Annotated in this window: 58 protein-coding genes and 1 pseudogene (1 of these 59 running past the window's edge); 19 read left to right on the forward strand and 40 right to left on the reverse strand. The window is 69.3% G+C overall.

Going from position 1 to position 56,244, the window contains the following annotated elements; all coding sequences use genetic code 11:
• Window positions 1-209 precede the first annotated feature (209 nt).
• The 3 genes from ABZ803_RS03650 (at window position 210) to ABZ803_RS03660 (ending at window position 4,076) form a co-directional block, all read left to right on the forward strand.
• Entirely contained in the window at window positions 210-566 is a 357-nt protein-coding gene (locus tag ABZ803_RS03650) for a hypothetical protein (RefSeq protein WP_040867509.1), read from the forward strand.
• Window positions 567-825: 259 nt separating this feature from the next.
• Entirely contained in the window at window positions 826-2,283 is a 1,458-nt protein-coding gene (locus tag ABZ803_RS03655) for an NAD(P)/FAD-dependent oxidoreductase (RefSeq protein WP_357032260.1), read from the forward strand.
• A 50-nt stretch (window positions 2,284-2,333) separates the two neighbouring features.
• On the forward strand, window positions 2,334-4,076 hold the full coding sequence (locus ABZ803_RS03660; RefSeq protein ID WP_357032263.1) for a GMC family oxidoreductase: 1,743 nt from the start codon (window positions 2,334-2,336) through the stop codon (window positions 4,074-4,076).
• Between the two features lie 29 nt (window positions 4,077-4,105).
• Here ABZ803_RS03660 and ABZ803_RS03665 read toward each other — a convergent pair whose 3' ends face one another.
• Entirely contained in the window at window positions 4,106-4,768 is a 663-nt protein-coding gene (locus ABZ803_RS03665) for a maleylpyruvate isomerase family mycothiol-dependent enzyme (protein WP_357032266.1), read from the reverse strand.
• A gap of 76 nt (window positions 4,769-4,844) precedes the next feature.
• Here ABZ803_RS03665 and ABZ803_RS03670 point away from each other — a divergent pair, with 76 nt between their 5' ends.
• Entirely contained in the window at window positions 4,845-5,300 is a 456-nt protein-coding gene (locus ABZ803_RS03670; RefSeq protein ID WP_357032269.1) for a MarR family transcriptional regulator, read from the forward strand.
• A 26-nt stretch (window positions 5,301-5,326) separates the two neighbouring features.
• On the forward strand, window positions 5,327-5,809 hold the full coding sequence (locus tag ABZ803_RS03675) for a hypothetical protein (RefSeq protein ID WP_357032272.1): 483 nt from the start codon (window positions 5,327-5,329) through the stop codon (window positions 5,807-5,809).
• Between the two features lie 28 nt (window positions 5,810-5,837).
• Here the strand turns inward: ABZ803_RS03675 and ABZ803_RS03680 are convergent, their stop codons facing one another.
• The 3 genes from ABZ803_RS03680 to ABZ803_RS03690 form a co-directional block, all read right to left on the reverse strand.
• Entirely contained in the window at window positions 5,838-6,614 is a 777-nt protein-coding gene (locus ABZ803_RS03680) for a DUF1206 domain-containing protein (protein WP_357032687.1), read from the reverse strand.
• Between the two features lie 264 nt (window positions 6,615-6,878).
• Window positions 6,879-7,148, reverse strand: coding sequence for an FAD-dependent oxidoreductase (locus ABZ803_RS03685; protein WP_357032690.1), 270 nt, complete (start codon window positions 7,146-7,148; stop codon window positions 6,879-6,881).
• 19 nt (window positions 7,149-7,167) lie between these two features.
• A complete protein-coding gene (locus tag ABZ803_RS03690) occupies window positions 7,168-7,365 on the reverse strand; it encodes a hypothetical protein (RefSeq protein ID WP_357032275.1) in 198 nt (65 codons plus the stop codon).
• Window positions 7,366-7,571: 206 nt separating this feature from the next.
• Between ABZ803_RS03690 and ABZ803_RS03695 the strand changes: the two genes are divergently transcribed.
• On the forward strand, window positions 7,572-9,104 hold the full coding sequence (locus ABZ803_RS03695; protein ID WP_357032278.1) for an acyl-CoA synthetase: 1,533 nt from the start codon (window positions 7,572-7,574) through the stop codon (window positions 9,102-9,104).
• 9 nt (window positions 9,105-9,113) lie between these two features.
• Here the strand turns inward: ABZ803_RS03695 and ABZ803_RS03700 are convergent, their stop codons facing one another.
• Window positions 9,114-10,061, reverse strand: coding sequence for an alpha/beta hydrolase (locus ABZ803_RS03700; protein WP_357032281.1), 948 nt, complete (start codon window positions 10,059-10,061; stop codon window positions 9,114-9,116).
• Window positions 10,062-10,173: 112 nt separating this feature from the next.
• Window positions 10,174-11,058, reverse strand: coding sequence for a TetR family transcriptional regulator (locus tag ABZ803_RS03705; protein ID WP_357032284.1), 885 nt, complete (start codon window positions 11,056-11,058; stop codon window positions 10,174-10,176).
• Window positions 11,059-11,215: 157 nt separating this feature from the next.
• Between ABZ803_RS03705 and ABZ803_RS03710 the strand changes: the two genes are divergently transcribed.
• Window positions 11,216-12,436: an acyl-CoA dehydrogenase family protein gene (locus tag ABZ803_RS03710; protein ID WP_357032287.1), complete on the forward strand. Its 1,221-nt coding sequence runs from the start codon at window positions 11,216-11,218 to the stop codon at window positions 12,434-12,436.
• A 170-nt stretch (window positions 12,437-12,606) separates the two neighbouring features.
• Window positions 12,607-12,834, forward strand: coding sequence for a hypothetical protein (locus ABZ803_RS03715; protein WP_357032290.1), 228 nt, complete (start codon window positions 12,607-12,609; stop codon window positions 12,832-12,834).
• A 135-nt stretch (window positions 12,835-12,969) separates the two neighbouring features.
• Here the strand turns inward: ABZ803_RS03715 and ABZ803_RS03720 are convergent, their stop codons facing one another.
• From ABZ803_RS03720 to ABZ803_RS03745, 6 genes are all read right to left on the reverse strand, one after another.
• Window positions 12,970-13,215 (reverse strand): CsbD family protein, encoded by a 246-nt coding sequence (locus tag ABZ803_RS03720; RefSeq protein ID WP_357032693.1) that lies wholly within the window; start codon window positions 13,213-13,215, stop codon window positions 12,970-12,972.
• 528 nt (window positions 13,216-13,743) lie between these two features.
• Window positions 13,744-14,967, reverse strand: coding sequence for an NADH:flavin oxidoreductase (locus tag ABZ803_RS03725; protein ID WP_357032293.1), 1,224 nt, complete (start codon window positions 14,965-14,967; stop codon window positions 13,744-13,746).
• A complete protein-coding gene (locus ABZ803_RS03730) occupies window positions 14,964-15,545 on the reverse strand; it encodes a TetR/AcrR family transcriptional regulator (RefSeq protein ID WP_357032296.1) in 582 nt (193 codons plus the stop codon). Before ABZ803_RS03730 ends, ABZ803_RS03725 begins: the two co-directional genes overlap by 4 nt.
• A gap of 75 nt (window positions 15,546-15,620) precedes the next feature.
• Window positions 15,621-16,628, reverse strand: coding sequence for an alpha/beta fold hydrolase (locus ABZ803_RS03735; RefSeq protein WP_357032299.1), 1,008 nt, complete (start codon window positions 16,626-16,628; stop codon window positions 15,621-15,623).
• Between the two features lie 60 nt (window positions 16,629-16,688).
• Window positions 16,689-17,342 (reverse strand): PadR family transcriptional regulator, encoded by a 654-nt coding sequence (locus tag ABZ803_RS03740; protein ID WP_062973602.1) that lies wholly within the window; start codon window positions 17,340-17,342, stop codon window positions 16,689-16,691.
• A gap of 102 nt (window positions 17,343-17,444) precedes the next feature.
• Window positions 17,445-18,023 (reverse strand): TetR/AcrR family transcriptional regulator, encoded by a 579-nt coding sequence (locus tag ABZ803_RS03745; RefSeq protein WP_357032303.1) that lies wholly within the window; start codon window positions 18,021-18,023, stop codon window positions 17,445-17,447.
• A 76-nt stretch (window positions 18,024-18,099) separates the two neighbouring features.
• Between ABZ803_RS03745 and ABZ803_RS03750 the strand changes: the two genes are divergently transcribed.
• A complete protein-coding gene (locus ABZ803_RS03750) occupies window positions 18,100-18,942 on the forward strand; it encodes an NAD(P)H-binding protein (protein WP_357032306.1) in 843 nt (280 codons plus the stop codon).
• Between the two features lie 32 nt (window positions 18,943-18,974).
• On the opposite strand, the gene ABZ803_RS03755 is transcribed toward ABZ803_RS03750, so the two are convergent.
• The 13 genes from ABZ803_RS03755 to pyrR all read right to left on the reverse strand — a co-directional run bounded on the left by ABZ803_RS03755 (window position 18,975) and on the right by pyrR (window position 34,905).
• Entirely contained in the window at window positions 18,975-21,494 is a 2,520-nt protein-coding gene (locus tag ABZ803_RS03755; RefSeq protein ID WP_357032696.1) for a primosomal protein N', read from the reverse strand.
• Window positions 21,495-21,582: 88 nt separating this feature from the next.
• Window positions 21,583-22,794, reverse strand: coding sequence for a methionine adenosyltransferase (metK, locus tag ABZ803_RS03760; protein ID WP_040867522.1), 1,212 nt, complete (start codon window positions 22,792-22,794; stop codon window positions 21,583-21,585).
• Between the two features lie 233 nt (window positions 22,795-23,027).
• A complete protein-coding gene (coaBC, locus tag ABZ803_RS03765) occupies window positions 23,028-24,251 on the reverse strand; it encodes a bifunctional phosphopantothenoylcysteine decarboxylase/phosphopantothenate--cysteine ligase CoaBC (protein ID WP_062973598.1) in 1,224 nt (407 codons plus the stop codon).
• A 44-nt stretch (window positions 24,252-24,295) separates the two neighbouring features.
• Window positions 24,296-24,577, reverse strand: coding sequence for a DNA-directed RNA polymerase subunit omega (gene rpoZ, locus ABZ803_RS03770; protein WP_039798918.1), 282 nt, complete (start codon window positions 24,575-24,577; stop codon window positions 24,296-24,298).
• A 26-nt stretch (window positions 24,578-24,603) separates the two neighbouring features.
• On the reverse strand, window positions 24,604-25,188 hold the full coding sequence (gene gmk, locus ABZ803_RS03775; protein ID WP_062973597.1) for a guanylate kinase: 585 nt from the start codon (window positions 25,186-25,188) through the stop codon (window positions 24,604-24,606).
• 8 nt (window positions 25,189-25,196) lie between these two features.
• Entirely contained in the window at window positions 25,197-25,517 is a 321-nt protein-coding gene (gene mihF, locus ABZ803_RS03780; RefSeq protein WP_028476708.1) for an integration host factor, actinobacterial type, read from the reverse strand.
• 568 nt (window positions 25,518-26,085) lie between these two features.
• Window positions 26,086-26,910 carry an orotidine-5'-phosphate decarboxylase gene (gene pyrF, locus ABZ803_RS03785; protein ID WP_357032698.1) on the reverse strand — a complete coding sequence of 275 codons (825 nt, stop codon included), beginning with the start codon at window positions 26,908-26,910 and terminating at the stop codon, window positions 26,086-26,088.
• Window positions 26,911-26,935: 25 nt separating this feature from the next.
• Window positions 26,936-30,244, reverse strand: a complete 3,309-nt coding sequence (carB, locus tag ABZ803_RS03790; RefSeq protein ID WP_357032311.1) for a carbamoyl-phosphate synthase large subunit — start codon at window positions 30,242-30,244, stop codon at window positions 26,936-26,938.
• Entirely contained in the window at window positions 30,244-31,356 is a 1,113-nt protein-coding gene (gene carA / locus ABZ803_RS03795) for a glutamine-hydrolyzing carbamoyl-phosphate synthase small subunit (RefSeq protein ID WP_040867561.1), read from the reverse strand. Before carA ends, carB begins: the two co-directional genes overlap by 1 nt.
• Window positions 31,353-31,874, reverse strand: coding sequence for a transporter (locus tag ABZ803_RS03800; protein ID WP_357032314.1), 522 nt, complete (start codon window positions 31,872-31,874; stop codon window positions 31,353-31,355). The genes carA and ABZ803_RS03800 overlap by 4 nt, the downstream gene beginning before the upstream one ends.
• The gene (locus tag ABZ803_RS03805) at window positions 31,874-33,202 is read right to left on the reverse strand and encodes a dihydroorotase (RefSeq protein ID WP_357032317.1); all 1,329 of its coding nucleotides are present in this window, start codon (window positions 33,200-33,202) and stop codon (window positions 31,874-31,876) included. The genes ABZ803_RS03800 and ABZ803_RS03805 overlap by 1 nt, the downstream gene beginning before the upstream one ends.
• A 70-nt stretch (window positions 33,203-33,272) precedes the next feature.
• The gene (locus tag ABZ803_RS03810; protein ID WP_357032320.1) at window positions 33,273-34,232 is read right to left on the reverse strand and encodes an aspartate carbamoyltransferase catalytic subunit; all 960 of its coding nucleotides are present in this window, start codon (window positions 34,230-34,232) and stop codon (window positions 33,273-33,275) included.
• 40 nt (window positions 34,233-34,272) lie between these two features.
• Entirely contained in the window at window positions 34,273-34,905 is a 633-nt protein-coding gene (gene pyrR / locus ABZ803_RS03815; RefSeq protein ID WP_357032323.1) for a bifunctional pyr operon transcriptional regulator/uracil phosphoribosyltransferase PyrR, read from the reverse strand.
• 351 nt (window positions 34,906-35,256) lie between these two features.
• Between pyrR and ABZ803_RS03820 the strand changes: the two genes are divergently transcribed.
• Window positions 35,257-35,883: an alpha-ketoglutarate-dependent dioxygenase AlkB gene (locus tag ABZ803_RS03820; protein WP_357032326.1), complete on the forward strand. Its 627-nt coding sequence runs from the start codon at window positions 35,257-35,259 to the stop codon at window positions 35,881-35,883.
• Between the two features lie 59 nt (window positions 35,884-35,942).
• Window positions 35,943-36,656, forward strand: a complete 714-nt coding sequence (locus ABZ803_RS03825) for an HD domain-containing protein (protein ID WP_062973589.1) — start codon at window positions 35,943-35,945, stop codon at window positions 36,654-36,656.
• A gap of 335 nt (window positions 36,657-36,991) precedes the next feature.
• On the opposite strand, the gene ABZ803_RS03830 is transcribed toward ABZ803_RS03825, so the two are convergent.
• A complete protein-coding gene (locus ABZ803_RS03830) occupies window positions 36,992-37,567 on the reverse strand; it encodes a helix-turn-helix domain-containing protein (RefSeq protein WP_357032329.1) in 576 nt (191 codons plus the stop codon).
• An 84-nt stretch (window positions 37,568-37,651) separates the two neighbouring features.
• On the opposite strand from ABZ803_RS03830, the gene ABZ803_RS03835 reads away from it, so the two are divergent.
• Together ABZ803_RS03835 and ABZ803_RS03840 are read left to right on the forward strand one after the other, a co-directional pair.
• Window positions 37,652-38,635, forward strand: a complete 984-nt coding sequence (locus ABZ803_RS03835; RefSeq protein ID WP_357032332.1) for a zinc-binding dehydrogenase — start codon at window positions 37,652-37,654, stop codon at window positions 38,633-38,635.
• Between the two features lie 42 nt (window positions 38,636-38,677).
• A complete protein-coding gene (locus tag ABZ803_RS03840; RefSeq protein ID WP_357032335.1) occupies window positions 38,678-39,844 on the forward strand; it encodes a serpin family protein in 1,167 nt (388 codons plus the stop codon).
• Window positions 39,845-39,860: 16 nt separating this feature from the next.
• Here ABZ803_RS03840 and ABZ803_RS03845 read toward each other — a convergent pair whose 3' ends face one another.
• The 4 genes from ABZ803_RS03845 to ABZ803_RS03860 form a co-directional block, all read right to left on the reverse strand.
• Complete coding sequence (locus ABZ803_RS03845; protein ID WP_357032338.1) at window positions 39,861-41,087, reverse strand: FAD-dependent oxidoreductase; 1,227 nt, start codon at window positions 41,085-41,087, stop codon at window positions 39,861-39,863.
• 116 nt (window positions 41,088-41,203) lie between these two features.
• Window positions 41,204-41,737, reverse strand: a complete 534-nt coding sequence (locus tag ABZ803_RS03850) for a DUF4334 domain-containing protein (protein ID WP_357032341.1) — start codon at window positions 41,735-41,737, stop codon at window positions 41,204-41,206.
• A gap of 101 nt (window positions 41,738-41,838) precedes the next feature.
• On the reverse strand, window positions 41,839-42,345 hold the full coding sequence (locus ABZ803_RS03855; RefSeq protein ID WP_357032344.1) for a DMT family transporter: 507 nt from the start codon (window positions 42,343-42,345) through the stop codon (window positions 41,839-41,841).
• A gap of 62 nt (window positions 42,346-42,407) precedes the next feature.
• Window positions 42,408-42,896 (reverse strand): DMT family transporter, encoded by a 489-nt coding sequence (locus tag ABZ803_RS03860; protein WP_357032347.1) that lies wholly within the window; start codon window positions 42,894-42,896, stop codon window positions 42,408-42,410.
• A gap of 223 nt (window positions 42,897-43,119) precedes the next feature.
• On the opposite strand from ABZ803_RS03860, the gene ABZ803_RS03865 reads away from it, so the two are divergent.
• Window positions 43,120-44,382 carry an SLC13 family permease gene (locus ABZ803_RS03865; RefSeq protein ID WP_357032350.1) on the forward strand — a complete coding sequence of 421 codons (1,263 nt, stop codon included), beginning with the start codon at window positions 43,120-43,122 and terminating at the stop codon, window positions 44,380-44,382.
• 267 nt (window positions 44,383-44,649) lie between these two features.
• Here ABZ803_RS03865 and ABZ803_RS03870 read toward each other — a convergent pair whose 3' ends face one another.
• The 4 genes from ABZ803_RS03870 to ABZ803_RS03885 are packed head-to-tail and all read right to left on the reverse strand — an operon-like array spanning window position 44,650 to window position 47,194.
• On the reverse strand, window positions 44,650-44,913 hold the full coding sequence (locus ABZ803_RS03870) for a YciI family protein (RefSeq protein WP_357032353.1): 264 nt from the start codon (window positions 44,911-44,913) through the stop codon (window positions 44,650-44,652).
• Window positions 44,910-45,419 (reverse strand): transcription antitermination factor NusB, encoded by a 510-nt coding sequence (gene nusB / locus ABZ803_RS03875; protein WP_357032356.1) that lies wholly within the window; start codon window positions 45,417-45,419, stop codon window positions 44,910-44,912. Before nusB ends, ABZ803_RS03870 begins: the two co-directional genes overlap by 4 nt.
• A gap of 34 nt (window positions 45,420-45,453) precedes the next feature.
• Entirely contained in the window at window positions 45,454-46,017 is a 564-nt protein-coding gene (gene efp, locus ABZ803_RS03880; protein ID WP_040867576.1) for an elongation factor P, read from the reverse strand.
• Between the two features lie 49 nt (window positions 46,018-46,066).
• On the reverse strand, window positions 46,067-47,194 hold the full coding sequence (locus ABZ803_RS03885; protein WP_357032360.1) for a Xaa-Pro peptidase family protein: 1,128 nt from the start codon (window positions 47,192-47,194) through the stop codon (window positions 46,067-46,069).
• Window positions 47,195-47,417: 223 nt separating this feature from the next.
• On the opposite strand from ABZ803_RS03885, the gene ABZ803_RS03890 reads away from it, so the two are divergent.
• The 5 genes and pseudogenes from ABZ803_RS03890 (at window position 47,418) to aroB (ending at window position 52,289) form a co-directional block, all read left to right on the forward strand.
• Entirely contained in the window at window positions 47,418-47,891 is a 474-nt protein-coding gene (locus tag ABZ803_RS03890) for a prepilin peptidase (protein ID WP_357032363.1), read from the forward strand.
• A gap of 242 nt (window positions 47,892-48,133) precedes the next feature.
• The gene (locus ABZ803_RS03895; RefSeq protein WP_357032366.1) at window positions 48,134-48,982 is read left to right on the forward strand and encodes a universal stress protein; all 849 of its coding nucleotides are present in this window, start codon (window positions 48,134-48,136) and stop codon (window positions 48,980-48,982) included.
• A 96-nt stretch (window positions 48,983-49,078) separates the two neighbouring features.
• Entirely contained in the window at window positions 49,079-50,287 is a 1,209-nt protein-coding gene (gene aroC, locus ABZ803_RS03900) for a chorismate synthase (RefSeq protein ID WP_357032701.1), read from the forward strand.
• Window positions 50,284-50,802 (forward strand): annotated as a pseudogene (locus ABZ803_RS03905) (shikimate kinase); the annotation flags it as partial. The gene aroC and the pseudogene ABZ803_RS03905, both read left to right, overlap by 4 nt.
• A 365-nt stretch (window positions 50,803-51,167) precedes the next feature.
• The gene (gene aroB / locus ABZ803_RS03910; RefSeq protein WP_040867583.1) at window positions 51,168-52,289 is read left to right on the forward strand and encodes a 3-dehydroquinate synthase; all 1,122 of its coding nucleotides are present in this window, start codon (window positions 51,168-51,170) and stop codon (window positions 52,287-52,289) included.
• 84 nt (window positions 52,290-52,373) lie between these two features.
• On the opposite strand, the gene ABZ803_RS03915 is transcribed toward aroB, so the two are convergent.
• The 6 genes from ABZ803_RS03915 to alaS all read right to left on the reverse strand — a co-directional run.
• Window positions 52,374-52,655 carry a hypothetical protein gene (locus ABZ803_RS03915; RefSeq protein ID WP_357032369.1) on the reverse strand — a complete coding sequence of 94 codons (282 nt, stop codon included), beginning with the start codon at window positions 52,653-52,655 and terminating at the stop codon, window positions 52,374-52,376.
• Window positions 52,656-52,808: 153 nt separating this feature from the next.
• Window positions 52,809-53,255, reverse strand: a complete 447-nt coding sequence (locus ABZ803_RS03920; RefSeq protein ID WP_357032372.1) for a B-4DMT family transporter — start codon at window positions 53,253-53,255, stop codon at window positions 52,809-52,811.
• A gap of 48 nt (window positions 53,256-53,303) precedes the next feature.
• Window positions 53,304-54,131 carry a shikimate dehydrogenase gene (locus ABZ803_RS03925; protein WP_357032375.1) on the reverse strand — a complete coding sequence of 276 codons (828 nt, stop codon included), beginning with the start codon at window positions 54,129-54,131 and terminating at the stop codon, window positions 53,304-53,306.
• The gene (locus tag ABZ803_RS03930) at window positions 54,121-55,608 is read right to left on the reverse strand and encodes an endolytic transglycosylase MltG (protein ID WP_357032378.1); all 1,488 of its coding nucleotides are present in this window, start codon (window positions 55,606-55,608) and stop codon (window positions 54,121-54,123) included. The genes ABZ803_RS03925 and ABZ803_RS03930 overlap by 11 nt, the downstream gene beginning before the upstream one ends.
• Entirely contained in the window at window positions 55,605-56,168 is a 564-nt protein-coding gene (ruvX, locus tag ABZ803_RS03935; RefSeq protein WP_357032381.1) for a Holliday junction resolvase RuvX, read from the reverse strand. Before ruvX ends, ABZ803_RS03930 begins: the two co-directional genes overlap by 4 nt.
• Window positions 56,168-56,244, reverse strand: the end of a protein-coding gene (gene alaS / locus ABZ803_RS03940; RefSeq protein ID WP_357032383.1) for an alanine--tRNA ligase. It continues 2,593 nt past the right edge of the window; only the last 77 of its 2,670 coding nucleotides appear in the window; its start codon lies off the right edge, out of view — the gene reads right to left on this strand; it ends in the stop codon at window positions 56,168-56,170. Before alaS ends, ruvX begins: the two co-directional genes overlap by 1 nt.

The following is a 56,244-nucleotide window of genomic DNA, read 5'->3' on the forward strand; positions in this document are numbered from 1 at the left end:
CACGCCGAAGCGAATTGCATCAGCCGTGACCTGATCGCCGTCGTCTCCCGCCACCCGATCCGGAATCGCGCACTATTTCATCCGAAAAAGGTGAGGGAAGCCCCGTTGCGTATTCATATGCTGCGAAGCGGCGCGAGAAACCCTGCCATCCAGCGACGTTCGCGCCGATATTTCGGACCCCGTGTGCACGATTCGAAGGGAGACGACCGATGACCGGAACCGGCATGGACGCCAAGCGAAAGACCGTACCTCTGTCATCGCTGACCGAGGGGACGCCTGCCGAGCGAAGCTCGTCCGGCTGGTACAAGCTGTACAACGACACGGATATGCATGTCTCGATCTACCGGCAAGAATGGGACAAGCCCAAATCGCTGTTCATTCTCGCCCCCGGCCAGACCAGCTCGGAATACGAGGCCGGGCACGAGATCTACATCCTCTGGATAACGAACGTCGGCACCGAGTCGACACCCATCACCTGGGACAGTTCCGGCGGGTTCAGCTGCGAGTACGTGCAGAGCGGCTACACGCAATCGAACCAAGTGAACAACGTGAGCTCCTTCCTGTAGGTGACGGCTACGGAGATATCGCGATGAATGCCCTGCATACCGGGCCATCGGGGCCGCGCCCGAGCTGGTCGGCGTGCCCGACCCGGAGCCCGGGCAGGTGCTGCCCCGGTTGCACGAGGGAAAGATCACCGAGCGCGCGGTGATCCTGCCCAACGGATGAGCCGAAGGGCGGGATCAGCCGCCGACGTGGCCGAAAGTGTGGATTTTGTGACCTCAGGTGTTTGGCCTAGGTCTTTGTCGAGGTCATAGCGTTGTCGCCATGAGCACACCTTCGATCGTCATCATCGGCACCGGATTCGGCGGGCTCGGCATGGCGATGGAATTGCAGCGTGCGGGCCTGCACGATTTCACGATCCTGGAGCGGGCCGAGGACGTCGGCGGCGTCTGGCGAGAGAACACCTACCCGGGCGCGGGCTGCGACATCCCCTCGCCGCTGTATTCCTATTCCTACGCGCCGCGCATCGACTGGCCGAAGCGATTCTCCCAGCAGCCCGACATCCTCGCCTATCTGCGCGGCATCGCCCGCGATCACGACCTGCTGCCCAAGATCCGCTTCCGCAGCGAGGTCACCGAGGCCGAGTTCGACGACGCAACGGGCCGCTGGACCGTGCGCACCGCCGACGGCACCCAGCTGACCTGCGATGTGCTGATCTCCGCGGTCGGGCAGCTCTCGCGGCCCGCGCTGCCGAACATTCCCGGTGTGGAGAGCTTTCGCGGCACGGCCTTCCATTCCGCCGAATGGGATCACGAGGCCGACCTGACCGGCAAGCGGGTGGCGGTGATCGGCACGGGCGCCAGCGCGGTGCAGTTCGTGCCCGCGATCGCGCCCTCGGTAGCGCATCTGACGCTGTTCCAGCGCTCGGCGGCGTGGATCATGCCGAAGCCGGACGTCGAGTACAAAGCGTGGCATCATCGCGCCTTCCGGCTGCTGCCGGTCACCCGCCTCACCGAGCGCTTCGCGTTCTGGCTGTTCTGCGAGTTCCTCTCCCTGGGCATCGTCGACGTTCCGGTCATCCGCAAGCTGGTGACGCGGATCGGCCTGCGGCATCTGCGGCGTCAGGTGGCGGACCCGGGTCTGCGGGCCCGGCTGACCCCGGATTATCCGGCCGGCTGCAAGCGGGCGCTGTTCTCCAACGACTACCTGCCCGCGCTCACCCGGCCCAACGTGACGGTGGAGACCACCGCGATCACCGAGATCACCCCGGAGGGCGTGCGCACCGCCGACGGTGCGCTGCACGAGGTGGACGCCGTCATCTACGGCACCGGGTTCAAGGGCACCGAATTCCTCTGGCCCATGCGCATCTCGGGCCGGGGCGGGCGCAAACTGGCCGACGAGTGGTCGCAGGGCGCTCGGGCGTATCAGGGCATCACGATGCCCGGCTATCCGAACTTGTTCCTGATCTACGGCCCGAACACCAACCTCGGTGTCGGCTCGATCGTCTACATGATCGAATCGCAGGCCCGCTACATCCGCCAGGCCGTCCAGCGTGTCGCCGATCGCCCGGGCCACGTGCTCGAGGTGCGTCCCGAAGTCGAGGCCCGCTTCGATCACCTGCTGCAGCAGCGTCTCGACCGCACGCCGTGGAACTTCTGCTCGAGCTGGTACCGCAACGCGGCCGGGCGGATCACCAACAACTGGCCTGGCACGGTCACCAGCTACCGGTGGCGCACTCGCAAGCTCGACGCCGCGGACTTCGAAACGAGGAAAGTCGCTTGACCCGGCCCGCCTCTTCCGCGGCAACAACTTCGACAACTGGTGGAGATCAGATGACGTTCGACTACGACGTGGTGGTCGTCGGTTCCGGCTTCGGCGGCAGCGTGACCGCACTGCGACTGACCGAGAAGGGGTACCGGGTCGGCGTGCTCGAGGCGGGAAGGCGCTTCGCCGACGACGAGTTCGCCGAGACCTCGTGGGACGCGAAGAAGTACCTGTGGGCGCCGGGTCTGGGTTGCTTCGGCATCCAGCGGCTGACGCTACTGAAAGACACCTTCATCATGGCGGGCGCGGGGGTCGGCGGTGGCTCGCTGGTCTACGCGAACACGCTCTACGAGCCGCCGGACAAGTTCTATCAGGACCGCCAGTGGGCGCACATCACCGACTGGAAGGACGAACTCGCTCCGCACTACGACCAGGCCAAGCGGATGCTGGGCGTCACGGCCAACCCGGCGACAACACCGTCGGACCGCGTGCTGGCCGAGATCGCCGAGGAGATGGGCGTCGGCTCGACCTACCGCAGCACGCCCGTCGGCGTCCTGTTCGGCGGCAACGGCGCGCGGCCCGGTCAGGACGTGCCCGACCCGTACTTCGGCGGCGTCGGCCCCGCCCGCAGCACCTGTACGCACTGCGGCGAATGCATGACCGGCTGCCGTCACAACGCCAAGAACACCTTGGTCAAGAACTACCTCTATCTCGCCGAGCAGGCCGGGGCGACGGTACACGCGCTCACCACGGTGACCGACGTGCGTCCACTGCCCGGCGGCGGCTACGAGATCGCCACTGTCCGCACCGGGCGCTGGGTCCGTAAGGCGCGCCGCAAGTTCACCGCCGAGCAAGTCGTCTTCGCCGCAGCCGCCCTTGGCACTCAGAAACTGCTGCACCGGCTGCGCGACCGCGGTTCGCTGCCGGACATCTCCCCGCGGCTGGGCGAGCTCTCGCGCACCAATTCCGAGGAACTGCTCTCGGTGCGCAGCCGCCGCAAGGACTCCGATTTCACCAAAGGGGTGGCGATCACCTCCTCGATCCACCCGGACGACGACACCCACATCGAGCCGGTGCGCTACGGCAAGGGCAGCAACGCCATCGGCCTGATCGGCACCGCCATGATCGACCCGGACGGGCACACCCCCAAGCTGCGCCTGTGGGCGCGCACGATGCGCAAGCTCGGCCGCGACGCTCTGCACCTGCAGAACCCGCGCGGCTGGTCGGAACAGATGATCGGGCTGCTGGTGATGCAATCGGTCGACAACTCCATCACCACTTACACCAAACGCGGTCTGTTCGGTCGCAGGATGACCACGAAACAGGGTGTGGGCGAACCGAATCCGACCTGGCTTCCGGCCGGGCACGAGGTGGCCCACCGGGTCGCCGACAAGATCGACGGCATCGCGGGCGCCGGCTGGAGCGCCCTGTTCGACATCCCGATGACCGGGCATTTCATCGGCGGCTGCGTCATCGGAGACTCTGCCGAAACCGGCGTTGTGGATCCGTACCATCGGATGCACGGATATCCGGGGCTGCACGTCATCGATGGCTCGACCATCTCGGCCAACCTCGGGGTGAACCCTTCGCTCACCATCACCGCGCAGGCCGAGCGGGCCGCCGCTCTGTGGCCGAACAAGGGTGAGCCGGATGCCCGTCCGCAGCTCGGCGCGGCCTACCGGCGCATCGCCCCGGTGCCGCCGCGCAATCCGGTGGTCCCGGCCGATGCGCCTGCCGCGCTACGGCTGCCGATCGTCGAGATCAAAGGGCCGGTCGTCCGGTCCGAACCGGCCGGCGACCAACACGGCTGAGCACCGGAATCGTGGTCGGGTGATCCGGGTCAGGCGCTGCTGAGGCGTTCGGTCAACGGCGCCAGACCCGGGCCGGCCAGGTCGCGCAGCCGCGCCGTACGTCCGGTGACCGCCAACAGCAATGCCGTGACCGGACCGTGGACCTCGGGCCCGGTGCCGTACGACCAGTCGATATCGGTGGCGCGCAGGCGGATCCCGCGCAACCGCCGGCGATCGAAGACCGGCCGGCCGAGAGTGACCGCGTGGGCGATAGCCATAGCGGCGGCCGCCGGGGGAAGGTCGAGAGTACGTCCGAGCGGGATGGCGATGTCCTGGCCGTGGACCACGGTGTCCATCAGGACGTTGCGGTAGTTGGTCAGCACCGGCATGCGGCGTGCGGCCGCCTGGTCTCGGATGCCCGAAACCAGCTGATCCACGGGCACTTCCGCGTATCGCCTGGCGAGCAGATCGACCAGACGATTGTAGTCGCCTCCGACGCGCAGACCGGTCGCGATCATGACGCCGACCGGCGGCGGGGACGGTGTCATCGCGAGGTGGGCGGCCACATGCCGGACACGCCAACCGGCGCAGAGGGAGGGATGATCCCACTCCTCCGCAGACAGCTCGGCCAGCAGGCCCGCGATCGCGTGGCGCTGCTGCTCGACGACCTGCCAGCTGCTCTCACGGTCGAGGACTGTCGATCGGGCGGGCATGAGGGCACCTCCGATATAATTGGTCAGGCTATCTGACTAATATTGTCAGCGTCTCGTACCAACGTCAAGGAGCGTGATGGCGGAGGAGATCAACGTCGGCCTGTTGATGCAGATCGCGTTTCGGGCGATGGAGCAACGGGTGCTGACAGCTCTGACCGACTCGGGATTCGGCGACATCACCGTCGCGCAGGCGCGGATAGTCGCCCAGATCGACGCCGCGGGCACCCGCCTGACCGAACTGGCCGAACGAGCGCAGATCACGAAACAGACCGCCGGCTTCCTCGTCGACCAGGTCGAACGTGCCGGTTATGTGGAGCGGGTCCCCGATCCGAGCGACCGCAGGGCTCGCCTCGTGTGCCTGACCGAACGCGGCGAGCAAGCGGCCGGTTTCGCCAATTCGGTGGCCGAACGCGTCGAGCAGGAATGGGCGGCGCATCTGGGCGCCCAGGGAATGCGGCAGCTGCGACAAGCGCTGAATCGCCTGCGCGAGATCACCGACCCCTACCCCGCCGCCGCACGCACCGACCGGTAGCGATCAGAATCGGGAGCGATCATCACATGAGCGAAGATCAGGGTCCTACGCCACTGCGCTACAACCAGACCGGCCTGCGCGGAAGGCTCGCCCGGTTGCTCGTCGAGGAGGCCACCGACGAGATCGATTGGCCCGCGGACCTTCCAGCCGGTACCGACACCGTGGTGATCATCGATGACCAGCCGAACCCCCATCACACCTTGCGCGTGCACCCGCCGGACGACCCCACGCGCGTCGCCTTGGTCGTGTACGACCAGTTGGCGCTCCGCGACGACCGGCCGCGCATGGATCCGCGACGAATCGAGCTCAATCGCAGGCACAGCCGGGAGATGGGTTCGCTGTTCGCCCGGTTCCTCGACGCCCACCCCGATGTCGAATCCGAAGTGCACGCAGCACAATCGACTCCGGAGCAAGAGGACGCGTGGACTGCCTTCAGCACTGAACTCTTCGCTCGGCAACAGGCCGAGCGATCGGCCCTTGCCGCGAAGATCGAAGCCGAGCGGCGGTAGGCGACGACGCCGCCCACCTTCGCCCGATTCACACCGGAACCCCTCCGTACGTCCGCCGGTATTTCGCTTGCAGGAACGACAGGACCCCGAACGCCATCAAGCCGAGGGATACCAGGATGAGCAGCCAAGGACCGAGGGTACTGCCGGCGAAATCGTGCAGTACCGCATCGACGCCCTTGACGTTCGCCGGCTCGTATTTCGCGGCCGCCACCACCGCGGCGAGCCCGATCCCCATGACGATCAATCCCCGCGCCAGATAACCGAACCGGCCCAGCCAGATCACGCTTTCCCGGGACGCCTGGGTCATCCAGCCCATCCGCAGGTCGTCGACGAAAGCCAGACGAAGCCCGCGCAGAGTGGTCAGGACGCCCAAGGCGAGGATGACCAAACCGATCAACAGGACGACCACTTGCCCACCGTCCCAGGCCAGGATCCGGGCGGTCACGTCGCGTGCGACGGCCTCACCGGGCTGCGGCGTCCGGCCGTCCACGACGAATCGCAGGATGACGAAGAACGCTATGGCGTAGACCAGCCCGATGGCCAGCGCGCGCAGGCGAAGTCCGCTCGGGCTCCCCGCGGGCGCGCCGGCAGCCTGCGCCAGCCGCCACGCGGCCAAGGCGGCGAATCCGAGGGCAAGGATCCACAGCAGGAGATATCCCAACGGTTTACCGGCGAGCGCGGCGAGCGCCCCGCCCGCGGTCGGCTCATGTTGCGCGGTGCCGACCGCCAGCATGAAGGCGAGAATACCGATGACGAGGTAAGCGATTCCGCGTGCGATGAAGCCGAATCGCGCGGCCCCCGCCAATCCCCCTGATCCCGCGTGCCTGCGCGGACTCCTGGTGTCGCGCCGCCATCGGCTGCTATACCGGCTGCGCCAGCGGCTTCCGTAACCGCTGCGCCACCGGCCGTACCCCCCGCTGCGGGTGCGGCGCCGTCGATATCTGTCAGCACTTCGGAACAAGCTCATGATTCTCACCTCTCCATGGACCGTATTGCCCACTTCGGGTGGAATAACCGGACGAACATCGTCGAAAAGCGTGCAACCGCCGCGCCGCTCAGGGAGCGGCGGTCACTTCGGGACAGCCAGATAATCCTGGCCGGCGTCGACAGCCCTGCGGGCGCTCTCCGCCGCGGACTCGATGGTGGACGGCAGATCGGTCCGGGTCCGGTCACCGGCGCGGAAGAGCCCGCGGATGGGCGTCGCCTGACTCAGCCGCAGCGACTCGAATCCCGGATGAGCGGAGAAGGTGGCGGCCAGACCGCGTTGCCCGCACGGGGATTGCCCGCCGGCGCGCGACGGCCGATGAAGCGCGGGGCTTGGGTGAAGGTGAAAGCCGATACCCGGTCGGGCTTCTCGTTCAGCAGGCGATCACGAGCTGGTGGAGGGTCGGCTTCCGCAGCGACTCGGGCACGCCGATGTCGCGGAACCAGCGGTCGGCGGTCATCGCGTCCGGCTCCGGCGGCGGTTTCCACGCCGCGGCGCCGATCCGCGGCCAGGTCCGCCTCGCAGCGGGGCGGTCCGGCCACGGGATCGGCGGCCAGGCCAGCCCGGCCACCTTTCCGGCGCTACCGCCGCCCCACCCCGGAGCGGACGCCTGGAATTGTGCTGAATAAACCAGAATCTCCGTTTACTTTCAGCTATCGTACGGTGGCAGAGCAACCGCTCTGCGGGACACCGGGATGCCGGCGCGGCCGAGGATCCGGGGAGCCCGCGCAGGCCGGGCGGTCGGGCACCGACCGCTCCGTTCCACCGAGGAGCCGCATGTACCCCGGCGCACACGTCGACCGATTCCCTGACAAACCGGCTGTTGTCCGCGCCGAGAGCGGTGAAGTGCTGACCTATCGGGAACTCGAGGAGAACTCGGTCCGGCTGGCCCGCCACCTGCACGACGCGGGGTTGCGCAAAGGTGATCATGTCGCGCTGCTGTCGGGGAACGACCCGAAAGTCTACGAGGTCTACTGGGCGGCATTGCGAACCGGGCTTTACATCACCGCCGTCAACCGGCATCTGTCGCCGAGCGAGATCAGCTACATCGTCAACGACTGCGGAGCCAGGGCGCTGATCGTGTCGGCTGGTCTCGCCGGCGCCGCCGAACAGATCGTGGCGCAGACCCCCTCGGTCGAGATCCGCCTCGCCTTCGGCGGCCCGGTGCAGGGGTACAAGTCCTATGAGGACGCCCGGGCGGCGGCCGCGCCCGAACCCCTGCCGGACCAGCCGCGCGGCGCGGACATGCTCTATTCCTCGGGTACCACCGGACGGCCCAAGGGCATCGAGCAGCCCCTGCCGGACCGGCAGGTCGGCGATGCGCCCGGCGACACCTATACCGCGATCTTCGGCCCGCTCTACGGATTCGACACCGAGACGGTCTACCTCTCCCCCGCCCCGCTCTATCACGCCGCGCCGCTGCGCTTCGGTGGCGTGGTCCACGCGCTCGGCGGAACTTTGGTGATCATGGAGAAATTCGACGCCGAGCAGGCGCTGGCCGCCATCGAGCGCTACCGCGTGACGCACAGCCAATGGGTGCCGACCATGTTCGTCCGGATGCTGAAGCTCGACGAGGCGGTCCGCGCCCGCTACGACGTGTCCAGCCTGCGGGTCGCCGTGCATGCGGCGGCACCGTGTCCGGTCGACGTGAAGCGGGCGATGATCGATTGGTGGGGCCCGATTCTGCACGAGTACTACGCCTCGACCGAGGCCAACGGCGCCACCTTCATCGACAGCGAGCAGTGGTTGCGCAAGCCGGGCTCGGTCGGCCGAGCCGGTCTGGGGACGATCCGGGTGTGCGGCGACGACGGCGCGCAACTGCCCACCGGTGAGATCGGCACCGTCTATTTCGAACGCGACGAGATCCCCTTCGCCTACCACAACGACCCCGCCAAGACCGCGGAGGCGGTCCACCCCGAACACCCGACCTGGACCACCACCGGCGATATCGGCTACGTGGACGAGGAGGGCTATCTGTTCCTCACCGACCGCAAGGCCTTCATGATCATCTCCGGTGGCGTGAACATCTACCCGCAGGAGGTCGAGGACGCGCTCGCCCTGCACCCCCGGGTGCTCGACGTGGCGGTGATCGGCGTGCCGGACGAGGAGATGGGCGAATCGGTCAAGGCGGTCGTCCAACCGGCGCCGGGCATCGAACCGGGCCCGGAACTCGCCGCGGAGCTGCGCGACTACCTGCGCGAGCGCATCGCCCACTACAAGGTGCCGAAGAGTTTCGACTTCGCCGACGACCTGCCCCGCACCCCCACGGGGAAGCTGGTCAAGGGCAAACTCCGCCAGCGGTACGTGTGAGTGTCGCGCTCAGGCGGCGTAGGTGAGATCGGCGGCGCCGACCTCACCGGCCCGCGCCATCAGGCGTGCGACGGCCTCGGCCACCTGGCCGGGCTGCTCCAGGATCACGGAGTGACCCGCGCCATCGATCATCACGAAGTCCGAGTACTCGACGGCGGCGGCCATCGCGACGGAATGCGACGGCGGCGTCATCAGGTCGGCGGAACCGCACAGCACCAACGTGGGGATCCGGGAGAGAACCGGGAGCGCGTCGGTTCGGTCATAGACCATGAAGTCGCTCAAGAAGCTCGCCATCGTGACGATCGGTGTCTCGTTGCGCATCGCGTTGGCCAGGGCGAGCACCCGGGAGCTGACGTCACCATCACCGAATTCCGCGGTGCGGATTATCGGGGCGAAGAGCTTGCAGGCCGCGAGCTTCGCGTGGTGCATCAGGCGCGGGGCACGGCGGACGGCCGCCTGGAAGACGGAGACGACCGGGTTGCGCAGCACCCGCCCGAAGCCCGCGTCGGCGAGCCCGTCGGCAGCGGTCGCGAGGAGCGCGACGCCCAGGACGCGGGTGCCGATCTCGTGCGGGTTGCGGCGGGCATAGGTCAGCGCGGTCATGCCGCCCATCGAGTGACCGACGAGGACGACCGGTCCGGTGGGGGCCACGGCATCGAGAACCACTCGCAGGTCGCGGCCGAGCTGCTCGAGGTTGTAGGTCTGCCGGGGCGCCGAGGCGGACTCGCCGTGACCGCGGTGGTCGTAGCAGACGACCCGCGCGCCGGGGTTCCTGCGCAGCAGGGCGTCGCGAACGTAGGTCCAGGACTCGGTGCGCAGGCAATGTCCGTGCAGCAACACGACGGTGAGGTCCGCGTCGCGCGGACCGTATTCGCGAATCGCGAGTGCCACGCCGTCTTCGGTCCGGACCGTGGCACGCCGCTCCGCCGCGGTGGGGATTGTGCTGGGGATCGACATGGGATGCTCCGGTTCGCCGGCGGTGACACGTCTTACTGTCCGCCGTTCCAGCCGTCGGCATCAGGCCCCCGAGTGGTGGTGTCCGGTCCCCGAGGGTGTGGTCGAACGCCACCTAGGTGAGGCGGGAGCGATGCGGCTGGTTCGCAGGATGGATCCCGAGCACGCCCAGGGCGAAATCGCCGTACCGTGCGGCCACTTCCTCCGGCGTCGCCGGGCCGGATTCGCGAAACCACTGCGGGATGGCGGTGCACATGGTGGCGATGGCTCGACCCGCCGCCCGGATATCGGGAGTGGCGATGCGGCCCTCACCATGGGCCTCGGTGATCGCGTCGTCCAGGATGGCCTGGATGTCACGGCGGGAACGGGCGATGCGCACGCGTTCGCCCGGAGACAGACTGCGCATCTCGCTGGCGCCGATGAACCCGAGGTCGCGGCGGTGGGTGTGGAACAGGGCCAAGGCTTCGACGATCAGGCGCACCCGGTGCACGCTGTCGCGGCCCTCCGCGCGGGCGGCGCGCACGCGCCAATGCAGTTCGTCCATGGTCAGGTCGAGAATGCGCACCAGTAGCTCGTGCTTGTCGCGGTAGTGGTGGTAGAGGCCGGGAACGCTGGTGCCCGCCCGCCGGGCCAGGGCGCGCACGGTCGTACCGTGATAGCCGATCTCGACGAACGAAGCGAGAGCCGCGGCCAGCACCGGGTCGACGTCCAACGGAGCGAAGTCCCGCCAGCCGCCGTGTGCCCCCGGCTCGGCGTCGGTCCGGCCGTAGCTCGGCCGGGATACGGAGGCCATGTCACCGAGCAAGTGCGTGACCGGCACACCGAGCACATCGGACAACCGGGTCAGGCGTACAACCGAGATTCCGGTCTTTCCCGTCTCCACGGCGCTGAGCGTCGCGGGACTCACCTCGAGCCTGCGGGCCACTTCGCGCAGCGACAAGCCCGCGGCGCGGCGCGCACGACGGATCGCCTCATGTGGCGACGCGGCCTCATCTTCCATAGTGTTCAGAATAACTGAACGCAGAACTTTGAGCACTCCCGCCCGATATTGCTCGACCAAGGCACTTTGACACCGATCGCACCCAGTGAGACAGTGTTCAGATGGAGCGATCGTTCGGTCCGATGACGAGGCTCCGGATGTCGAGGAGGAATGCGCGATGCCGATCGATCTGACCTATTCCGACGAAGTACGGGCGCTGACCGAACGCACCCGCGCGTTCGTGCGGGAGACGGTGCTGCCGATCGAGGACGAACACCACGGTGACATCACCGTCGCGGGTGGTGACGAGCTGCGCGTCACGCTGAACGAGCAGGCGCGCAGAGCAGGCGTCTTCGCGCCGCACGCGCCCGTCGAGTACGGCGGCCACGGGCTGTCCATGTCCGATCGCGCCCCGGTGTTCGAAGAGGCGGGCTACTCGCTGTTCGGTCCGACCGCGCTCAACATCGCGGCGCCGGACGAGGGCAATGTGCACATGCTCGCCCACATCGCCGACCCGGAGCAGAAGTCGCGCTACCTCGAGCCGCTCGCCCGCGGGGCGGTGCGCTCCGCCTTCGCGATGACGGAGCCGGCACCCGGCGCGGGCTCCGATCCCGCGGCGCTGGCCACCCGGGCCGTCCGCGCCGACGGCGGCTGGCGCATCAACGGCCACAAGTACTTCATCACCGGCGCGGACGGCGCGGGCTTCTTCATCGTGATGGCCCGCACCTCCGGCGAACCCGGCCAGCGCGGCGGGGCGACCATGTTCCTGGCCCCTGCCGACACCCCCGGCCTGCGTGTCGGCAGGCATATCACCACGCTCGACCGGGCCATGATCGGCGGCCATTGCGAGGTCTTCTTCGAGGACATGTTCGTTCCCGACGAAGCGGTGCTGGGCGCTGTCGACCGCGGCTTCGAATACGCCCAGGTACGGCTGGGTCCTGCCCGCATGACGCACGTGATGCGGTGGCTCGGCGCGGCGCGGCGCGGTCACGACATCGCCGTCGCGCGTGTCGCTCAGCGCGAAGGATTCGGTGCGCGCATCGGCGATCTCGGCCTGGCGCAACAGATGATCGCCGACAACGAGATCGACATCGCCGCGACCCGCGCGCTGCTGGTGCGGGCCTGCTGGGAACTCGACAGCGGGGAGCACGCGGGCAACGCCACCTCGATAGCGAAGACGTTCGCCGCCGAGGCGATCTTCCGCATCGTCGACCGGAGCATCCAGTTGTGCGGCGGTCTCGGCGTCTCCGACGACCTGCCGCTGGCGCGCCTGTCCCGCGAGGTGCGGCCTTTCCGCATCTACGACGGACCCTCCGAGGTGCACCGATGGGCTATCGCCAAGCGGGCGGTCGGTGCCGCCCGGCGGGCGGCGGCCGACGGGTCCGGCCCTTCGCACTGATCCGGTAAGCCGCCGGGCGAGGCTGTAAGTCCGCCCGTCGGCCGCCTACAGGCACAGCTCTCCGCGTAACATGCGGACTTCATGGTTCCGCCGAAACGGAGTTCCTCGCCGCCACGAGCGGCGAACACACCGATCCGACCGCGTCTCGGGATGATCGAACGGAGAGCCGTATGTCAGCGCACGACCGCCGATACCTCATCTCGCTGAATGCGGGAGAACCCAGCGACGACGCGACGCTCATGACGATCCGGTCGGCGTTCTTCGACTGGCTGAAGAAGGCCGGTGCCGAAGTCGTCGAAGACGGCGGCGCCAACCGGGTAGTCATCGCGGCGGCGCCGGAAACAGCCGAGCGAGCCTGCGGCCTCGCGTACGTGCGCACCGTCGAGCCATACGCCTGACAGCACTGCTCTGTCTCGAGCGCGAGCCACGGGGCGTGCCGACTCGATGACCAACCCACACGCGAACACCCCGCCGCCGCCAGCTCGGCTGACGGCGGCGGGGTGTTGTCTGCGGTCGGACGAACCGACGGGTGATTACCGTCCGTGCTGATGCGCGGACTGGCGGGCCTCGTCGACGTCCGCTTCGGCCCTGGCCTTCTCGGCGGCGGCTTCCTTGCCTGCCGCCTCGCGCTGCGAGGCCGCCTTGTCCTGCTGCGCGCGGCCCTCGTCCTTCAGATTCTCCTGACCGGTGACGGTACCGGCCGCTTCCTTCACCTTGCCCTTGACATCTTCGACGACGCCTTCGACGCCTTCACGAGCACCGCTTCCATGTTCAGCCACAACAACCTCCTGGAATATCGGAACAAGCTGACATCTCGCGCATACCCGGGAGACCGGCCTCGAACCATCTTCGGCGAGAAAGACCGGCGTCGCGCGTGTCGTGCCTGGTCGCGGGCGGGCGGTGTCAGCGAAGCGGGGTGGTCTCGCTCGGGCCTGCCGATAACGGGTCATCGTGAGCCGCTGTTCGTGGTCGTTGTACTCCGGAATCGGCAGCGGGAACCAGTAGCTGCCGTCGAGCCAGGCCTGCCCGAGCAGCGGAACCGGCTTCTGCATGATGTCGACCCCCTTGCCGTGCGGCGGGCTCCCGAAGGACCCGACCGGCGCACCGTCGATGAAGAACTCCACCCGCTGCTCGGTGCGGCGGACGGCGTAGGCGTGATCGTCCGCGCCGACGCGTCGCGCCTACGTCGGCACGGTGTCCCCGCACCTGGCCATGGACCACGCGATGACGGCGATGCCGGTCGCCGCGCTGGCAGCGCCCGCTCCGCACGGATCAGTCGCCGCCCTGACCGCATCGACCGCGGACCGCTACACCTGCGCTTCGGTACCGCCGATGCCCGACATCGTCAGCTCGACGGGTTCGCGCGGCTGGTCGGGACGGAACACGCAGCGTGTGCACGTGTAGATCGTGGGCATGCACTCGTTGCAGTGCACGCAGGCCGAGCGGGTCGTCGCGTCGGATCGGATGCGCTGCAACAGGTTCGGTTCCCGGAGCAGAGCACGGCCCATGGCGACGAACTCGAAACCTTCCGCCATCGCGAGCCGCATGGTGTCCAGATTCGTGATGCCGCCGAGCAGAACCAGGGGCATGCTCAATTCCCGCCGGAAGTGCCGCGCCCGCTCGAGCAGATACGCCTCCTGATACGGGTACTCCTTCAAGAACGCCTTGCCGACCATCCGGAAACCCCAGCGCGCGGGCACCGGCAGAACATCACCGAACGACCGCCGCGGGGCGGCACCGTGGAACAGCAGCATCGGGTTCAGCAGCGAACTGCCCGCCGTCAGCTCCAGCGCGTCCAGGCTGCCGTCGGCTTCCAGCCACGCGGCGACCTGCACCGACTCCGGCACGGTGAGCCCGCCCCGCACTCCGTCTTCCATGTTCAGCTTCGCCGTCACCGCGAGCCGGCCGCCCACGGCCTGCCGTACCGCGGCGGCGATCTCGCGCGCCAACCGCGCCCGGTTGGCCAAGCTCCCGCCGTAACGATCGGTGCGGCGGTTCAGCTTGGGGCTCAGGAACGAGCTGACCAGGTAGTTGTGCCCGAAGTGGATCTCCACCGCATCGAAGCCGGACGCTTCGGCCAGCTTCGCCGCGTCGGCATGAGCGGCCACGAGTTCACGGATCCCGTTCTCGTCGGGACTGCGCGTCATGCGCATCGAGAGGGGGCTGAACATCCGGCTCGGCGACAGCGCCGGAACCCGGTTGGAGGCCGCGTTGGCCACCGGACCCGCATGCCCGATCTGCGCACTCACCGCGGCGCCTTCACCGTGGACGGCTTCGGTGAGCCTCCGCAATCCCGGCACGGCGTCCGGACGCATCCAGATCTGGTGCCGGTCGGTCCGGCCACCGGGAGCGACAGCGCAGTACGCCACCGTCGTCATCCCCACGCCACCGGCGGCGACCTCGCGATGGAACTCGATCAATTCATCGGTCACCAGAGCGTCCGGCGTGCGGCCTTCGAAGGTCGCGGCCTTGATCACCCGGTTGCGCAGGGCGATCGGTCCGAGCCGGGCCGGTGCGAATACGTCGTTCATCGTTGTTTCTCTCCTGTCGGCGCGGTCAATCCGGCCACTACGAATTCCCGGAGGGTGGCCACTGCCTCCCGCGACATCTCCCGGTGCTCCGCACTGCCGAATCGCATGATGAGCAGGTCGAACGCCAACATCCACCGGCGGCGGCTCTCCCGCTCGCTCACACCGGGCAACAGGCTCACCCACGCATCGATCCGGAACCATGGCTGCCGCCATTCGGTCACCTGCCTGCCGAGGACGAATTGCGCCAGCAGTCTCAGGTGCAACCGCCCCACGGGATCGGCGGCCAACGCGACGAACGGCTCGATCACCGCATCGACCACCTCGGCGACCGACCCGTGCGCGCTGGTGACAGCGGCCAAGCGGTCCTCCCACACCGGCCCCAGCCGCTCCTCGAGCAACGCGGCGACCAGAGCGTCCTTCGAACCGAAGTGGTAGTGCACCGCCGCCGGGTTGGCCCCGGCCTGCGCGCAGATCCCGCGCACCGACACCTCGTCGTAGCGGCCCTCCAGCAGCAGTCGTTCCGCGGCTGTCAGCAGGCGATCGCGGGTGGTCGCGGCCTCGGAGACCTGTTTCGGCATGCGCTAAGTGAAGCACGTCTCCATCGCCGATTCAATCACTGATTGAAACAATGTTTGACCGGCCGGCGCGGTTCCTCAGGAATTGCCCGCGATGATCACCTCGGGAATGCCGGTGCCGATCGGGACCGGCCGGCACACCGGCGCCGGACTGCCCGGAGCCAGCACCGTGAGCAGCAACTCCTGCACGAACGGGTCGTACACCATGTGGAAGTGCCCGGTGAGATCGGCGGGACACAGGTCCTGCAGGGCGATGTTCCGCGCGCCGGGCCCGCGCAGCGCGATGTTCTCGAACGGCTGGATCATCTCGTCGACGCGGCTGCCGATGGTCACGTATCGCACCCCGGGCACCGTGTCGCCGCCCGCGTTGAGGTCGAGCATGGTCGGCGACCCCTCGGCCTGCTGCACGGCGGCGAGCGAGGTCACCTGGGCGAACGCCTGCAACGCGCCGGGGATCGCCTGGGCGACCGGCACCAGCCCGTACATCACACCGCCGTAGGTGGGGGACGCGAGGCCGACCCACTGACCCACCTTGGGCGCACCACCCAGCTTGTTGACGTAGTACCGAGTGACATTGGCGCCCTGGGAGAATCCGATCAGATCGACCTGGCCCGCGCCGGTGGCCGCGAGCACCTGATCGACGAACGCGCCGATCTGATAGGCGCTGAGCACCAGATCCTCGGTACCGTAACTGTCCGCGCCGGGCTTGCCGCCGTAGTTCAGCGCGAACACGCAGAAGCCGGCCGCGGTCAGGCGCGGCGCTATCCCCGACCAATCGGAATACGCTGAGGAGTCGGTTCCGTGCGCGAGCACCAACGGATGGGGATGCCGGGCGCTGGGAACGCATCCGAAGTCGTTGGTGCCGCTCGGGACCGCGTTCGGATGGCTTTTCTGATACCACGCGGCGGCGAGGTGGTCGGACTGCGGCGGAGCGGGGTTCGTCGGCACGTCGGGCGGGCGAAGGCCGGACGGCTCGGCCGACGCCACACCCGGGCCCAGCGCGGCCGCGCCGGCGACCACCAGGGCCAGCACGGCGCGACGCAAGTGTGAACTACCCCAAGCTTCCGCTCGACTCGACTGTCGCATCTCACAATGATCGCTCCGATCGGCTCGAAATGCTCGCGGTATCGGGGTGTTTCGCCTCCCCTACTTCTCGGGGGTCTCGTCCTCGGCGAGGATCCGGTAGAGGGACTTGCGGGTCTCGGTGAGCAACTCCGCCGCACGCGCCGCCTGCTGCGGGGTACCCGCAGCCGCGACCTGCGCGACCGCCCCCATCAGCTGCCCCACGAGTCCGCGCAGGTCCATCGCCTGGGCTCCGACGTCCTGCTGCACGTCCGCCCACGGATCGCCGAGCTCGTCCCGGTGCGCGGCTACGTACTCGTTACCGGTCTCGGTGAGCTTGGCGGTCTTGCGCCCGGCGACCTTCTCGATGAGGACAAGGCCCTCGTCCTCCAGCTGCGCGAGCGCGGGATAGATCGATCCGGGGCTCGGCCTCCAGATGTCGTTGCTGCGCTCGCGGATCTGCTGGATGAGTTCGTAGCCGTGCATGGGCTGCTCGGCGAGCAACAGCAGCACAGCGGCGCGCACGTCACCGCGCCTGCCCCGACCGCCACGGCCGCGTCCGCGACCGAATTGCGGGCCGAAGCCAGGGCCGAAGCCGGGACCGAATCCCGGCCCGAACTCGGGGCCGAAACCGTGGCGTCCACCGCGGCGGAAGCGCAGCCGGTGTTCGAAGCCCTCGGGCCCGGGCAGCGGCCCGCGGCCACGCCGGCCGAATTCTCGATCTTCTCGGTATTCCATGTCAGCCTCCCAAGGCTCTCGTGTTTGTTTCATGCTATCGACGATATATCGGCAATGCATCGAACGCAAGGCTCGATTTCGTAACCGGGCCGGGCGGGGAGGTCAGCTCACCAGCGAGTCGATCCAGCGCGATAGCCGCGCGCCCTCGGTGACCATGAGTTCTGGATCGCGAAAGGTGTTGGTGAGCAACGAGATTCCTTGATATGCCGCGACATAGGCGATCGCGAGCTCCCTCGCGTCGGCGCGCCCCATCGCGGCGAACTGCCGTTCGGCCCAATCCACCAGCACGCGCATCACATCGGCGGCCGCGGTGTCCAACCCGTCGCCACGCTTGTCCAACTCCGAGGACAAGGTGCCGAACGGGCAGCCGTACCGCACGGTCTGCTCACGATCGGCGACCCAGCCCGCGATCAGAGCCTTCAGTCGCTCCGACGGTGTCTCGTGGCGATCGCTCGCGGCGATCACGGCATCGAGAATGTGCGCGTGCGAGCCGATCGCCGCTTCGATGAGCTGGTCTTTCGTCTTGAAGTAGTAGTAGACGTTGCCGACCGGAACATCGGCGGCGCGGGCGATGTCGGCGATCGTCGTCTTCTCCACACCCTGCTGGTAGAACACCCGCACGGCCGCCTCGACCAGCCGCTGACGCTTACTCGGCCTGGTTTCCGTCACTGAGTCAGTCACACAACTAACTGTAGACAACGCGTCGCCGACCGGCTATGTTGTGTTTAGTCAGTCAACTAACTAAGGAGAAACGACGATGATTGTGGTCACCGGAGCCACCGGAAATATCGGCGCGCCCCTCGTGCGCTCGCTGTCGGCCGCGGGCGAGGAGGTGACAGCGGTCGCCCGCCATGCGGACCTCTCGCTGCCCGACGGCGTCCGGTCGGTTCGGGCCGACCTCGGCGGGCCGGAAAGCCTCTCCCCTGCCCTGTCGGGAGCCGACACCCTGTTTCTCCTGATCACCGGTGAGCAGTTGGTGGCAGGCCCCGATCCTGAACAGGTGCTGAAAGTCGCCGCGGCCGGAGGCGTGCGGCGCGTCGTCTTCGTGTCCTCGCAGGGAGTGGCCACCCGCCCCGACGCGGCGGGCTATGCCCGGCTCGTCGCCTACGAGCAGGCGATCAGGGACTCCGGCCTGGCCTGGACCTTCCTGCGACCGGCCGGGTTCTTCTCCAATACCTACGCGTGGGCGGATTCGGTACGCACGCAGCGTATGGTCGCCGCGCCGTTCGGCGATATCGGCCTGCCCTCGATCGATCCGGCCGATATCGCCGCCGTCGCGGCGGCCGCATTGCGCGACGAACGGCACGCCGGACAGGTCTACACCCTGACCGGACCCGAACTCGCCACCCCGCGAGCCCAGGCCGAAGCACTCGGTGCGGCGCTGGGCGAGCCGCTCGGATTCATGGAATTGACTCGGGCGCAAGCCCATTCGGCGATGCTCGACTTCATGCCCGAACCGGTGGTCGAGCACACGCTGACGATCCTCGGCGAACCGACACCCGCCGAACAGCTGATCAGCCCCGATGTGCCGCGTGTGCTGGGGCGGCCCGCCGCGAAGTACGCCGAGTGGGCGGTCCGCAATCGGGCGGCCTTCGCCTGACGCGTCCGGCAGGGCGGATGGCCGGTGGCTTGTCAGCCGATGTCGACCGGGTCGATCTGCACGCGAAGGGGGGCGTCGGAGCGGTGCGTGCTGCGAATCGCCTGGGCCGCGCGCAGTGCAGCCGCGAGCGCCGCTCCGGAGCGGCGCTCGACCCGCAGCAGCAGACGTTCGACTTCGGCGGGCGAATCCTCGGCGGAGAAGGGCTTGCGAGCGCCGTCCGGCAGCGGCACCGGGCCGAGGCGGTCGACCGTCGCGGGCAGATCCGCCGCCGAGAGCAATTCGGCGATGCTCTCGGCGGTGCCGTCGATCGCGGCGAGCCGGACCGCGGGCGGGAAGCCGACCTCGGCCCGGGCCGCGACCTCCGCACGCGCCGCGCCCACCGGGTCCCACCGGACCAGCGCCTGCACGGTGGGGATCGAAGGTTCGGCCACGACGATGACCTGGCCGTGCGCGCGGACCAGCGTCGCGGCGGCCATCCAGCGGCGCAGTGCGTCCTCGGCGGCCCGCAGGTCGGCGCGCCCGAGCAAGGCCCAGCCGTCGAGCAACAGTGCGACGCCGTACCCGCCGGGGACCAAGGGTTCGGCACCGACCGTGGCGACGACCACTTGCGGGCCCGGCTCAACGGTATCGAGCACGGCGCCGCCCCCGGAGCCACGGATGGGCACGCCGGGAAAGGCGCGGCCGAGCTCCTCCGCCGTACGCGCCGCCCCGATCACCACGGCCCGCAGCGCGCGCGAGCCGCAGGTGGTGCAACGGAACGCCGCCTCGGTGATCCCGCACCAACGGCAAGCGGGGCTGTGCGCGGCGGCGGCGGCGCTTTCCGCTGCCGATCCGCGGGTCTCCGGCAGCGCCAGCGGCCCGTTGCAGTGCCTGCATCGGGCCGGAGTGCGGCACTTCCCGCAGGCCAGCGCGGGGATGTAACCGCGGCGTGGCACCTGCACCAGCACCGGCGCCCCCTCCTTCAGCGCGGAACGAGCGGCCGCGAAGGCGACGCCGGGAATCCGGACGGCACGGGCGACCGGATCGCGCTCCAGGGCGAGGTCGCTGTCACCAGGGGCGCTGATCCGCGGTGCGTTCTTGCGCAGCACCGCGCGATCGGCGACCAGATCGTGCGCCCAGCCGGAATCGACCACCGCTTGGATCTCCGCGGTCCGCGCGAAACCCGCCGCGACGAATGCCGCACCGGTCTCGTGCGCTCGCAACATCGCCACCTCACGCGTGTGTGGATACGGTGCGCGTGGCTCGGCGTAGGTGTCGTCGCCGTCGTCCCACAGCGCGATCAGCCCGAGGTTCGCCGCCGGTGCGAACACCGCGCTGCGCGTGCCGACCACAACCCGCGCCGAACCGCGCAGCACCGCCAGCCAGCGCCGGTAGCGTGCCGCGGGTCCGAGACCGGCGGCTAGCCCGACGGCCGTATCCCCCACCAGCCCAGTGCATTCCGCCAGCACTCGGTCGAGGTCGCGTTGGTCCGGGACCATGAGGATCGCGCTGCGTCCCTGCCGGGCCACCAACGCAGCGAGCTCCGCCAGCCGGCGCGGCCAGTCCTCACCGGGCAGCGCCTGCCAAGCCGCCCGCGCCCCTTTCCCTTGCGCGAGCGCACCGACGAACGCCGGGCCGTGCACATAACGCTCCCAGGCCGCGAGGTCGACGGCCGAAAGTTCCGGCGATACCGCCTCCTGGTTCGTGGCGCCGCCGCGAGGCTCCGCGCTCTGCCCGACACCGATACGCCCCTCGCCCGAAGGCGGATCAAGCGGCTTCGAGGACCCTCCGGCGCCCGCCTCCGATGACGGCGCCTGCCGCACGGCCCCTGCGCCCCGCCCGACACCGATACGCCCCTCGCCCGAAGGCGATTCAAGCGGCTTCGAGGACCCTCCGGCGCCCGCCTCTGGCCGGTGCTCCTGTCGCGCGGTGCCCATGCTCACGGTGTCGGGATCAGCATCCGATCCGGGCGCGCTGACGGGTTCGGTGTCCACCCCCGGGGCTGCGTGGCCCGCAACCGCCGATTCGGCTTGCGGCACTGGGGAATCCGAGGAGTGCGAACCGGGGAGAACGTCTGCGGCTGCGGCGGTCACTATGGCTGGCCGCACGGAATCCGTTGCCGTGCAGCGTTCTCCGGCTTCGACGACACTCGCGGACGCACCGGGGTCCGCCGCGGCAGCAGGAGCCGTAGACCCGACGGAATCAACCTGTGCCTCAGACGACTTCTTCGCACCGCCGGTCTCGGTTCGGGCGTGGCGCGGTGGAATGGCCAGACGCAGGACGTCGGCGCGCGTGCCCGCGTAACGGGCCGCCACCTTGCCGGCCAGCTCCAGGATTTCCGGCGTCAGCACGCGTTCGCCGGAGACGACGCGTTCGAGTTCGACCAGTTTGCCGCCGTGATCGCTGTGCGCGGAGCGTGCGAGAAGGTAACCGTCGACCAACCGGCCGGCGAAACGGACGCGCACCCGGACCCCCGGCTGGGCGATCTCGTCCAGCTCGGGGGGCACCAGGTAGTCGAAGTCGCGGTCGAGATGCGCGGGCGACAGCAGAGGGAGCACCCGGGCGATCGGCAGCTCCGCGCCCGCGGGACCCGCGGCCGGACGGTCCGCCTCGGTGGCGGGGGTGCCCGCCGCGGGTGCGTTCACTCGGACCTGATCGAGGTCAGAGTCCGACGGCCGCGCGCAGCTTGTCCGCGCGGTCGGTGTGCTCCCACGGCAGGTCGACGTCGGTGCGGCCGAAGTGGCCGTACGCGGCGGTCGGCGCGTAGATCGGGCGCAGCAGGTCGAGGTCGCGGATGATCGCGCCGGGGCGCAGGTCGAAGACCTCGGTGATCGCGGTGGAGATGCGCGCAGGGTCGACCTTCTCGGTACCGAAGGTCTCGACGAACAACCCGACCGGAGCCGCCTTGCCGATCGCGTAGGCCACCTGGACCTCGACCCGATCGGCCAGATCGGCCGCGACCACGTTCTTCGCGACCCAACGCATGGCGTAGGCGGCCGAGCGGTCGACCTTGGACGGGTCCTTTCCGGAGAAGGCGCCACCACCGTGGCGGGCCATGCCGCCGTAGGTGTCGACGATGATCTTGCGGCCGGTCAGGCCCGCGTCGCCCATCGGACCACCGAGCACGAACTTGCCGGTGGGGTTGACCAGCAGGCGGACGTTCGAGGTGTCCAGCGAGGGCACCTCGAGGTCGGCGAGCACCGCTTCGAGGACCTTCTCGCGGATGTCGGGCGCGAGCAGGTTGTCCAGGTCGATGTCGGCGGCGTGCTGGGTGGACACGACCACCGTGTCCAGGCGGACCGGGCGATCGCCGTCGTACTCGATGGTGACCTGGGTCTTGCCGTCCGGACGCAGGTAGGGCAGCACGCCGGACTTGCGCACCTCGGTCAAGCGGCGCGACAGCCGGTGCGCGAGCGCGATCGGCAGCGGCATCAGCTCGGGGGTGTCCTTGGTGGCGTAGCCGAACATCAAGCCCTGATCGCCCGCGCCCTGCCGCTCGATCTCGTCGTCGGAGCCGCCGACCCGGGCCTCGTGCGAGGTGTCCACACCTTGGGCGATATCCGGCGACTGCGCGCCGATCGCGATATTCACACCGCAGGAATTTCCGTCGAATCCCTTCGCGGACGAGTCATATCCGATTTCCAGGACCTTTTCCCGGACAATACGGGGAATATCGGCGTACGCCGACGTGGTGACCTCACCCGCGACATGGACCTGGCCGGTCGTCACGAGGGTTTCCACCGCGACCCGGCTGCGCGGATCCTCCGCGAGCAACGCGTCGAGAATGGAATCGCTGATGGCATCACAGATTTTGTCCGGATGACCTTCGGTCACGGACTCACTGGTGAAAAGCCGGCTCCCGGACGTGCGCACAGTTGTTCCCTCTCCCTCAACGGGTTACTCGTATCGGCTTGCGACAGTAACGCCATGTCGCGCCTGCGCAACCCTTACATTCCAGACTATTCCAAATCACCGACAGGGCGGACCTCAACTACAAAGCCGCCCCGGACTGCTGAATTCCCGGTGTCCCGGCGATGCCGAAAGAATGACGACGCCGCGAACGAACGACGGATCGGATGGCAATCCCGGCAGGCCGGCCACCCGGCTCAGCGCAGCAACCCACTCAGCGCGTCGAGCACACGGCTGGCCAGCAATGCCTTCGAACCGTGGTCGAGCGCCTGCTCGGTGCCGTCCGCGCCGAGCAGCCAGCCGTCGTTGGTGTCCACCTCGAACGCTTTGCCCTCACCGACCGCGTTGACCACGAGCAGGTCGCAGCCCTTGCGGGCGAGCTTGGCCCGCGCGTGGGTGAGCACGTCGCCGTGCTCGTCACCGGTCTCGGCGGCGAAGCCGACGATCGCGGTGCCGGGCAACTGCCCGTCGCGGCGCGCCTGCACCAATCCGGCGAGGATGTCGTCGGTCTTGGTCAGCGGAATGACGTCGGGCTCGCCCGCGCCCTTCTTGATCTTGGCGGCGGCGACGTTGGTCGGCCGGAAATCGGCGACCGCCGCGGCCATGATCACCGCGTCGGCGCCGGCGGCGTGCTTGTCGACGGCGGTCTTCAGCTGTTCGGCGGTGGTGATGTGCACCAGGTCGACGGCGGCCGGTGCCGCCATCTCGATCGTGTTGCCCGCGATCAGGGTGACGTGGGCGCCGCGCTGGGCCGCGACCCTCGCGAGCGCGTAACCCTGCTTGCCGGAGCTGCGATTGCCGAGGAAACGCACCGGATCCAGCGGTTCCCTGGTGCCGCCCGCCGTGATGACGACCCGGCGGCCCTCCAGATCCCGCGGGATCGCGTCGGCGCGCTCCATGAGCAGCGACGCGAGGCCGAAGATCTCCTCGGGCTCGGGCAGCCGTCCGGGACCCGTGTCGGCGCCGGTGAGCCGCCCCGCCGCGGGCTCCATGACGATCGCGCCGTGGGCGCGCAGCGTCGCGACGTTGGCGACGGTCGCCGGATGCTCCCACATCTCGGTGTGCATCGCGGGCGCGAACAAGATCGGACATCGGGCCGTCAGCAACGTGGCGGTGAGCAGGTCGTCGGCGCGGCCGGAGGCGGCGCGGGCCATGAGGTCGGCGGTCGCCGGGGCGATGACCACCAGGTCCGCCTCCTGGCCCAGCCGAACATGCGGGACCTCGGGCACGTCGGAGAACACACCGGTGTGCACCGGGTTCCCGGACAGTGCTTCGAAGGTCGCCTTGCCGACGAACTCCAGCGCCGAGTGGGTGGGGATCACCCGGACGTCGTGTCCGGTCTCGGTGAACCGCCGGACCAGAGAGCACGCCTTGTAGGCGGCGATCCCTCCGGCTACGCCGACGACGATCCTTGTGGTCACTACGCCTCCGGCCTAGTCGTGGTCACGGGCGAACGCGGTTCGCCTCACTCGCCTTCGGAGTGCTCGAGCAGGTCGGAGTGGATCTCACGCAGCGCGACCGACAGCGGCTTCTCCTGCAGACCCGGCTCGACCAGCGGGCCGACGTACTCGAGGATGCCGTCGCCGAGCTGGTTGTAGTAGTCGTTGATCTGCCGGGCCCGCTTGGCCGCGTAGATGACCAGGGCGTACTTGGACGACGTGCGCTCCAGCAACTCGTCGATCGGCGGGTTGGTCAGGCCGACCGGGGTGTCGTAGGCGGGCGCGGTCTTGGTGTCCGTACTGCTCACTAGGGGGACTCCTGGTGTTTGGGAGGTCACGAACTCGAATTTGTGCTAACGAACAACGATACCAACTGCTCACAGGCGCTGGTCACCTCGTCGTTCACGATAACGATGTCGAACTCGTCACAGGCGGCCAGCTCGATCCTGGCCGTTTCCAGGCGGCGCTCGATCACCTCGGGTGACTCGGTGCCGCGCGAGGTCAGCCGCGCCACCAGTTCGTCCCAGCTCGGCGGGGCCAGGAAGACCAGGATGGCTTCCGGGATGGCCCGGCGCACCGACCGCGCGCCCTCGAGATCCACTTCGACCAGGACCGGAAGGCCCTCCGCCAGAGCGGCGCGCACCGGCCCGGCGGGGGTGCCCGACCGCTGCAACCCGCCGTGGATGTCAGCCCACTCGAGCAGCTCGTCCGCCTCGATCATCGCGTCGAACTCCGCACGGGAGACGAAGCGGTAGTCGAGGCCGTCGACCTCCCCGGGCCGCGGGGCCCGGGTCGTTGCCGACACGCTGAAGACCAGGTCGGGCAGCCGTTCGCGGACACAGCGGACCACGGTGGACTTGCCCACGGCCGAGGGGCCGACCAGTACTACCAGTCGACCCTTCCGCGTGTGTTCGATCACCCTAGTCGTCAGGCGTCGAAGTCGAACCGGGCGAGCAGCGCCTTGCGCTGCCGGTCGCCGAGTCCGCGCAGCCGCCGGGTGGGGGCGATCTCCAGCTCGCTCATGATTTCCGCCGCCTTGACCTTGCCCACCTTCGGCAGGGCCTCCAGCAGCGCCGACACCTTCATCTTGCCGAGGATCTCATCGGTCTCGGCATCGGTGAGGACCTGCTTCAGGTTGGTGCCGCCACGCTTCAAGCGCTCCTTGAGCTCCGCCCGAGCGCGGCGAGCGGCAGCCGCCTTCTCCAAAGCAGCGGCGCGCTGCTCGTCAGTCAGCTGGGGAAGGGCCACGGTTCCTCCGTCTCATCGTTCATTGCATCAACTCCTGCCGGTAACCCAGCAGTCTCAGCGACCGTACCCACGACGTCCGCCGATTGCGAACCCACCCCCCAGGTCAGCGCATGATTCCGGATACCGACGACACTCGGGGGGTGCGTCGCCCGACCCGCCCGCGCCACCGCGCGGAGCGCGCTGCGGGATTCGCGAAACACGCCGCCAGCAGGGCGTTTTCGGCAAACCGAGTGGTTTGCGGGAGGGTTGCGGTAGCGCAGCGCATCGTTCCAGCAACCCCTCACGCGCCCTACCAGGAACTTTCTCGAAATTTTCCGCGTGTCGCGAGTTCTTCCCGCGTGTCGGGCGTCACATCAGAGACATTCGGCCCGCTCGGCGCGGCATCCGGTGCCGGTTCGCGGCCCTGTACGCCGGTCCAGCAGGCAAGTGCCCAGCCGAGCACCGATGAGCGCCGAAATCGGCGCAGGAGAGCGCACAGGCACCGGTAAGGCCGCGTGTGTGAGTACAGCTGCACGCGCACGCGCCTCGGAAAGACCGAAGGCCGGCGCGGGTGCGCCGGCCTTCGTGGTCATTTCTGCAGAAACGCGAACGCGTCCTGGAATTCGTGCACCCTGGCACGCAGTGCCGGGACGTCAGGACCCGCGCGCAGCAGCTCGCGCGAGACGTTCGGCAGGACGGCCCCGAGCATCGGCTCGGGAACCAGCTCGCGGATCGTGTCCGGGCCGCCGCCCTGAGCGCCTACCCCTGGCATCAGGATCGGACCGTTGAGCGCGGACAGGTCCGGCGCCTCGCGCAGCGTGGCGCCGACCACCACGCCCACCGAACCGAACTCGCTGCCCGCGTTGCGGGCCGCGGCCTCGTCGACCATCGTCTGCGCGACCGCGCGGCCGTCCGCCCCGACCGCCCGCTGCACCTGCGCTCCCTCGGGATTCGACGTCGCCGCGAGCACGAAGACGCCGCGGCCGTTGGCCTCGGCTAGGGTCAGCGCGGGCGCCAGCGAACCGAATCCGAGGTACGGCGAGACCGTTACCGCGTCGGACGCGAGCGGACCGTCGGCCAGCCAGGTCCGCGCATAGGCGTCCATGGTGGACCCGATGTCGCCGCGCTTGGCGTCGGCGAGTACCAACGTGCCCGAGGCGCGCAGCACCTCGATGGCACGCTCCAGCACGGCGATACCGCCGGAGCCGTAGGCCTCGAAGAACGCGACCTGCGGCTTGACCAGCGCGACCAGACCGTCGAAGGCCTCGACGCAGATCTCGGCGAAGCGCTCGAGGCCCTCGACGTCCTCGGGAAGGCCCCAGGACCGCAGCAGTTGCGGGTGCGGGTCGATCCCGACGCAGACGGGCCCGAAGTCCCGCATCGCGTGCCGCAAGCGCTCGCCGAAGGTCTTCATCTCGCCCACTCCGTCCGGTCGCGGCTCACCCACGCAGCACCGAGTGCAGTTCCTGCAGGGACCGCACACCGATGCCGCCGTTGATGCTGGCCTCGATGCCCTGCACCGCGGCCGCCGCACCCTGCACGGTGGTGATGCACGGGATGTTCACCCCGACCGCCGCGCTGCGGATCTCGTAGCCGTCCACGCGGGGCCCGGAGTTGCCGTAGGGCGTGTTGAACACCATGTCGACCTCACCGTCGCGGATCTGCTCCACGATCGTAGGCTGGTCGTCCGGACCCACCTCGGAGTGCTTGCGTACCTGCTCGCACGGAATCCCGTTGCGGCGCAGCATCTCCGCCGTGCCCTCGGTGGCGAGGATGCGGAAGCCGAGATCGTGCAGGCGCTTCACCGGGAAGACCATCGCGCGCTTGTCCCGGTTGGCGATCGAGACGAACACGGTGCCCTCGGTGGGCAGCGATCCATAAGCGGCGGTCTGGCTCTTGGCGAAGGCGGTGCCGAAATCGGCGTCGATGCCCATCACCTCGCCGGTGGACTTCATCTCCGGCGACAGCAGCGAATCCACGCCGCTGCCGTCGGCGCGCCGGAAGCGGTGGAACGGCAGCACGGCCTCCTTGACCGCGACCGGAGCGTCCAGCGGGACGTGCCCGCCGTCGCCCTCGCTCGGCAGCATGCCCTCCTTACGGAGTTCGGCGATGGTGGCGCCGAGCATGATCCGTGCGGCGGCCTTGGCCAGCGGCACCGCGGTCGCCTTGGACACGAACGGGACGGTCCGACTCGCCCGCGGGTTGGCCTCCAGGACGTAGAGCACGTCGTCCTTGAGCGCGTACTGCACGTTGAGCAGGCCGCGGACGCCGATGCCCTTGGCCAGCGCGATCGTGGAGCGGCGCACCGCCTCGATGTCGCTGCGGCCCAGCGTGATCGGGGGCAGCGCGCAGGCCGAGTCGCCGGAGTGGATGCCCGCCTCCTCGATGTGCTCCATCACGCCGCCGAGGTAGACCTCCTCACCGTCGCACAGCGCGTCGACATCGATCTCGATCGCGTCCTCCAGGAAGCGGTCGACCAGCACCGGGTGCTCCGGGCTGAGCGCGGTCGCGCGGGAGATGTAGCCCTCCAGGGACTTCTCGTCGTACACGATCTCCATGCCGCGGCCGCCGAGCACGTACGACGGACGCACCAGCACCGGGTATCCGATCTCCGCGGCGATCTTGCTGGCCTGCGGGAACGTGGTGGCGGTGCCGTACTTCGGCGCGGGCAGCCCGGCCGCGACCAGCACATCGCCGAACTCGCCGCGGTCCTCGGCCAGGTCGATGGCGGCCGCGCTGGTGCCGACCACCGGCACGCCCGCCTCGGTGAGGCGCTGCGCCAGTCCGAGCGGCGTCTGCCCGCCCAGCTGCACGATGACGCCCGCGACGGTGCCCGACTCGCACTCGGCGTGGTAGATCTCGAGCACGTCCTCGAAGGTCAGCGGCTCGAAGTAGAGACGATCGGCGGTGTCGTAGTCGGTGGAGACGGTCTCGGGGTTGCAGTTGACCATCACCGTCTCGTATCCGGCCTGCGACAGTGTCTGCGCCGCGTGCACGCACGAGTAGTCGAACTCGATGCCCTGGCCGATCCGGTTCGGCCCGGAACCGAGGATGATCACCTTCTCGCGCTCGGGCTGCGGCGCCACCTCGGATTCGGCGGCGGGATCGAGCTCGTAGGCCGAGTAGTGGTAGGGCGTCTTGGCCTCGAACTCGGCGGCGCAGGTGTCGACGGTCTTGAACACCGGGCGGACACCGAGCCGGTGCCGCAGGGCGCGCACGCCGGTCTCCCCCGCCAGCTCGGGCCGCAGCGCGGCCAGCTGACGATCGGACAGGCCGTAGTGCTTGGCCCGGCGCAGCAGCGGCTCATCCAGCACGGGCGCGTCGAGGATCTCCCGGCGCAGCTCGACCAAGCCCGCCACTTCCGCGACGAACCACGGGTCGATGCCCGAGGCGGCGGCGACGTCCTCGATGCTCGCGCCCAGGCGCAGCGCGCGCTCGACCTGGTAGATGCGCCCCTCGGTGGGCGTGCGCAGATCCTCCAGGATCGCTTCGACGTCGGTCCACGCGCCGTCGTCCTGGGTCCAGAAGCCCGCGGCCTTGGTCTCCAGCGAACGCAGCACCTTGCCCAGCGACTCGGCGAAGTTGCGGCCCAGCGACATCGCCTCGCCGACGGACTTCATCGTGGTGGTCAGCGTGCCGTCGGCGCCGGGGAACTTCTCGAACGCGAACCGCGGCGCCTTGACGACCACGTAGTCGAGGGTCGGCTCGAAACAGGCCGGCGTCTCCTTGGTGATGTCGTTGACGATCTCGTCGAGCGTGTACCCGATGGCCAGTTTGGCGGCGATCTTCGCGATCGGGAAGCCCGTCGCCTTCGACGCCAGCGCGGACGAGCGCGAGACGCGGGGGTTCATCTCGATGACGATCAGGCGGCCGTCGCTCGGGTTCACCGCGAACTGGATGTTGCAGCCGCCGGTGTCCACGCCGACCTCGCGCAGGATCGCGATGCCGAGATCGCGCAGTTTCTGGTACTCGCGGTCGGTGAGCGTCATCGCGGGGGCGACGGTCATCGAGTCGCCGGTGTGCACGCCCATCGGGTCCACGTTCTCGATCGAGCAGACCACCACGACGTTGTCGCGGCCGTCGCGCATCAGCTCGAGCTCGTATTCCTTCCAGCCGAGAATGGACTCCTCGATGAGGACGTTCGCGGTGGGCGAGGCGGCCAGCCCGCCGCCCGCGATGCGATCGAGGTCCGCCTCGTTGTAGGCCATGCCCGACCCGAGGCCGCCCATGGTGAACGACGGGCGCACCACCACCGGGTAGCCGAGTTCGGCGACCGTCTCGCGGGCCTCGTCCATGGTGAAGCAGACCCGCGAGCGGGCGCTCTCGCCGCCCACCTTCGCCACGATGTCCTTGAACTTCTGCCGGTCCTCACCGCGCTGGATGGCGTCGAAGTCGGCGCCGATCAGCTCCACGCCGTACTTCTCCAGCACCCCGCGCTCATGCAGTGCGACCGCGGTGTTCAGCGCGGTCTGGCCGCCCAGGGTGGCCAGGATGGCGTCGGGGCGCTCCTTCTCGATGACCTTTTCCACGAACTCCGGCGTGATCGGCTCCACGTAGGTGGCGTCGGCGAACTCCGGGTCGGTCATGATCGTCGCCGGGTTCGAATTGACCAGCGACACCCGCAGGCCCTCGGCCCGCAGCACCCGGCACGCCTGCGTGCCGGAGTAGTCGAATTCGCACGCCTGGCCGATGACGATCGGGCCAGAACCGATCACCAGGATGTGCTCGAGATCCTCGCGGCGAGGCATCAGGCTCCTTCCATGAGACCGGCGAAACGGTCGAACAGATATGCGGCGTCGTGGGGTCCGGCGGCGGCCTCCGGGTGGTACTGCACGGAGAAGGCGCGGCCGTCGACCAGCCGGACGCCTTCGACCGTGCCGTCGTTGGCGCAGACGTGACTGACTTCGGCCGTGCCGAAGGGGGTGTCGAACCGCTCGCCCCGCTCACCCTCCAGCGCGAACCCGTGGTTCTGCGCCGTGATCGAGATCCGGCCGGTCTCGTGCTCCACCACCGGGATGTTGATGCCGCGGTGACCGAACTTCATCTTGTAGGTGCCCCGGCCGAGCGCGCGGCCGAGGATCTGGTTGCCGAAGCAGATGCCGAACAGCGGCAGGCCCGCGCCCAGCACGCCGCGGGTCAGCTCGACCGCGGTGTCGGCGGTGGCCGGGTCGCCCGGGCCGTTGGACAGGAAGACCCCGTCCGGCTTCAGTTCGAGGATCTGATCCAGCGTGGTGGACGAGGACACCACGTGCACCCGCATGCCGCGCTGCGCGAACATGCGCGGAGTATTGGTCTTGATCCCGAGGTCGACCGCCACGACCGTGCGCCGGTGCTCGCCGTCGGGCTCGATCGTGTACAGCGCATCGGTGGTCACCTCGCCCGCGAGGTCGGCGCCCAGCATGGACGGCTGCCCGGTCACCCGGGCCACCAGCTCGTCGGGGGCGGCGAGCGCGTCACCGGAGAAGATGCCCGCCTTCATCGAACCGCGGGTGCGCAGGTGCCGCACCAGCGCGCGGGTGTCGATGCCCGCGATGCCGACGATGCGCTGCCGCTCCAGTTCGTCCGGCAGCGTCGTGGTGGCGCGCCAGTTGGACGCGCGCCGCGCGGGGTCGCGCACCGCGTACCCGGCGACCCAGATCTTGGTGGACTCGTCGTCCTCGTCGTTCCAGCCGGTGTTGCCGATCTGCGGCGCGGTGGCCACCACGATCTGCCGGTGGTAGGACGGGTCGGTGAGGGTCTCCTGGTACCCGGTCATCGCGGTACAGAACACCGCCTCACCGAGCGTCTGGCCCACGGCGCCGTAGGCCCGGCCGCGAAACACCCGGCCGTCCTCCAGCACGAATGCCGCTTCTCCTGTCATCCCTCGTCATCTCCCGTCATCGTGCCGCTCTGATCCGCCGCAGGAAGCCGGCGCCAAGCCGGGTAGACCGACTTGTCGTCGCCGCGGAAACCCGTATCGATCTCGGTTCCGGTCGGCAGCTTCCAGCGAATGACCAGCACACCATCTTCCGTCATCACTTTGCCCGCGTGGCCGCGTTCGGTGCGCACCGCCGTGATGGATTCCTGCGGAATCCAGATCACCGTCGCGCCGTCGCGCTCGAGCAGAATCCCCCGTTCGAACCGCGTGAGTTCCGCGGTGGCCCGGAAACCCAGGTCGCCCACCGTGATCCGGTCCTGCCAGCTGGGCGCGATCGTGCTGCCCAGGTACAGGCCGGTGGTCGGCTCCAGCACCTGCGCACCGAGCTCGGCGGGCACGGCGGGCAGCGCGCCGATGCGCTCCGCCTGACGTGCCGCGCGGTTGCGCCACCCCCGGTACATCAGCCAGAGGCAGACCGCGAACAGGATCAGCAGCCCGGCAACCCAGAGCGTTCTCTCCACTACGAACCTCCTCGAAGAGCTGCGCCCAGCGCCTTGCCGTCGCGGGCGGTGACCCGGCCGCGCAGCAGCGTCGCCGTCACCCGCGCCGGGAAGGTCATCGCCTCGAACGGCGTGTTGTTCGAGATGCTGGCCAGTTCCTTCCCGCGCACCGTCCAGCTCGCCTTCGGGTCGACCAGCGTCAAGTTCGCCGGCTCACCGACCTCGAGCGGCCTGCCGTGCTCGTCCAGACCCACGATCGCGGCCGGGCGCTCGCTCATCACGCGGGCGACGCCGCGCCAGTCCAGCAGCCCCGGCTCGACCATGGTCTGCACGATGATCGACAGCGCCGTCTCCAGTCCCAGCATGCCGGGCCGGGCAGCGGCGAACTCGCAGCACTTGTCCTGCTCGGCGTGCGGAGCGTGGTCGGTGGCGACGCAGTCGATGACGCCCTCGGCCAGCGCCTGCCGCAGCGCGGCGGCGTCGGACGCCTCGCGCAGCGGCGGGTTGACCTTGTTGACCGCGTCGTAGGTCTCCAGCCGGGAGTCGTCCAGCAGCAGGTGGTGCGGGGTGACCTCGGCCGTGATGGAGATGCCCTGGGACTTCGCCCACCGCACCAGTTCCACGGTGCCCGCGGTGGAGGCGTGGCAGATGTGCACCCGGGCGCCGGCGTCCCGTGCCAGCAGGGCGTCGCGCGCGACGATGGACTCCTCCGCGGCGCGCGGCCAGCCCGCCAACCCGAGCCGGGCCGCGGTCGGTCCCTCGTGCGCGATGGCGCCCTGGGTCAGCCTCGGCTCCTCCGCGTGCTGGGCGATCAGCACACCGAGCGAATTCGCGTACTCCAGGGCGCGGCGCATGATCAGCGGGTCGTAGACACAATGGCCGTCGTCGGAGAACATGCGCACCGCGCCGACGCCCGCGGCCATCGTCCCCATCTCGGCGAGCTGCTTGCCCTCCAAGCCGACGGTGACCGCGCCGACCGGATACACATCGACCAGGCCCACCTCCCGGCCGCGCCGCCATACGTGGTCGGTCACGACCACCGAGTCGGCGACCGGAGCGGTATTGGCCATCGCGAACACCGCGGTGTAGCCGCCGAGCGCGGCGGCGGCGGATCCGGATTCGATGGTCTCCGTGTCCTCGCGGCCCGGCTCACGCAGATGGGTGTGCAGATCGACGAAGCCGGGCAGCAGAACCTGCCCCCGCGCGTCGATGATCTCGGCGTCGACCGCGTCCAGATCGGTGCCGATCCGGCGGATCTCCCCATCGGCGACGAGCACGTCGACCGGTTCGCCTTCGCCGTACAGCAGCGCACCCTTGATCAAGACAGCGGTGTCGTTGTTTCCGCTCATGCTGCGTCCTCTCCGGCACGAGCGGGGCCCTGCGTGGTCACGCTGCGCTGCCTCCTCCGGGCCTGACCGCTCATGCCACTACCTCCTGTGTCCCGACGAGCAGGCGGAACAAGACCGCCATCCGCAGGTGCACGCCGTTGGTGACCTGTTGCAGCACCGCGGCTTTCGGCGAGTCCGCGACCGAGGACGCGATCTCCATGCCGCGCAGCATCGGTCCGGGGTGCAGCACGACGGCGTGGTCCTCCAGCAGGGCCAGCCTGCGTTCGGACAACCCGTAGGTGATCGAGTACTCGCGCGCCGACGGGAAGAACCCGCCGTTCATCCGCTCGGCCTGCACGCGCAGCATCAGCACCGCGTCGGCGCCGATCAGTTCGGCGTCCAAATGGTGCGAGACGCGGGCGGGCCAGCTCTCCACGCCGACCGGAAGCAGCGTGCGAGGGGCGACCAGCACCACCTCCGCGCCGAGCGTGGCCAGCAGGAAGACGTTGGACCGTGCGACCCGGCTGTGCAGGATGTCGCCGACGATGACGACCCGTTTGCCCTCGATGTCGCCCAGCCGCTGCCGCAGCGTCAACGCGTCCAGCAGGGCCTGGGTGGGGTGCTCGTGTGTTCCGTCACCCGCGTTGACGACCGCCGGGCCGGAGGTGCGGCCTGCCGAGACCGCCCACTCGTCCATCCAGCGGGCGATCTGGTGCGCGGCGCCGGACGCCGGGTGTCGCACGATCAACGCGTCGGCGCCGGCGGCGTGCAGGGTCAGCGCGGTGTCGCGCAAAGACTCACCCTTGGCGACCGAGGAACTGCTCGCGCTGACGTTGATCACGTCCGCGCTCATCCACTTGCCCGCCACCTCGAACGAGACCCGGGTCCGGGTGGAGTTCTCGAAGAAGACCGTCATCACGGTGCGCCCACGCAGCGTGGGCAGTTTGTGTACCTCGCGGCCGAGTAGGGCCTGTTCGAACCGCTCGGCCTCGTCGAGCAGTTCGGTCGCGGCGGCGCGATCCAGCGCGGCGACCGACAGCAGATGCCTCACGCGCATGCCTCCTGCCGCGAGCCGGCGTGTGGCAGTTCCATCACGCCTCCTCCTGGTGCAGGTAGACGCCGTCGCGGCCGTCGTGCTCGGACAGCAGGACCGAGATGTCCTCGGACCGGCTGGTCGGTACGTTCTTACCCACGTAATCGGCGCGGATCGGCAGTTCCCGGTGACCGCGGTCGATCAGCACCGCCAGCTGCACCGCGCGCGGACGGCCCAGGTCGCGCAGGCCGTCGAGCGCGGAGCGAACGGTGCGACCGGAGAACAGGACATCGTCGACCAGAACCACCAGCGCGTCCTCGATGCCGCCTTCCGGAACGGAGGTGCGTTCCAGCGGCCGGTGCGGACGGCTGCGCAGATCGTCGCGGTAGAGGGTGATGTCCAGCGAGCCCAGAGCCGGACGGACGCCGGAGAATTCCTCGATCTTCTCGGTGAGCCGCGCCGCCAGGGTGGTTCCCCGGGTGGGGATGCCGATCAGCACCAGCCGCGGCGCGTCCGGCTCACCCGCGTCCAGCGCGGTCTTCTCGATGATCTGGTGCGCGATGCGCGCGACGGTCCGCCCGACATCCGAAGCCGACAACAGCTCTCGCCCCGCCGCCACCCACCCCGGGGTATGTCGCTGCGATGTCTCGGCAGCGCCGGACTTGGCGGCCCGCTCTTCGGGCACGGCCATGCCGACCTCCTTCCCCGCCTCACCGGACGGTCCGTTAAAGGATGTCTTACGGCAAGCAGCGTATCAGCGCCGTCAGCCCCGCTTTCACCAGGCATATCACGCTGTGAGCGGGGCCACTGACCGCCGCGGGGGACGCGATCGCGCGCTACTGGGGACCGCGAGAATGAGGCCGAGTTCCCAGCTGCCCGGAGCCGCCGGGCGACCGAGCGGCGCTACCGGATCGTCCCAGGCCCGGAGAGTGTTCCGCCATCCGGACCCGGCGAGCTACCGGCCGGATCCGCACCACGACACTCGGCAATCATGGCTGAAAACCGCTAGCACATATGTTCGATCAGCGGTACGCTCGGCCGCATGTCCACACCGCTACAGGGATCGCTGCTCGACGGATTCGGCGACACCGAATTCGCGCCGCTGCGCGGTACGCGCCGTACCGTGCTCGACCACGGGGCCTGGGTGGATCTGCTGCCCGGATGGCTCTCGGGCGCCGACGCGCTGTTCGACCGGCTCGTCGACCGGGTGCCGTGGAGAGCCGAGCGCAGGCCGATGTACGACCGCGTGGTCGACGTGCCCCGGCTGCTGCGGTTCTATGCCGAGCACGAACCGCTGCCGGACCCGGCATTGGCCGACGCCCGCGCGGCATTGAGCGAGCACTACCGGCACGAACTCGGCGAGCCGTTCCGCACCGCGGGCCTGTGCTACTACCGGGACGGGCGCGACAGCGTCGCCTGGCACGGCGACGACATCGGCCGCGGGGCCACACACGACACCATGGTCGCGATCGTGTCGATCGGGGCGCCGCGGGCGCTGCTGCTGCGGCCGCGCGGCGGCGGCGCGAGCATCAAATACGCTGTCGGCCACGGCGATCTACTCGTGATGGGCGGCTCGTGCCAGCGCACCTGGGAGCACGCGGTGCCGAAGACACGCAAACCCACCGGTCCGCGGATCAGCATTCAGTACCGCCCACGCGGCGTCCGCTGAGCGGGCCCCGGGCGCTCCGTCGCCCGTCACGTGTCGCCATGTCCGGTTAGCCTGGCAACATGAGCAATCCAGGGGCGGGGGTCTTGGCCGTGATGCCGCTGCACACGATCAGCGAGGTCTACGGCGAAGCCGGGCTGCGGGAACGACTACTACTGGAAATCGCCGAGCTTCCGGACACACAGCGCTTGGCCGCGGCGCTCGATCTCGCGGCCGACCTGCACCGTGACGACCGGTACGGTCGCGAGCCATACCTCAGTCACCTACTGCGCGTGACGATTCGGATCATCAGCCACTACGAGGTCCGTGATCCCGATGTGGTCGCGGCGGGGCTGTTGCACGACTCGGTCGAGGACCACGCCGCCGAACTGGCCGCCGATCGCCCCGGCCCGGCCGTCGACGCCGCGCTGGACGCACTCACCGATCGGTTCGGAGCCCGAGTGGCCGATCTCGTCGCCGCGGTGACCAATCCCGAACCGGATCCGGCGCGCGACCGGCAGGCGCAGTACCGCGAACACGTCGCGGCCAACCTGGACCGGGACCCGTGGGCCCGAGTCATCAAACTCTCCGATTTCACCGACAACGGCGTCGGCATCCTTTACGCCACCGGTCCCGCGATGACGAAGCTCGCCGCCAAATACCGCCCGCTCACCGACGTCTATCGCGACCTGGTCACCCGGCCGGACACACCGCTGGCCGACCACGTCCGCCAGCACATCCTCGACCAACTCGACCGCGCGGACGAACGCTTCGAGGCCATCCTGTCGCGGGACTGATCGCCGCGCGGGCCCCGGACCGGAAGACAGTGCGGCACAACGGAATCGAACTCCGGGCATCCAGAGAACAGCCTTTTACGCAACCGATCCGGGTCATGGTGCAACCCGCCCATCGCCGAGAACGCCGATGCCGATGATCCACTCGACCCTGGCCCACCCGGAGTCCTGACCGCCCAGGCCGGTCACCTCCACACGGAACCGCGTCAGGTCGTCCTCCGATGCCGACCCGCAACCCGTACCGATCCGGCGCGGACGAACTCTTGTCGACGCGCCGACGCGGTCCATGGCCGCCGCCCCGGGCGCGCGGGGCGATCAACGCGCGGAGCGTTGAGCGGTCAGGGCGTGCGCAGCACCGACTCGACCAACTCCCGCACCGCCGCCAGCAACCGATCACTCTCACCGGCCCGGACCATGGCAGGCACCAACTCGGCGCTCAACGCGCCGAGCAGCAGCCGCCCGACCACTTCCGCGTCCAGGTCCGGACGTGCTTCGCGCAGCAACGTGGTGATGTGGTTGTCCCAGAACGCGTGGAACTCGGCGGTCCGCGGATGCGGCGGCTCGGTGCGATAGGCGACCATCAGCTCGGAATTGTCGATCACCAGCCGCGCCATCGCGTCGAAGTAGGCGATCAAGCGGGCATCGGCGGGCGCACCGGGACCCAGCGGCGGTGGGCCGTTGGTGATCGCGTCCATGAGCGTGAGCGCGCTCTCGGCGACCATCTCGTGCAAGAGCCCGGCGCGGTTGCCGAAGCGATGGAAGATGGTGCCCTTGCCCACTCCGGCGGCCGCCGCGACGCGTTCCATGGTGATCGCCTCGGCGCCGTGCTCCGCGAGCAGCGCGCTGGTGGCCGCCAGGATCGCCCGTCGATTACGCGCCGCGTCCGCCCGTTCTCTCGGCCGTCCGTCGCCCATCGCACCCGCCTTCTAGACAAGTTGACCAACGGTCCATATGATCGGGTAATCAATTGGACCGCCAGTCAACTTATGGAGTTCGTGATGCAGGCAATCGTAATGACGGCAGTAGGAGACCCCGACGTGCTGGTGGCCGAGGAGGTCCCCGCGCCGCGACCGTCCGAGGACGAGGTGGTGATCCGAACCGAGGCGATACCGGTGCTGTTCCCGGAGACAAAGCTGCGCTCGGGCGAGTTCCCGCTCGCCGCGCCACCGCCGCTGATCTTCGGTTTCCAGGCCGCGGGAATCGTCACGGAGGTCGGCGCCCAGGTCGATTCCGCGCTGCTCGGACGGCGAGTCGCGGTGGCGACCAGAGGTTTCGGCGCCTACGCCGAATTCGTGGCCGCGCCCGCGGATTCCGTGACGCCCATTCCGGACGGCCTGTCCTTCGTCGACGCCGCCGCGGTGCTGATGAACGGATCGGTGGCGATTCCACTGCTGGAGACCGCCGCGCTGACGGGCGTCGAAACCGTCCTGATCGAGGCGGCCGCCACGGGCGTCGGCAGCGCCCTGACCCAACTGGCCGGAGAATTCGGGGCGGCTCGCGTCATCGGCACCGCGGGCAGTCCCGAGAAAGCGGCCCGGGCGCGCGAACTGGGCGCCGACGAAGTGATCGACCACAACGATCCCGCGTGGACCACCCGACTGCGTGAAACGCTCGGCGGGGCGACGGTGGACGTGGTGTTCGATTCGATCGGCGGTGCGAGCGCGTCCGGCCTCCTCGATCTCATGACTCCGCTGCGCGGACGCATGCTGGGCTACGGCTGGCTGTCCGGCGCACCCGCGCAGGTGTCGGCGACCGACCTGATCATGCGCGGGTTGACCTTCACCGGCTGCGCGGGGCCGGACTGGCTGAACCGAGTCGCGCGGGCGCGCGCAGCCGTGCTGGCCCGCGCGGCGGCGGGTGGGCTCGATCCGCTGGTCGAGACGGTCCTGCCGCTCGGCCAGGCGAGTCACGCGCATCGACTGCTGGAGAACCGGGCTCCGCTGGGCAAAATCGTGCTGCGTCCGGAAGCCGCCACGTCCTGAGAGCGGCGCGAAGCCCGCGCCGCCGTGGCTAGGGTGGGTGCCGTGCGGACTTCTCTGGAATCCCATGTCGGCGCCGCCAACGCCCTCACGGCACGCTGGTGCGCGGCGGCGGGCGAGCGAGACTTCGTGGTGTCCGGCGCGGGCGTCTGGCCGCTGCTGGCCTTGCTCGCCTCCGCGGCGGACGGTCCGGCACGGGACGAACTGTCGACGGCGATCGGCGTACCCGCGGCGAACGCCCGGGAAGAAGCGCTCAGGTTGCTGCACGACCTCCAGCGCGCGGACGCGGTGTCGGCGGCACTGGGCGTGTGGGTGCGCCATGATCTTCCGCTGCACGAAGCCTGGTCGCAGGCGCTGCCCGAGGGAGTTCTCGCCCGGCTGGCCGGCCAGGCCGAGCTCGACAGCTGGGCGGCCCGGCATACCGACGGGCTCATCGAGCGGTTCCCCCTCTCGGTGGATCCCAGCACACTGCTGGTGCTCGCCACCGCGCTGGTCGCGAAGACCCGGTGGCAGGTGCCCTTCGAGGTCGCGACGCTGACCCCGAAAGACGGTCCGTGGCAGGGACATCGCGGCCCCGGGTTGTCCCGCGCGAGCACAGACCTGGGGAACGCCGCGATCCTGGACGCGCCGCAGCCGGTCACGCGCGTCGTCGTCGAAGGTGTGGCCGACCTCGACGTCCACCTGCTGCTCGGCACCGGCAGATCCGGGACCGTCCTCGGAACCGGTCTGGCGGCGCTGGCCGGCGCCGTGCCGGTCCGCTCCGACCTGCCGGTCGGCACCGAGGGCCCGGGCCTCGCCGTGCGCACCGAGCAGGTGCCGACCGGCGCCGGTCAACTGCGAATCCGGCTGCCATCCTTCGAGGTCCGATCCACCCATGACCTGCTCACCGCGTCCGGCTTGTTCGGCCTGACCGCCGCGACCGACTGCACCCAGGGCCATTTCCCGGCGATCTCGCCTCTCCCGCTCTGCGTCGGTCGAGGAGCGCAGGAGGTCCTCGCCCGGTTCAGCCATGAAGGCTTCGAGGCCGCCGCCGTGACGTCCTTCGCTTTGCGCGCGGCAGCGGCGGCGCTGCGGCACCACCACGCACCCGTCGTCTCGGTGAACTTCGACCGTCCCTTCGGCTTTCTGGCCGTACACCGCCCGACCGGTCTCGTGGCCGTCGCGGGCTGGATCGCGACCCCGCCCGCCTCGTCCCCCGACGTTCCGGCCTGAGCACCCGGCCGGACCGCTACCGCCGGGCGAAGTGCGGGGCGTGCTCCGGCAAGACGCCGCGAGCGAGCAAGTACGGTGGCACGCTGCGGATCACGGGGACGCGGCGCAGGATGCGAACCGGCAGCGGTGCGCGGGAAGCGCTCGCGATGTCGATTCGCCCGTCCAGGGCCGGAGCGATCGCGATGGCGTGCAGGAGTCGCTGCATGCCCTGCGTCACGACGGTCGGGAATCTGCGCCGTCGCTGCACCTTCGCCAGATCCCTGATCCGCAGCGCGCCCGAGAGCAGCGGCGGGGCGAGGATTCTCGCCGCGGCGACGGCGTCCTGAACCGCCAGGTTGATGCCGACGCCACCGGCGGGTGACATGGCGTGGGCGGCGTCTCCGAGGCAGAGCAGGCCGTGGGTGTACCACTGGGTCAGCCGGTCGAGTTTCACTTCCAGCAGCTTGACCTCGTCCCAGCCGGACAAGGCGTCTACCCGGTCGTGGAGCCAGGGCGCGGCCTCGGCCAGGCCGCGCATGATGTCCTCGACCGGTCCGCGGCGGGCGGATTCGTCAGCGCCCTTGGCGATCAACGTCGCGCACTGCCAGTAGTCGCCGCGGTCGAGCAGAACCGCCACCCGCCGGGCGCTGACGATCGGCAGCGCGCCGGCGGGGTCGATCTCGGTGCGCGGCAGGCGAAACCACCAGACGTCCATGGGCGTCGACCAGGTGTGTGCCGACAACCCCGCGGCCGCCCGCAGCAGGGAGCCGCGGCCGTCGCAGGCCACGGTGAGGTCGGCTTCGATCGAGCCGGTCGCGCCGTCGGCGGTGCGGTAGACCACGCCACCGACCCGTCCGTCGATCCAGACCAGGTCGGTGGCCTCGGTATTCATCCGCAGGCGGAAGGTGGGCTCGGCCGCCGCGGCACGCGCGAGCAGATCCAGCAGATCCCATTGCGGCACCATGGCGACGTATTTGTGCTTGCCCGGAAGGTGTTTCAGCGTCGCGAGGGTCTGTAGGCCGCCGGCGATCGGCAACTGCACCTGATCCACCTTGCGCGCGGGAAGTTTCGCGAATTCGGCGCCGAGACCCAGTTCGTCGATCAGATCGAGGGTGGTGGGATGCACGGTGTCGCCGCGGAAGTCACGGATGAAATCCGTGTGCTTCTCCAGCACCGTGACCTCGACACCGGCCCTGGCCAGCAGCAGCCCGAGGAACATTCCGGCCGGTCCCCCGCCGACCACCAGGCATGTCGTGCGTTCCATCGACTGCGCCTCCTCGGTCGCCGCATCCCGCAAGGTCTCGCCCGTCGCGCAAATCCTAGTGCGGTGGGCGCGGCACCGGATCCGGATCGGCTGCGGCCGACCGGATCCGCGGCCGTCTAGCCGATGTCCCTGCGCAGGACGAAGAAGTACGGTTCGGCCATACCGCGCAAATCCATCACGCCGAGCAGGGTGCGCTCGTCGGCGCGCCGGAAGTGATCGATGATCGGCAGGTGGTCGTAGACCATCGCGGCACTCGTCACGCCGCGGTATTCGACCGCACGCAGACGCGCGGTGGGTTTGCGCGTACGCAGCGCGGGAGCGAGAGCAGGCAGCAGTTTGCGCAGGGCGCGCACGCCGGACAGCGGCACCCGCCCGGCCAGGCCGAGCGGAACGCGGCGCGGATCGATCGGGAAAACCTCGCCGCCCGAGGTGAACAGCAGCGGATGCACGTGATCGGGGCCGTCGAACTGCTTGCCGTACCAGCCCGAAGCCACCAGAACACCGTCCATCGGATGGCCCGTGTGCAGTTCCTCTCCCCGCCAGCGCCCCGTCGTGATCTCCTCGACCGGCGCCGCGGGGAGGCGGTCGAACAGTGCCCACGCCTCCTGTGCGGTGCGGACGTCCGTCACGGTCAGCTCGTTCGTGGCCATGTCTCCTACTTCCCTCGGCGAGGCAACGTTGCGAGAGATACCCTATCGGTCTCTCAGAACGCGGCAGATCGGTAGGTCCCGGGCGTGCCTCGCGCGGGTGGTCAGTAAGTCGCCATGAGATAGATCCCGGCGATGATCATCACACAGGCCACGATGCGCTTGGAGCTCACCGCCCGCCGCGGGAACCCCATCAGCCCGAAGTGATCGATCGCGAGCGCACCGAACATCTGCCCCGCGATGATCAGGGCATTGAAGGTCCCCGCGCCCACATCGGAAGCCACCGAGATCATCGCCAGGATCGCGGCCCCGCCGAGGAGACCTCCGAACGGTGCCCATCGGGGCATGCTTCGGATATCGAGCCGCGTCGGCCATGGCCGACGGGAGGAAACCAGCAGCGCCACGGTGAGAAAGATCGCGAAGCCCGTGAATGCCACGGCGTAGGAGATCACGCCGCACAGCCAGACATTCTTCAGTGCGAGTTTGAGGGAGTTCTGGCATCCGGCTTCCACGGAGCGCAGCGCACCCCCAACCAAAATGAATGCGAAGATGAGTGCCATCGTGGCGCGGGGCAGGGCGGCACGGGTCTTTTCGGCGGTCTGAACCGTCATCGAGAATCCTCGGGGGGCGCGAAGTTTGGATGGTTGGACCGGCAGCGGTGGGTGTTCTCGGGTCAGGTGACGCTGACCCTGGGCTCGCCGGCCGCGGGCTCGTCGGCCATCAGGTAGATCGCGAGCGTGATCAGCCCGCATGCCAGCAGACGGGGCAGACTGGCGGATCGCTCGTCGAATCCCATCAGTCCGAAGTGGTCCATGATCACGGCGACCACCATCTCGCCGACGATCACCAGTGCGCTGAAGGTCGCCACACCGACGTATCGGGCGACGGCGATCATTCCCATCACGGCCGCGCCGCCCAGCAAGCCGCCGAACGGCGCCCACCACGGCATGTTCCGCAGGTCGTCGAGCGTCGGCCACGGCGACTTCGACGACAGGGCGAGGAAAATCGAAAAGCCGGTAAGCGCTACCGCGTAGGAGATCACGGCGCAGAGCCACATGTTCTTCATGTGGTTCATCAACGTGTTCTGACAGCCCGCTTCGGCCGACCGTAGGCTGCCTCCGACCAAGATGAACAGAAAGACCAGTCCGATGGCGATGCTCATGGGCAACACATCCTTGATTCGGCGGCGGACGAGAACCGAAGGCGGCTCGGACGCAACTCCCCGGGCCCCCGAAACGGCCTGAATGTGGTCGAGCCGACATCCGGGCCGACCTGTGACTTGAATAACGTACCATCGGATAACGGCACGTTCAACGGGTAATCCATTGGGCGCCGACTACATAAGCCGCCCCGGCCGAAAGGGGCGCGAACGAAGGGCTGCGATCATGGCACTCGTGCCCGACCTGGTCGATTCCTCTTCGCGTAACTCGCCCTCCGCCCCGGCCACGCCGGCATCGAAGCCGCGGCTGAGCGTCCTGGACCGGGTCCGGCTCGGCTTGCTGGGGGCAGGTCTGCTGTGTGTGCTCACCGGTCTCCTGCCCCGCACCGAGGCCGTCGCGAACATGCGTCGCGTCGGCCCGTTGCTGCTGTTCCTCGCCAGCGTGATCGTGCTGGCCGAACTGACCAGGCGAGCCAAGGTCTTCGACGTCATCGCCCATCGGATCGCGATCCTCGGTCGCGGTCACTATCCCGCGCTGTTCGGACTCTGTGTCCTGTTCGCCTCCGCCACGACCATCGTGCTGAATCTCGACACCACGGCAGTGCTGATCGCCCCGGTCATGCTGGCCCTCGCCGCGCCCGCCCGCATTCCGCCGCTTCCGCTGGCCATGACCACGCTCTGGCTGGCCAACACCGCGAGTCTGCTGTTGCCGGTCTCCAATCTCACCAATCTGCTCGCCGCCGATCGCGTGGCACTGACCGCGACCGGCTTCGCGGCGAAGATGTGGGCGCCGCAACTGGTTTCGATCGCGGCGACGATGGTGTGCCTGTGGCTGTGGTACTGGCGGCGAGGACGACGGGACACCGATCGCTATGTGCCGCCCGAGCCGATCCGCCCCGCGAACTTCCGGGAGCGCGCGCTGCTGCTGGCCACCGCGGGCGCCTGTTCGCTGTTCGTCATCGCGATCCCCGTCGTCGGCGACCGGATCGGTATCGCGGCGATGCTCGCGGCGCTCATCGCCGTGGCGGCGTTCGCGGTCTTCGACCGCGCCGCCCTGCGGCTGTCGCTCATCCCGTGGCGGCTGCTCGTCTTCGTAGTCGGCCTGTTCCTGGTGGTGCCCACGCTGAGCCGGTTCGGCCTCGCCGACGCGATGCACGCCTTGATCGGGACCGATCCCGGCGCGTCCGGAGCGTTCCGGGCCGCCGCGGCAGGCGCCGGCCTCTCGAACATCGCGAACAACTTACCGGCCTACACCGCGGGCGAGGCGGTGATTCCCCGGCAGAACGGCGATCAGCTTCTCGGGCTGTTGATCGGTACCAATATCGGCTCGATCGTCACGCCGTGGGCCTCGCTCGCGACGCTGCTGTGCTTGGAGTTCTGCCGCATGCACGATGTGCGCGTTCCGATGAAGCGATTCGTCCTGACCGGCCTCGTCCTCGCGGTGACCGCCACCGCCGGCGCGGTCGCGGCGCTGTTGCTCACAGGTTAGCCCGCCGAGACAGCGGTCGCCGCTCAGTGCCTGCGACGCCCGCTTGACCTCGAGTGCGGTCGAGGTACGAGGATCGGTCGTGCTCCCGCTGGTCATCCGTACACCCACCAGCGGGAGTTCCACCTTCGAGACCGGGTCGAGGCGCTGGGCGGCGTCGGAACGACCGCAATGAAAACAGGCATCGCCTTTGGCTTCGGGCGGTGAGCGGAGCTGAACTTGCGAGCGCCTATACCGGGACCGAAGCGAGGATGCGGCGCCGTGGCGCCCTCAGTTCGGTGTGGTGATTTCCCACTCGTAGACGGTCAGTTCCGAGGCGCCGGTGGTGTGCACGGGATCGGTGAACGCTATTTCCCGTGCGGCGTCGAGATTCTCGGCGAGAATCACGTACGCGCCACCGGTGCCGTCGGTGAAGCGACCGCTCTCCTGCAACTGCCCACGGTCGCGCAGCGACCGCAGGAACTGCCGGTGCGGCTCGGTCACGGCGGCGTCGAAGCGCGGAGTGCGCATCACCAGCACGAGGTACTTGTTCACGGCTCGGGCTCCGGGCGCGGCGCCCTCGTCGCGGCCGCCGCGGCGCGCACCTGCGGCGCCACCAGGACGACCTGCCCCAGCACGCCGTTGAGGAAGGACGGGGAATCGTCGGTGGACAGCTCCTTGGCCAGCTCCACCGCCTCGTCCACGGCGACGACCGGCGGGACGTCGCTCGCGTGGAACAGCTCCCAGACCGCGATGCGCAGAATCGCGCGGTCCACGGCGGGCAGACGCGCGAGTGTCCAGTCCTGCAGGTACGACTCGATGGTGCCGTCCACCCGGTCGAGGTCGTCGGCTACGCCACCGACCAAGGTGCGGGTGTAGGGGTGCACCGGCGCGACCGACTGGTCGCGGTTGGCGAGTTCGGCGCGCTCGTCGAGCAGGTCGGCGGCGTCGACGTCTCTGGCCTCCGCCTCGAACAGCAGGTCGACCGCCCGGCGGCGGGCCTTGTGCCGTGCGCCGAGCTTCTTGTACGCGGACTTCTTGTCCACGGGCTGTTCAGCCACGGTCACATCATCCCGGATTCGCAGGCCCGGGCGCTCAGGCGTTGACCCGGCCGAGGTAGCTGCCGTCGCGCGAGTCGATGCGCAGCTTGTCGCCCGTGTTGATGAACAGCGGGACCTGCACCTCGGCGCCGGTCTCCAGGGTGGCGGGCTTGGTGCCGCCGGTGGAGCGGTCACCTTGCAGGCCGATGTCGGTGTGCTGGACCACGAGCTCGATCGAGACCGGGAGCTCGACGTACAGCGGCGCGCCCTCGTGCATCGCGACCTGGACGTTCATGTTCTCCAGCAGGAAGCGGGCGCCGTCGCCGATGGTGGCCTCGGAGATGGAGATCTGGTCGAAGGTCTCACCGTCCATGAAGACGTAGTCCGAGCCGTCGTGGTAGAGGTAGGTCATGTCGCGGCGGTCGACGGTGGCGGTCTCCACCTTCACACCGGCGTTGAAGGTCTTGTCGACGACCTTGCCGGACACGACGTTCTTCAGCTTGGTCCGCACGAACGCGGGGCCCTTGCCCGGCTTGACGTGCTGGAACTCGATGATCTGCTGGAGCTGACCGTCGATCTTCAGCACAAGGCCGTTCTTGAAGTCGCTGGTGTCCGCCACTGTCTTCGGATCTCCTCGTTCTACCGCTTGGTCTCGGGGCAGACCGGCGTCAGGCGACGACGGTCAGGTCTTTGCTGGTGTGGGTGAGCAGCTCAGGGCCCCCTTCGCGCACCACGAGCGTGTCCTCGATCCGGACCCCGCCGCGGCCGGGAAAGTACACACCTGGTTCGACGGTCACCGCCACGCCAGACAGAAGTGTACCGGTTCCGGTTTTCGCGATTCCGGGCGCTTCGTGGATCTGCAAACCGACCCCGTGACCGAGTCCGTGCACGAACAACTTCCCGTGCCCGGCGGCCTCGATGACCGCCCGCGACGCCGCGTCCACGTCGGCCACCGGAATCCCCGGCCGCAGCGCCTCGCGTCCGGCCCGCTGCGCCGCGGCGACCAGCGCGTACACCTCGCGCTGCCAGTCGCTCGGCGTGCCGAGCACGAAAGTGCGGGTCATGTCGGAGTGATAGCCGCCGACCACCGCCCCGAAGTCCAGCTTGACGAAATCACCCGCCGCCAGCACGGCGCCGGTCGGACGATGGTGTGGGACAGCCGAGTTCGGGCCGGTGGCCACGATGGTCTCGAACGACACCGCTTCCGCGCCGTGCTCGAACATGGCCCATTCCAGATCCCGGGCCACCTGGCGCTCGGTGCGACCGGGCCGCAATCCGCCCCGCTCCAGCAGCGCGGCCAGACCGGCGTCGCCCGCCGCGCACGCCGCGCGCAACTGCTCCACTTCGTAAGCGTCTTTCACCATGCGCAACTGCTCCACCAGCCCGGGCGAGGCGACGAACTGCAGGCCGGTGCGCTGTTCTAGGAAACCGCGATGCTGCTCGACGGTGACGACATGGCTTTCGAAGCCCACCCGGCCGACCTGCCACTCCCCCGCCAATTGCACGATCCGCCGGGAGGTGGCCCGCGCGATCTCCGCCCGCAGGTCGGGAACCTGCTCGGCGACCTGGGTCCGGTACCGGCCGTCGGTGCCGATCACCGTGCGTTCCTCAGCGGTGCGCGTGTCCCAGGAGTGCACGAGCAACGCCGCGTTGGAGCCGGTGAACCCCGTCAGATATCTGATGTTCACCAGATCGGTGACCAGCAGGGCGTCCACCCCGTTCTCCACCAACAGGCTGCGCAGCGCGCCGCGCCGCGCCGCGTAGTCCGGCACATGACCCTGGTGATCTGCACACATACCTCAAAACTACCGCCGACGCACCGCACACCGACAGTCAACACGTGCTCGCCCGCCGTCCACCGCGTTCACAGCACGGGGTGTTTCGCGAAAACCGCTGGCAGGAACTGTTTCTCACGATCGAGAGCGACTGCTGAACAACGACCTGTTCACATCCGGCCATGTTGTGCACATTCCGGATCGGCCCAGCTTTCCCGCGCCCGCGCCGGGCGAAGGTGGAGGCATGACCCTTCTCGCATGCGCCGTCCTCACCGTGTGGTGCGCGGTCCTGACAGTGTTCGACCTACGCGAACGCCGCCTGCCGAACGGACTGACCGGCACGGGCGCGCTGACGGTCCTCGGATATGCCGTGCTCACAGGGCAATTCACCGCCGCGCTGCTGGGCGCACTGCTGCTGTCCGCGCCGTACCTGCTGGTACATCTCGCCGCACCGGCCGCGCTGGGTGCGGGCGATGTCAAGCTCGCGGTGATGCTGGGCGGGGCTGCCGCACTCGGCGGTGCGCGGCCGTGGGTGTGGGCGGCACTCGGAGCACCGGCGCTCACCGCGTGTGCCGCGCTCGGCGCATCGGCCTGCCGTGGCGTACTCACCTCTCGCGCCGCCGGGCCGGGCAACCGCGCGGTCACCGTGCCACACGGTCCCGCGATGTGCCTGGCGACTTTGCTGGCCTTGCTCTCATCGGCCCTGGGTTCGACCTGAGTTCGCCCGCCACCGCGCCGGCGCGTCTCCGCGGCGCCCCCTCCGCGATCACGAAGCCAGCAAATCAACCGCAATTCATCGGTAGCATCAGTCGCGGGCAACGACTTTCCGAGCAGCCACCGCGGCGGCACTCGCGGGGGCGGCAGTTCGGCGAGTCGCCCGGTCGAGTCGCCAGGACAGCGGAAGCGGCGTCGGGAAGGAGCCACCCAGTGCATCCGAGGCATTCGTCGCGGAGACCGATCGTGGTGGGGACCGACGGTTCGGACCCATCGATCGTCGCGGTCCGCTGGGCGGCGCAGACCGCCGCGCTGCACGACGCGCCCCTGCACATCGCGCTGGTCGTCGAGTCGCCGCTCGCCTCCGACGACGACGATCCGCCGCGCCCGGCGGCGTTGCTGCGGGTGCGCGAAGCGGACGAGGCGATCGAGCGCGCCGCGAACGCCGCGGTGGCGGCCGCGCGTACCGTGCGCGACATCGCCATCGGCACCGAGATCCGCACCGCGCACATCGCCACCGCCCTGATCGAGCGTTCTCGCAGCGCGGCGATGCTCGTGGTCGGCACCCGCGGTATCGGCCGTGTCCAGCGAGTCCTGCTCGGCTCGGTCAGCACCGCCGTCGCCCGGGACGCCGATTGCCCCGTGGCGGTGGTGCCCGCCGAGACGCCGCTGTGGGACCGGGCCGGCACCGGGCCGGTGATCGTCGGGGTGGACGGCTCCGCCGCCGAGCAAGCCGCCATCGAGGTCGCGGCCACCGAAGCCTCGCTGCGCGGGGTCGAACTGGTGGCCGTGCACACCTGGGGCGAGGTCGAGCCGCTCGGTGCGATCGGCACCGACTGGACCGCGCTGCGCCGGACCGAGGAAGCGTTGCTCGCCACGAGCCTGGCCGGTTGGCAGGAGCAGTACCCGGAACTCACCATCCGGCGCGAAGTCGTCCGCGACCGGCCGGAGCGGCGGTTGCTCGAACGCTCCCGCGAGGGGCAACTGCTGGTGGTGGGCAACCGTGGCCGCGGAGCCCTGGGACGGCTGCTGTTCGGTTCGGTGGGTGACGCGCTGCTGCGCTCGGTGGATCGCCCCATCGTCATAGCCCGCTGAGGCGTCGGCGGGTGGTATCGCCCGTCGTCCGGCGTGCGCGTCGTCACGGCGGGCCACGTTCCCGAGCACCGGCGTCGACATGGGAAGATGAACGACGTGCTGCGTTGGATAACTGCTGGAGAATCCCATGGTCCCGCTCTCGTCGCCCTCCTCGAGGGGATGGTGGCAGGCGTCGAGGTGACGTCGGACGAGATCTCCACGCAGCTCGCGCGCCGCAGGCTGGGCTACGGCCGCGGCGCGCGGATGAAGTTCGAGGCCGACAAGGTCACCGTCGTCGGCGGTGTGCGGCACGGGCGCACGATGGGCGGCCCGGTCGCCATCGAGGTGGCCAACTCCGAGTGGCCGAAGTGGACCACCGTGATGTCCGCAGACCCGGTCGATCCGGCCGAACTCGCCGAGCTGGCCCGCAACGCACCGCTGACCCGCCCCCGGCCGGGGCACGCCGACTACTCCGGAATGCTCAAGTACAACTTCGACGACGCCCGCAACGTGCTCGAGCGCGCCAGTGCCAGGGAGACCGCCGCACGCGTCGCGGCGGGCACCGTCGCCCGCAACTTCCTGCGCCAGGCGTTCGGCGCGGAGGTCGTCTCGCACGTCGTGTCGATCGGCACGGCGCAGAACACCTCCGGCATCGTGCCGACCGCCGCCGATCTCGCCGCGGTGGACGAGAGCCCGGTGCGGGCGTTCGACAAGGACGCCGAAGCCGCGATGATCGCCGAGATCGAGGCGGCCAAGAAGGACGGCGACACCCTCGGCGGTGTGGTCGAGGTGGTCGTGGAGGGACTTCCGGTCGGCCTCGGCTCGTTCACCAGCGGCGAGAACCGGCTGGACGCGCGCCTCGCGGCCGCCCTGATGGGAATCCAGGCCATCAAGGGCGTCGAGGTCGGTGACGGTTTCGAGACCGCACGCCGCCGCGGCAGCCAGGCGCACGACGAGATGCGGCCCGGCCCCGACGGCGTGCTGCGCTCCACCAATCGCGCCGGTGGCCTGGAGGGCGGCATGACCAACGGCGAGGCGCTGCGCGTGCGTGCCGCCATGAAGCCGATCTCGACGGTGCCGCGCGCGCTGTCCACCGTCGACATGACCACCGGAGACGAGGCCGTCGCCATCCACCAGCGTTCGGACGTGTGCGCCGTTCCCGCGGCGGGCGTGGTGGCCGAATCCATGGTGGCGCTGGTCGTCGCGCAGGCGGCGCTGGAGAAGTTCGGCGGCGATTCGCTCACCGAGACGGTCGAGAACATCACCAGCTACATCAAGCGCATCAGCACTCGCCCCCACGTGCCCGCGGACAGTCGGTCGCAATGATCGTGCAGACCGATCCGCGCGCCCCGCGCGTGGTGCTGGTCGGACCGCCGGGGGCGGGCAAGTCGACGATCGGCCGCAAGCTCGCGAGGGAGCTCGGCGTCGAGCTGTACGACACCGATGCGGGTATCGAGCGGGAGACCGGTCGCACCATCCCGGAGATCTTCGCCGAAGACGGTGAGCCCGAATTCCGCAGGATCGAGGAGCGGGTGGTCCGCCGCGCCGTCCTCGCCGAGCGCGGTGTGGTCTCGCTGGGCGGCGGCGCCGTGCTGTCCGCCGACACCAGAGCCCTTCTGCGCGGCCGCACCGTGGTCTATCTGGAGATCAGTGTGGCCGAGGGGCTTCGGCGCACCGGCGCGAGCACCCAGCGGCCGCTGCTCAACGGCGCCGACCCCGGCGCGAAGTACCGGGAGCTGATGCGCGCCCGCAGGCCGCTCTACCGGGAGGTGGCCACCGTCCGGGTCCGCACCGACGGTCGCAGTCCGAGCCGGGTGGTACGGATGATCATGACCAAGCTCGGTATGGAGCCGGTCGAGCACGCCGAAGCGGACCTCCGGCCGCCGCCGAGCGGGATTCCGCAGGGCAGCAGCCGATCCCGGTCCCGCCGTCGCGCCAGAGCCAGGGCCGCGGCCCGGCGCACGACCGCCGATCAGGGCGAGAGCACCGCCACCGAAACCGGTGCCACGAAGGAATCGGCGGCGACCACCACCGCTCGATCCCGCCGTACGCGCAGGGGCCGTACGAGCGAACCCGACGCCGCCAACGGAACGAGCGACGGCGAGACCGCGGCAGGCAACCGATCCAGGCGTGCCCGCGCACGCCGTGCCCGTGCCCGGGCGCGTCAGCAGTCGACAACAGCAACAACAGAATCGGAGCAAGCCACGTGACAGAGCCGAGTCGTCTCGAAGTCCGGACCGCCGACCCGTACCCGGTGATCATCGGTCGCGGGTTGCTCGGAGAACTCGTCGAGTCGGTCAGCGGCGCGACCAAAGGCGTGCGCACCGTGGCCATCTTCCATCAGCCGCCGCTCGCCGAGACCGCCGAAGCGGTGCGGAAGGCGCTGGCCGACACCGGCATCGACGCGCATCGTGTCGAGATCCCGGACGCCGAGGCGGGCAAGGACCTGGCCGTCGCCGGGTTCTGCTGGGAGGTGCTCGGGCGCATCGGCCTGACCCGCAACGACGTCGTGGTCAGCCTCGGCGGCGGCGCGGCGACCGACCTGGCCGGGTTCGTCGCCGCCACCTGGATGCGCGGGGTGCGCATCGTGCACGTGCCCACCACGCTGCTGGCCATGGTCGACGCGGCGGTCGGCGGCAAGACCGGCATCAACACCGAGGCAGGCAAGAACCTCGTCGGCTGCTTCCACGAGCCCGCCGCCGTGCTGGTCGACCTGGCCACGCTGGAGACGGTTCCGCGCAACGAGATCGTGGCGGGCATGGCCGAGATCATCAAGGCCGGTTTCATCGCCGACCCGGTGATCCTCGATCTGGTGGAGCGCGACCCCGAGGCCGCCCTCGACCCGTCCGGCGAGGTGCTGCCGGAGCTGATCCGCCGCGCGATCCAGGTGAAAGCCGACGTCGTCGCCGCCGATCTGAAGGAGTCCAGCCTCCGCGAGATCCTCAACTACGGTCACACCCTCGGGCACGCGATCGAGCGGCGGGAGCGCTACCGGTGGCGGCACGGCGCGGCGGTCTCCGTCGGGCTGGTGTTCGCCGCCGAACTCGGCCGTCTCGCGGGCCGTCTCGACGACGACACCGCCGACCGTCATCGCGCGATCCTGACCGCCGTCGGGCTGCCGACCAGCTACGACGCCGACGCACTTCCGCAACTGCTGGACGCCATGCAGACCGACAAGAAGACGCGCTCCGGCGTGCTGCGCTTCGTCGTGCTCGACGGTCTCGCCAAGCCGGGCCGACTCGAGGGACCCGATCCCACATTGCTGGCCGCCGCCTACTCCGCCGTGGCGCGCGAAGGCAAGCCCGACACCGGCGGCATCCTGCTGTAGAGCCATGACACGCCCGGTGCCGGACGTGGTGTTCGACCGAACGAGGAACGGCGGACCCTCCAGGAGGGTCCGCCGTTTCTCGTCTCAGTGAGACGGAACCCAGAGGTCGTACCTACCACTGCCGTCGTTTCGCGGAACGCACTCCGCGTGATCGTTCCAGAGCGGCGCGTCCTTCATGCAGCTCGCCAGCGAGACGTTCGACGCCGACGACACACATTTGAATCCCCACTTTGGCTGCGCCGAGGCACAGCCATCGGCTTTCGCCGCCGCCTGACCGCCGAACACGAACGCGGACGCGGCGATCGCCATCGCCGCGGTGACCCCGAATCGAATCAGCACAACGCTTCCCCTCCCGTTGAAATGCATTGCACAGCAGCATAACCGGCGGCGTCGGCAGCGGAAAGGGTGGTGCGCACCGGCACGGCCGGTTGTCCGCATCGCCACCTATGGCAATGCGTCAGCAAATGACGCGGACGAGCAACTTCACCCCGTCCGATTGCATCGATGCGCGAGGCGGCCTCAGGCGGGGGTGGACTGTTTGCTTGCGGCGCGGTCGGCGAGTGCGCGGCCGATCCCCACGCCGATGAGGGCGAAGATGAAGATCAGCAGGACGATGAACGCCGCGGCCGCGGTGAGTTCGAAAAGCAGGCCGTTGTCTCCCAGGTCGAATTTGGGCAACCAGTCGAGCAGCCAGGCGGCGAGACCGCTGCCGACGCCGGCCACCACCGCGGCCTTCAGCCACAGCAGTGTCAGGTCGGTGCCGCGGTCGGGATCGGGCTGGGCCGTCCTGTCCTTGCGTCCGTCCAGGAAACCCCAGTACAGGGCGGCCGCGACCAGCACGATCAGTGCGAGCGCACGCATCCACGCCCCGTGGGTCGGCCAGTACACCATCGCGAACCCCAGCGCGGCGCGCAGCACGACGACCAGCGCACCGAGCACGATCGCCCGCAACACCCAAGCATTCATGCGCACCACCCTAACCCCGCGTCGCGCTCAACCAAACTAGAACCGGTATCAATTCCGGGGCCGGTGCCCCTCGTCCAGCGCCGCCGCCATTTCCGCGCGCGGCGCGGGCTGCCCGGTGAACAGCTCGACCTGCCCGTAGGCCTGGTTCAGCAGCATCTCCAAACCGCTGACCACCGTGTGCCCGGCCCTCCACACCGCCTCGGCCAGCGGTGTCGGCCATGGGTTGTAGATCGCGTCGAGCACCACCGGAGCCTCGGCCACCGCAGGGGCGACGACCGCGGCCGCCGTGGCGGGAACGGTACTGATCACGGCGCCCGCCGCCGCGCAGATCCCCTGGAGCGGCCCGGCCTCGAACGCGGCCAGCGCGGCAACCATTCCGAGCCGCTCGGCGAGTTCGAGCGCACCGCGCGCCCGGTTCGCGTCCCGCGCGACCACGGTGACCGACTTCGCGCCCAGCTCCGACAGCGCCAGCAGAGCGGGGCGCGCGGTACCGCCCGCGCCCAACACCACACCTTCGGCCAGTTCTCCGGCCCCTGCGCCGCGCAGCGCACCGAGCACGCCATCGACGTCGGTGCAGTCGGCCAGCCAGCCTGCGCCGGTGCGGACCAAGGTGTTGGCCGATCCGACCAGCACGGCACGCTCGGTGCGCTCGTGCGCGTAGGCCAGTGCCGCTTCCTTGCCGGGCATGGTCACCGAGAGACCGACCCATTCCGGGCCCAGCCCGTCGACGAACCCGGGCAGTTGCTCGGCCGAGCATTCGATCCGCTCGTAGCTCCAGTCCAGCCCGAGCGCGCGATACGCGGCCAGGTGCAGCTGGGGCGATCGCGAGTGCGCGATCGGCTTACCGAGCACCGCGGCCTTGCGACTACCGGCCACCGCTGTCCTTGGAACTGTCGAGAATGCCGCTGCGCTGCGCGCGTGCGATCAGGCGCAGATGCTCCTGGTAGTCGTCGGTGAACAAGGTGGTGCCCTGCTTGTCGACGGTGACGAAGTACAGCCAGGGCCCCACTTCCGGATTCTCCATCGCACGCAACGCGTTCAACGACGGCGCGGCGATCGGGGTCTTGGGCAGACCCTGCATCGCATAGGTGTTCCAGGCGGTTTCCTGAGCGCGGTCGGCGTCGGTGGTCGCCACCTCGGTGCGGTCCAGGGTGTAGTTCACCGTCGAGTCGAACTGCAGCATCTGATCGACCCGCAGCCGGTTCACGATCACCCGTGCCACTTTGCCCATGTCCTGTGGCTTCGCCTCACGTTCCACCAGCGAGGCGGCGACCAGCGTCTCATAGGGCGTCAGTTTCGTGTCGGCGCCCGACTGCAGCAATCCGGTGGATTCGTAGCTCTTCGCGCTCGCGGACACCAATTGCCGCAGGATCTGTTCCGGTGTGCCGCTGGGATCGAAATCCCATGTGCCCGCGGCGATCAGGCCTTCCAGCTGTCTCGCCCGGTCCGGGCAGTCCTTGACACCCTGCATCGCCCACGCAGGCACCCCGAGCGAGGCCAGGTCCAGGCTCGCGCCCGCGGCATCGAGCTGTTCGTAGGTCACGCACTTCTGGTTCGCGCCGGTGCCGATGCAGCTGGCCTCGGCGATCTTGCGGTAGATGCCGTCGTACCGCCCGCCGGTGCTCATGTCGTGCTGGTCGTGCAGCAGACGTCCTTCGGAGACGACCAGGTTGCCGACTCTGGAGTCCTTGCCGACCAGCGCGGCGACCGCCTGCGCGGCGGGACTGCGGCTCGCGATCGCGTAGAAGCCCGGCTGCACCGCGTTCATGTTCGAATTCCGCACGGCCGCTTCGATGAACGCGCCGGTGCTGGCGACGACGCCCTTGTCGTGCATGGTCGCCGCGATCTGCGTCGAGGTGTCGCCGTCGTGCACTTGCACGATCACCAAGGGTCCGGGCGGACCCGCGAAGTCCTCCGGCGGGCCGAAACTGGCGACCAGCTTCATGCCCGCGAAGACCACGGCGCCGGCGAACATCAGCGCGAAGACGCCGCCGACGATCCATATGGTCCGGCGGCGCCGCTTGCGCTCGGCGGCTTTGCGCGAGGCCACCCGGGATCGCTTGCCACGTCGACCAGGACGCTCCGAACGCTCCGGCTGCACGCGCTTCGCGCGGCGCGGCGCCTGCTCGCGAGTGGCGCTCGCACGCTGCCCGCCACGCCGCGGGGCGGGCGGAGGGGGAGTGGGCGGCTCCTCCTCCTCGTCATCGACGTAGCGGGGGATGACGGTCGTGTCGTCGTCGTAGTAGTCGTCGCCGTCGTCGTGTTCGCCCCAGGCCCGGTCGTCTCTCCGATACCGCCGATCAGCTTCGCGCTGTCGGAACAGTTCCTCGGCCCGCGCCCACCGATCCGTCATGCATCGTCCCCGGGCGACGCGGAACGTCCCGCTTCCACCGACCTCAACACCGCACTCCGTTCGTCCAACCATCCTTGCAGGATCGACACGGCCGCCGCCTGATCGATCACCTGCCGCTGGCCACGCGCGCGAACTCCACTGTCCCGCAATGCACGTGCAGCTGACACCGTAGTCAAACGTTCGTCGGAAAGCCGGACCGGCACCGGCCCGACGGCAGCCCGCAATCGCTCAGCGAATGCGCTGGCCAGCGTAGCCGCAGTCCCCTTCTCCCCGCGTAATGTTCGCGGCAATCCGACTATTACCTCGACTGCCTCGTACTCCCGCACAATTTCGGCAATTCTTTCGATATCGGGTGCGGGAGCCGAACGCCGTGACGATTTCGCGCGCGGTACGGTCTCCACCGGCGTGGCGAGAATGCCGTCGGGATCGCACGCGGCGACCCCGATCCGGACACTGCCGACGTCGACGCCGATCCGCCTGCCCCGGCCGGGGTCGGTGGCGGGATCCGGCCGGTCGGCGCCGCGCTGCGCCGACCTCTCCGATTCCGCGGGCTCGCCCATCACCCGGCGAGTTCGGCCACCCGCGCGCGGACCGCGGCCAGGCCCGCCGGAATGCCGGACGGATCCGACCCCGCGC

It is taken from the genome of Nocardia sp. NPDC047648 (genome assembly GCF_040642815.1).
Lineage (GTDB): Bacteria > Actinomycetota > Actinomycetes > Mycobacteriales > Mycobacteriaceae > Nocardia > Nocardia gamkensis.

What these genes read in the sequence shown, in the direction of transcription:
- ABZ803_RS03650 (WP_040867509.1), top strand. Translation starts at nt 210, where the DNA reads ATGACCGGAACCGGCATGGACGCCAAGCGAAAGACCGTACCTCTGTCA.
- ABZ803_RS03655 (WP_357032260.1), top strand. Translation starts at nt 826, where the DNA reads ATGAGCACACCTTCGATCGTCATCATCGGCACCGGATTCGGCGGGCTC.
- ABZ803_RS03660 (WP_357032263.1), top strand. Translation starts at nt 2,334, where the DNA reads ATGACGTTCGACTACGACGTGGTGGTCGTCGGTTCCGGCTTCGGCGGC.
- ABZ803_RS03665 (WP_357032266.1), bottom strand. Translation starts at nt 4,768, where the DNA reads ATGCCCGCCCGATCGACAGTCCTCGACCGTGAGAGCAGCTGGCAGGTC.
- ABZ803_RS03670 (WP_357032269.1), top strand. Translation starts at nt 4,845, where the DNA reads ATGGCGGAGGAGATCAACGTCGGCCTGTTGATGCAGATCGCGTTTCGG.
- ABZ803_RS03675 (WP_357032272.1), top strand. Translation starts at nt 5,327, where the DNA reads ATGAGCGAAGATCAGGGTCCTACGCCACTGCGCTACAACCAGACCGGC.
- ABZ803_RS03695 (WP_357032278.1), top strand. Translation starts at nt 7,572, where the DNA reads ATGTACCCCGGCGCACACGTCGACCGATTCCCTGACAAACCGGCTGTT.
- ABZ803_RS03700 (WP_357032281.1), bottom strand. Translation starts at nt 10,061, where the DNA reads ATGTCGATCCCCAGCACAATCCCCACCGCGGCGGAGCGGCGTGCCACG.
- ABZ803_RS03705 (WP_357032284.1), bottom strand. Translation starts at nt 11,058, where the DNA reads ATGGAAGATGAGGCCGCGTCGCCACATGAGGCGATCCGTCGTGCGCGC.
- ABZ803_RS03710 (WP_357032287.1), top strand. Translation starts at nt 11,216, where the DNA reads ATGCCGATCGATCTGACCTATTCCGACGAAGTACGGGCGCTGACCGAA.
- ABZ803_RS03715 (WP_357032290.1), top strand. Translation starts at nt 12,607, where the DNA reads ATGTCAGCGCACGACCGCCGATACCTCATCTCGCTGAATGCGGGAGAA.
- ABZ803_RS03725 (WP_357032293.1), bottom strand. Translation starts at nt 14,967, where the DNA reads ATGAACGACGTATTCGCACCGGCCCGGCTCGGACCGATCGCCCTGCGC.
- ABZ803_RS03730 (WP_357032296.1), bottom strand. Translation starts at nt 15,545, where the DNA reads ATGCCGAAACAGGTCTCCGAGGCCGCGACCACCCGCGATCGCCTGCTG.
- ABZ803_RS03735 (WP_357032299.1), bottom strand. Translation starts at nt 16,628, where the DNA reads ATGCGACAGTCGAGTCGAGCGGAAGCTTGGGGTAGTTCACACTTGCGT.
- ABZ803_RS03740 (WP_062973602.1), bottom strand. Translation starts at nt 17,342, where the DNA reads ATGGAATACCGAGAAGATCGAGAATTCGGCCGGCGTGGCCGCGGGCCG.
- ABZ803_RS03750 (WP_357032306.1), top strand. Translation starts at nt 18,100, where the DNA reads ATGATTGTGGTCACCGGAGCCACCGGAAATATCGGCGCGCCCCTCGTG.
- pyrF (WP_357032698.1), bottom strand. Translation starts at nt 26,910, where the DNA reads ATGAAGACCTTCGGCGAGCGCTTGCGGCACGCGATGCGGGACTTCGGG.
- carB (WP_357032311.1), bottom strand. Translation starts at nt 30,244, where the DNA reads ATGCCTCGCCGCGAGGATCTCGAGCACATCCTGGTGATCGGTTCTGGC.
- carA (WP_040867561.1), bottom strand. Translation starts at nt 31,356, where the DNA reads ATGACAGGAGAAGCGGCATTCGTGCTGGAGGACGGCCGGGTGTTTCGC.
- ABZ803_RS03805 (WP_357032317.1), bottom strand. Translation starts at nt 33,202, where the DNA reads ATGAGCGGAAACAACGACACCGCTGTCTTGATCAAGGGTGCGCTGCTG.
- pyrR (WP_357032323.1), bottom strand. Translation starts at nt 34,905, where the DNA reads ATGGCCGTGCCCGAAGAGCGGGCCGCCAAGTCCGGCGCTGCCGAGACA.
- ABZ803_RS03820 (WP_357032326.1), top strand. Translation starts at nt 35,257, where the DNA reads ATGTCCACACCGCTACAGGGATCGCTGCTCGACGGATTCGGCGACACC.
- ABZ803_RS03825 (WP_062973589.1), top strand. Translation starts at nt 35,943, where the DNA reads ATGAGCAATCCAGGGGCGGGGGTCTTGGCCGTGATGCCGCTGCACACG.
- ABZ803_RS03830 (WP_357032329.1), bottom strand. Translation starts at nt 37,567, where the DNA reads ATGGGCGACGGACGGCCGAGAGAACGGGCGGACGCGGCGCGTAATCGA.
- ABZ803_RS03835 (WP_357032332.1), top strand. Translation starts at nt 37,652, where the DNA reads ATGCAGGCAATCGTAATGACGGCAGTAGGAGACCCCGACGTGCTGGTG.
- ABZ803_RS03845 (WP_357032338.1), bottom strand. Translation starts at nt 41,087, where the DNA reads ATGGAACGCACGACATGCCTGGTGGTCGGCGGGGGACCGGCCGGAATG.
- ABZ803_RS03850 (WP_357032341.1), bottom strand. Translation starts at nt 41,737, where the DNA reads ATGGCCACGAACGAGCTGACCGTGACGGACGTCCGCACCGCACAGGAG.
- ABZ803_RS03855 (WP_357032344.1), bottom strand. Translation starts at nt 42,345, where the DNA reads ATGACGGTTCAGACCGCCGAAAAGACCCGTGCCGCCCTGCCCCGCGCC.
- ABZ803_RS03860 (WP_357032347.1), bottom strand. Translation starts at nt 42,896, where the DNA reads ATGAGCATCGCCATCGGACTGGTCTTTCTGTTCATCTTGGTCGGAGGC.
- ABZ803_RS03865 (WP_357032350.1), top strand. Translation starts at nt 43,120, where the DNA reads ATGGCACTCGTGCCCGACCTGGTCGATTCCTCTTCGCGTAACTCGCCC.
- ABZ803_RS03885 (WP_357032360.1), bottom strand. Translation starts at nt 47,194, where the DNA reads ATGTGTGCAGATCACCAGGGTCATGTGCCGGACTACGCGGCGCGGCGC.
- ABZ803_RS03890 (WP_357032363.1), top strand. Translation starts at nt 47,418, where the DNA reads ATGACCCTTCTCGCATGCGCCGTCCTCACCGTGTGGTGCGCGGTCCTG.
- ABZ803_RS03915 (WP_357032369.1), bottom strand. Translation starts at nt 52,655, where the DNA reads ATGCATTTCAACGGGAGGGGAAGCGTTGTGCTGATTCGATTCGGGGTC.
- ABZ803_RS03920 (WP_357032372.1), bottom strand. Translation starts at nt 53,255, where the DNA reads ATGAATGCTTGGGTGTTGCGGGCGATCGTGCTCGGTGCGCTGGTCGTC.
- ABZ803_RS03930 (WP_357032378.1), bottom strand. Translation starts at nt 55,608, where the DNA reads ATGACGGATCGGTGGGCGCGGGCCGAGGAACTGTTCCGACAGCGCGAA.
- ruvX (WP_357032381.1), bottom strand. Translation starts at nt 56,168, where the DNA reads ATGGGCGAGCCCGCGGAATCGGAGAGGTCGGCGCAGCGCGGCGCCGAC.